The organism is Actinoplanes xinjiangensis (assembly GCF_003148685.1).
GTDB lineage: Bacteria > Actinomycetota > Actinomycetes > Mycobacteriales > Micromonosporaceae > Actinoplanes > Actinoplanes xinjiangensis.
The window spans coordinates 170021-226807 of record NZ_QGGR01000004.1; the positions used below are offsets into that span (position 1 = coordinate 170021).

Consider the following 56787-nt stretch of genomic DNA (forward strand, 5'->3'; position numbering starts at 1 on the left):
GGCACCCCAACCGCACCGAACGGCTGATCACCTTGAGCGGGGCCCGGCGGTTGGAGACGATCCGCGGACGGCCACGGCGGCGCATGGTCGAGCTCGCACAGGAGGCGGTGGCCGCCACTCCGGACGGGCATCATCTGCGCTCCGACGCGCTGCTCAACCTGGGCTGGGCGCTGGCGTTCCAGGCCGCGTCCGGTGACGTCGCCGCCGGCAACCGGGCGCGGGAGGTGTTCCGGCAGCTGGCGAACGACCCCGCCGTCCAGGTACGGGTCCGGGTGTCAGCGGCCTGGCAGTGGGCGAACACCGCGCTGAGCCGCGACGACCTGGCCGAGGCGCGGATCGGGTTCGACCTGGCGGTGACGTTGCTTCCGCGTACCGCGCCGCGCCGCGTGACCCACGCCGACCGGGAGCGGCAGCTCGCCTCGTTCTCCGGCCTGGCCCGGGATGCCGCGGCGTGCGCCGTGCAGGCGGGGGACCCGGTCGACGCGCTGCGCCTGCTGGAACACGGCAGGGGAGTGCTGCTGAGCCACGCGCTCGATATTCGTACGGAGCTGACCGGTCTGCGCCCGGAGCTGGCCGAGCGGTTCGTGGTGTTGCGCACCGCACTGGACCGGCCGGAGGGCGCGGCGTTCAGCACGAGAGCCGGGGCCGGCCCGGAACTGCCCGGCGAGGACCGCCACGCCCTCGCCACCGAGTGGGAGGCGCTGATCCACGAGATCCGGGAGCAGCCGGGTTTCGCCCGCTTCCTACGCCCCCCGCCGATCGACGACCTGATCGCCGCGACCACCGTTCACCGTCCTGTCGTCGTGCTGAACATCAGCGGCCTGCGCTGCGACGCCCTGCTGATCGACGGCCGCATCCGGGTGCTGCCGCTGCGGCTGACGCTCGACGAGGCGACACAGCGGGCTCTGCGGTTCCGGGCGGCGGTCGCCGAACGGGTGGACGAGACCCTGGAATGGCTTCGGACCGAGGTGACCGGCCCGGTCCTGGACGCTCTGGACCTGCCGCCGGGCAGCCGGCTGTGGTGGGTGCCGACCGGCCCGCTCACCACGCTCCCGCTGCACGCCGCCGCCGGCGACCGGGTGGTGTCGTCCTATGCGCCGACGGTCCGCAGCCTGGTCACCGCGTGGCGCACGCCGCCGGCCGGCCCGGTGTCCGACCCGCTGGTCGTCAGCATGCCCACCACGCCCGGCCTGCCCCCGCTGCCCAGCGTGGCGGCGGAGACCGCGACACTGCCGGCCGGTCGCGTCCTGACCGGCGAGGACGCGGTGCGCCGGGCGGTGCTGGACGCGCTGCCGCACCACTCGTGGGCGCACTTCGCCTGTCACGCGGTCAGCGCCGCGGACGGCTCGGCCGACGGTCACCTCGTCCTCCAGGATCAGCTCACCGTCTCCGACATCGCCCGGCTGCGCCTGCACGACGCGGCCATCGCCTACCTCTCCGCCTGCGACACCGGCGTCCCGCGGGAGAACCTCGACGACGAGGCGCTGCACGTGGCCGGTGCGTTCCACATCGCCGGTTTCCGGCACGTGATCGGCACCCTCTGGTCCATCAAGGACCATCTGGCGGCCGAGGTGGCGGCCGGTTTCTACGCCCGGCTGGACACCGCCGAGGACGCGGCCACCGCCCTGCACGAGACCGTGCGCGAACTACGGGCGGTGCACGGGCCCGGGGCGTGGGCGCCGTACATCCACTTCGGTCCATGACACCATGGTCGACGTGACTGACGGACCCGACGGCACCGACCGCGGCGCCACCGAGCTCATCCTCGGCGCCCTGGCCGGCTCTGCACTGCTGCCCTTCCTCCAGGCCGTGGCGACCAGGGCGGGCGAGGACGCCTACCAGGCGATCCGTGACCGGCTCCCCTGGCGCAGCCGGCGTGGGGCGCGAGCCGAGCTGAAGGAGGCGGGCGTCGTGAGCCTCGCCGCCCGTGACGCCCGGGTGGTGCTGCAACTGCCGGAACGGGTCACCCCGGTGATGGCGGCCCGGCTGGAGAACGTACGGCTGCCGGTCGACCGTACCGGCTGGGCGGTGGTGAGCTGGGACGAGGTGCAGTCCCGCTGGGTGGTGGAGCTGGTGGCCGAGCCCCCGCCGTCGGCGACCCCGGTCGAGCCGTGACTCCCGGTCCGACCCGGGTTTCAGCGGCATCGGGCGGCCGGGTCACACCCTGCAGAGACTGGCCCTGGTCGCCTCGACGATCGCCTTCGCGGTCGTCTCGTCGACCTTGAACCGGGTTGCGGCGTTCCCGGCCACCTGGGCGTCCGTCTTGTCCTGCCGGATGTCCAGGCAGATGCTCCGGCCGTGACTGAGAACGCCGTCGATCTCGGCCAGCCGTGCGTCCACCCCGGCCAGCGCCCTCAGATACCCCTCCTCCGGCCCCTCGGAGAAACGCAGACCAGGCTGCAGGAACTCCGCTCCGCGCGGTGCCTCGGACGTCGATGCCGCCGTCGCCGGCGTCGCCGGGTTGCTGCCGGCACAGCCCGCCAGCGCGCTGATCGCCACCGCCGCACCGGCCACCCAGACCCGCATCGCTCGCATTGCCGCTCCCGTCCTCAGTGGAGTGATTCCAGGAACACGGTACGGCGTCGGTGGCCTACGGTGATGCGATGATCATGAAGGCGTACGACATCGTGGTCGGCGGTGACGGTGCGACACCGCCGCCCGGCCGGCCGGCGCTGCTCCCGGCCGGATGGGCGGGGCCCCAGGGTCCTGCGATCGACCCGGTGACCTGGCCCCGGTCGCCGCGCACCGGTCAGCCGATGCACCACCGATTCACCCTGTGGCTTCCGCTGGAGTACCGGCGCCGCGGCGAGGACCTGGTCGCCGTGTCGGTGTTCCAGTGGTGCGACGCCCTCTACTGGCGCGGGCCGGCGAGTCCCGGCACGGCCGTGCCAGCGCATCCGCATCTGCAACTGGCCGACGACGGTGTCGACCAGGTCTTCGCCCTGCTGTGGCTCACGGAGGCCGAGTATTCCGGACCGCGAACCGCCCGTCCGGTTCCCGCCGCACCGCCGGTGGACGGCGAACAGGACCCGGACGGTGTGCCGCCGAGGTACGCGCCGTTGGGCGCGGTGTGGCTGGCCGAACGTGACGATCCCCAGGCCGGCGTGGCCCCCGCGGACTCCGATGACGACGACGATGACGATGACGACGACGAGCGGTACGAAACGTTCGGTATGGAACACCTGGGCGGCACCGTCATGAGCCCGAACGGTCCGCGGGACGGCCTGTCACCCTGGTACCTCGAGGTCAACCGGCTCGGTGGGGTGAACCACGGCGGCGACCGGGACATCGCCTTCGACCTGGCGTCGGCGCTGATGCTGGGCGGAATGTCGAGCCACATCCGGTAGGGACGCCGAGCGCGGCACCGGTCCCGGACACCTGAACCCACCTCGCCGCGGTGTACGACGCGACGTCCGGCCGCTCGGCGAGGTGACCCCGTGGGGAAGGGACGCGGTGCCGGCGGTTCGCTCAGCCGATCCGGGTTTGACCCGCGACGGCCCGGGCATCAGCTGAGCAGAGTCCTCATGCCGGCCGGACTCCCGCGGCCGCTGATCCCTTTCGGTCTCTGGAGTCCTCATCAGTACGCACCTGACCAGCGCCGAACTGCATGCCGCGCTCGCCGCACCGGCGCCGGCCGACGGGTTCGTCAGCCGGCGGGTGGACGCGGCGGGCCTCGACCTGCATGTCAGGCAACGGGTCGCCACCGACCGGACGACACCGTGCGTCCTCCTCCACGGGCTCGCGGTCTCCCACCGCTACCTGATGCCCACCGCCCGCCACCTCGACGGCCGCTCGGTGTTCGTACCCGACCTGCCCGGTTTCGGGTTGTCCGGCCGCCTCCGGACCGTCGTCGACGTCGGCGGGCACGCCGCGACGATCGCCGCACTCCTCGACCGCCTCGGAACCGGCCCCGCCGCACTGGTGGGCCACTCGTTCGGCTGCCAGGTCGCCGTCGAACTGGCGACGCGCCGTCCCGACCTGGTGACATCGCTCGTGCTGGTCGGGCCGACCACCGACCCGGCCGCCGCGACATCCGCCGCGCAGTTGCGCCGGCTGGCCCGTGACCTGCTGCACGACGACTGGCGGCAGACGCCGATCCTGGCCGCGGACATCCGCGACGCCGGACCGCGGCGCATCCTGCGGACGCTGCGTCACGCGGTCACCGACCGGATCGACGCGAAGCTGCCCACGATCCGCGTGCCGGTCCTGCTGGTCCGGGGCGGCCTCGATCCGATCACACCGGCCGCCTGGCTCGAACGGGCGGCCTCGATCACGCCGTACGCACGGACGCTGACCATCGACGGTGCCGCACACAACGCCGCCACGACCGCCGGCCCCCGGCTCGCGGCGGCGATCCACGCCCACCTCGGCGCCGGGCACCCGGCCTGACGCCGTCTCCGGTCGTCTATCCGTCAGGTCGCCCGGCATGGTCGACCCGCACGGTTCCCGTCGATAGCGTGAACCGGTGAACGATGTCGATGCTGCGGAGGAATGGCTCGATTCGTGGGTGTCCCAGGTGGACACCCGAGCACGACAGGCCGTCGAGTTGTCCCGGCGGGTGGCCGCGCTGACCGGATCCGCGGACGGGCGCGACGGGGCGATCCGGGTGCGGGTCGGCTCGGCCGGGCAGGTGGAGACGCTGGAACTGGACGATCGCGTACACGAGCTCTCCGGTCCGGAACTGGCCCGCGAGATCCTGGCGGTGATCCGGGGGGCGCAGTCCGTGCTGTCAGCGGAGGTAGCCGACCAGGTACAGGCGACGGTCGGTGCCGACAGCGAAGCCGGACGGGCGGTGATCGACTCGTTCGAGACCAGGTTTCCGGCGCCGGACGCGCGATGAGCACCGGCATGCGGTTCCCGGCCGAGGCGGTACGCCGGCACGCCGACACGGTTGACGGGACCGTTGAGCAGATGGCTCTGGCCAGGTCGGCGGTGCGCGAGGTGAGCATGGACCGGCAGGCGTACGGTGAGCTCTGCCAGTTCCTGCCCGGCCTGCTGGATCCGCTGTTCAACGGGGCCGTCGACGTCGTGAACGGTGCGGTCGACGCCCTGTCGGAGACGGCGCACAGGTTGCGTGCCACCGCCGCGACGATCGAGGAGACCGACGCGGACAGCGCTCGCCGGATCACCGGAGCGCAGCCGTGACGGGCAACCCGCTGGTGGCTCAGGCGCACGGTTCCACCACCTGGTCGACCGGTCTGGGCCTGGTGGAGGACGCCCACCAGATCAGCGACGGCATCCGGAACAACAGCTGGGTCGACGCCACCCTCGGCGGGGTGGGCGGCAGCCTGAACGCGGTGGCGGTGGCGGTGGACCCGCTCGGCTCGCTCTTCGCCTGGGGCGTCGGCTGGCTGATGGAACACGTCCAGCCCCTCCGGGACGTCCTCGACCGGTTGGCCGGCAGACCGGACGAGATCGCCGCCCACGCAGCGACCTGGCGCAACGTCGCGGCCGCGGCCGCGGAGGCCCGGCAGGGGTACGCGACTGCGGTACGCACCCAGACCGCCGGCTGGCTCGGCGCCTCCGGTGACGCCTACCGAGCCCACGCCGGCGAGCAACTAGCCGCGGTCGACGGGATCGCCACGGTCACGAGTGCGATCTCGTACGCGGTCGAGGGCGCCGGCCTGCTGGTCGGCCTGGTCCGGGAGATCGTGCGGGACCTGATCGCCCAGTTCGTCGCCACCCTGGCCGTGCGGTTGCCGCAGTGGCTGGCCGCGGAGGGCATCACGCTGGGCCTCGCCACGCCGGTGGTCGCCGGTCAGGTCGCCACCCTGGTCTCCCAGTGGGCCCACCGGATCCAGCACTTCATCCGGGCCCTGCTCAACAGCCTGCGACACCTCAACGGCAGACTCGCCGACCTCGCCGACCTCCTCACCCGCCTGAAGCAGCTGCTCGGTCACCTCACCCGACCCGCCCCGACGGCGGCGCAGCCCGGCCGCAGCGAGGCCGGCTCCGGTGAGGTGATGGAGGACGGCCTGTTGCGGGAGGGCGACGGTATCGTCCGCAACGGCCAGAGGATCCTGATGAGCAGGGAGAACGTGCTCGCGGTAGCGGCGAAGTTCGGCATCGACATGGATGGTGTCCGACTGTCTTTGGACAAGATCCGCCGCGGGGCCGGCCCCGGCCGGGAGTTCTACGGGGTGACGATGCCCGACGGCGAGATCAAGCTCGCCCGGGACGCATTCATGAGCGAGGAACAGCTGGCCAGGACTCTGGCTCATGAGCGATTCCACCTCGACGAGTTACGCCGCGGGATGGAGTTCCCCTGGAAGGAAGCGGACCGCGCAGCCTATGAGGTCCGTGCCTACGCCTATGAGGAACAGTGGTGGCAATCCAGGAAGCACTTACTCGACCCGGAGTAGATCTGACGATGCGCGAGATGACGGAGTCCAACCGCCGGTGGGAGGCGTGGTTCGATGCCTTCACGAAGATTCGGGAGGCCTGGCCGGCCCGGCTCGACGTGCTGTGCCCGGAAGGTGACCAGGGACGGATGCGCATTACGTACACCGGCAGCCCGGAGACCAGGATCGGTTTCGCGACGATGTGGTGCGACGTGGGCCACCACGGCATCTTCCTGCCGCGGGTCGGTATTCCCGCAGGCGCCGAGATGCTTTCCTTCGACGCGACGCCGGAGGAGAGAGCCGCGGTTATTCCGGACATCAGTCTGATTCCGACCGATCCATACACCCCGGACGACGACGAGTGAGATAGCGGGCCGACCGGCGGCCGCCTGTCCGGATCCCTCTATATATCGGTGAACGTCGAACGTTTGGGGGAGATCCGGTCCACATCGGGGCCGCTAGTGTCTGGCCCGTGACGCGGAGCACGCATCAGTTGACCACCCACGTACGGGCCACCGTCGCGGTCGCCGCGCTCGGTGCTGTCTGGTGTGTGGGTTTTCTGACCGTCGGTGCCGGGAGTGAAGCGATCGCCTACGTCTTCGTGCCGATAGGTGGTGCCGTCGCCGCCGTGTCGGTCCGGCATCTGACGGGGGCCGCGGACCCGGTGGCCCGGCGGTTCTGGCGTGCCGTGCTGGTCGCCGTCGTCCTGATCACCGTCGGGTACACCTGGCTGGCCGTGGACATGCTGGCCCACGCCGACCAGGCCCGGACCCGGAGCATGCCGGCACCCGCCGCGGCCTGTACGGCCCGCGGGTTCCTGGTCGCCTTCGGGGCGCTCGCCCGGGTGCCGGTCGTCGCGGCCGGTGGTGCCGAGCGGTGGCGGATGGCCCTGGACCGGATGATCGTCTTCCTCGGCTGTGCGGCCGTGCTCTGGTATGTCGGTCTGGCGCCGATGCTGTCCGCCCGCGAACCGTGGAGCCGGCAGGCGATGCTGCTGGTCGGCCTCGGTCTGCTGGTCGCGGTCGGCGCGGCGACGAAGGTGTCGTACATCGGCGGCGGCCCGGTCGACGGGCCGGCGATGCGGCTGGTCGCGGCCGGCGGTGGTGTCCCGGCCGGGGCGGTGTCCGTGCTCGCGGTGCAGTTCGGCTACATCGCCAGTGTCCCGGCGCAGGCGGTGGTGATGCCGCTGGCCCCGGTGCTGGTCACGCTCGGTGTCGCGGCGCAGATCCGGGCCGATGCGGGGCGGCGCCGCGACCCGGTCCGGCACGGGGCGCTTCTGCCGTACCTCGCCATGATCCTGGTCGATGTGCCGTTGATCGCGGTCGCCCTCGGCGCACCGCTGCGCTGGCCGGTCCGGGTGGTCCTGATCGCCGCGGTCCTGGTGACCGCGCTGGTGATGGTCCGGCAGTACCTCGCCTACCGGGAGAACGCCCGGCTGCTGCACATCGCGCGGAGGCAGGAGGACCGCCTGCAGTACGAGGTCAGCCACGACGGTCTGACCGGTCTGGCCAACCGGGCGCTGTTCCGTGACCGGCTCACCGCCGCGCTCGCCGCGCCCGGCCCGGCGGTGGTGCTGCTGATCGACCTGGACGACTTCAAGACCGTCAACGACCTGCTCGGGCACGGCACCGGCGACAGCCTCCTGGTCTCGGTGGCGGGCCTGTTGCGGGCCGAGACGGGAGACGACGATCTGGCGGTACGGGTGGGCGGCGACGAATTCGCGGTGCTCATGACCGGGGCGGCCGCCGTACCCGAGGAACTGGCCCGGCGGCTGCTGGGTGCTCTCGCCCGCCCGATCAGCGAGCACCGGCTGCTGGTGCAGGCGAGCATCGGCATCGCCGTGGCCTCGCCCGGTGCGACCGTCGACTCGGTGCTGCGCGACGCCGACGTCGCCGTGTTCACCGCCAAGCAGCGCGGCAAGGCCGGGTTCGTGCGCTATGTGGACGGGATGGGGGAGCCGGTCCTGGCGCACATGCAACTCGGTGCCGAGTTGCGGCGGGCCCTGGACGACGACGAGTTCCGGGTGGTCTACCAGCCGATCGTGCGCCTGGACTGCAACCGGGTGATCGGGGTGGAGGCGCTGGTCCGCTGGCACCATCCGGGCCGCGGGATGGTCAGTCCGGCCGAGTTCATCCCGGCCGCCGAACGTACCGGCCTGATCGTGCCGCTGGGCCGGTTCGTGTTGCGGGAGACGTGCCGGCAGGCGGTCGCCTGGCTCGCCGAGTTCGGGCCGGACGGGCTCCAGGAGGCCGGCCTCAACGTCTCCGCCCGGCAGCTGCACGATCCCGACTTCGTGTCCGACGTGGCCGCCGCGCTGGCCGACAGCGGCCTGCCCTGTGAACGGCTGGTCCTGGAGGTCACCGAATCGGCGGTGCTCCGCGGCCCGCAGGTGTCCCGGACCCTGCACGAACTCGACCGGATGGGTATCCGCCTCGCCCTGGACGACTTCGGCACCGGGGAGTCGTCGCTGAGTCTGCTGCGTGCCTTCCCCGCCGCCATCGTCAAGCTGGACAAGTCGTTCGTAGACGGGATCGAGATCGACGACGGCCGGCCGGCCGCCGCCGACGCCCGGCAGGCGGTGGCCCGTGCCGTGATCCAGCTCGCGCACGCGCTCGGCCTGGACACCGTCGCCGAGGGGATCGAGAGTCCCGAGCAGGTGGCCGCCCTCCTCGATCTCGGTTACACCGTCGGCCAGGGCTTCTACCTCGGTCATCCGATGGCCGCCGAGGGAGTGTCCCGCCTGCTGGCCCATCAGCGGGGCCGGCCGTCGCCGTCCGCCGAGCGGACCAGAGAGATCAGCCGGGCCGTCCGGCCGCCCGCCAGAGGGTGAGCACACGATCGATGTCGGCGCGGATCCGCGCGCGGGCCTCGTCCCGGGGGACCCCGGACATCAGCAGGTCGTCATAGGTGGTGTCCTCGTGCCGGATCGAGGCGACGACGGCGCGGGTCACCGCTTCCGGGTCGAGGGCCCGGCCGGCGGCGCTGCGGCCGACCCGGCCGCTGCCGCGGATGCTGGTGTGGCGGCTGATCTCGTCGGCCCGGTCCGGTGGGCAGCCGGGGAACAGGTCGGCGATCTGCTCGGCCAGCCTCTGCTGGAACGTCTCGTCGGCGGCCTCGCGGCGCACCCGGTCCCGTTCGCGGCGGCGGGCCCGGGCCTCCTCGTCGGACAGGCACTGCTGCTCGGCCTGTTCGACGGCGGCCCGCTCGACCAGCAGGCCCCGGCGTTCGTGCCGGCGGCGGGAGCGGCTGAACCGGACCACGACGGCGGACAGGCGGGTGGCCTGCCGGGCGCGGCGGGTCAGGGCCGCGTCGCCGGCCGGCAGGAACACCAGATGGTCCAGATCGGCGCAGGTCAGGCAGACCGGTCCGGCATCCTCCATGATCAGCATGCCGTCGTCGGTCAGGCCGCATCCGGCGCAGGTGAAGGCTTTGGCCGGCTGCACGACGACCAGGTCCGGGGGTCTGCTCTGCCGGGTGGTCAGCCGGTCCCGCTGGCTGTCGGTGAGGTCGGCGGCCATCCAGTGTGTCCGGTAGGCGGCCTCCCGCTCCGGCTCGCCGGCGGCGGTGAACCGCAGTGGCCGCCGGTCGCGGGTGGCGGCCACGTAGTCGATCTCGCTGGGCCGCAGGTCACGACTGTCCACCCAGCGCCGGAAGATCTCCAGCGCGTCGGCGAGCCGGTCGGCGGAGACCGCGGCGATCGACTCCAGGTGCGGGGCGCGGCCCTGCCGCCAGTCGGTGACCCGGCCGGGCGGCAGCCAGCCCATCCCGGCCAGCACGTCGACCGGGCCGACCTGCCGCTGCCGGGTCAGGGCCTCCTCGGCGGCGGCGACCACCCGCCGCTCCAGTCTGGTGGCGACCTGCATGGCCGGATGCTACCGGCCCAGGTTCCGGACGGCCGTCATGAGCAGGCGCCAGAAGGCGTCCACGTCCAGATCGACCGCGACGTCCGCGTTCGGCGGCCGCCCGGTGCGGTGGTGCAGGTCCACGACGGTCGCGCCGCGGGTGTACGCCCCCGCCAGCTCGACGTCGACCGGAGCGGCGACGGTCCGGACGATCGACGGGTCGAGGATCCGGGCCACGGCGATCGGATCGTGCACCGGTGGATGGGGGAACCCGAACACCCGCTGATAGGTCGCCGCGAAGAACGTCATAAGCTCCGCGCAGACGCCGCCGAGCCGGGTGCCCAGCCCACGGAACTCGGCGATGATCTCCGTGGTGGCCAGCGCCTGATGGGTGACGTTCAGCCCGATCATCGTGGCCGGCACCCCGGACCGGAGCACGATGTCGGCCGCCTCCGGGTCGGTGACGATGTTGAACTCGCCGTACGGTGTGGTGTTGCCCCGCTCGGTCGAGCCGCCCATGAAGACGATCCGGCGGATTCCCGGCAGCACCTCGGGGTGGCGGCGCAGCAGCAGGGCCACGTTGGTCAGCGGCCCGGTGGCGACCACGGTGACCGGCCCGGCGGCGCCGGTGATCAGCCGCCGCATCAGCTCGACCGCGTGCACGGCGGCCGGCTCGGCGACCGGCACGTCCAGGTCGGGACCGTCGAGACCGGAGACGCCGTGGATGTCCTCGGCCACGGTCAGGTCACCGACGAGGGGCCGGTCGCACCCGGCGGCGACCGGGACGTCGACGGCGCCGGCGAGGGCGAGGACACGCAACGCGTTCCGGGTCGTCTTCTCGAGTGTCTGGTTGCCGGCGACGGTGGTGACGCCGAGCAGCCGGGCCCGCGGGTCGCCCACGGCCAGCAGCAGCGCCAGCGCGTCGTCGTGCCCCGGATCGCAGTCGATGATCATCGGATCGGTCCGGGTGGTCCCGGGTGGCAGGTCCGCGGCGTGCTGGGCGATCGGTACGGCTCGCACTGTTCGGACGACTCCTCTGCGGAACGGCGGTGGCTGGGGTGGCGCGGTGACGTCATGGAGCGCACCACCAGCCTCGCACGCACCCCGGGCATGGGCGCCGGACGACACCGATCCCGGTGACCGCAGAGACGGGCTGCATCGAGGCGATCGCCGACAGGCGGGGCCTCACCTCCGACGAACTGGACTGAGCAGGACCCGCAGCAGGCGGCCCGGGGTCAGCAGGTGGGCGGGCCCGGCCAGCATGTTGGAGACCCGCAGGAACGCGGCGCCCAGATCCGGATCGTGGGCGGCCGCCGCCCGGTACCGCCGCAGGTAGGCGTCGAGCGGCCGGTCCACGGCCCGCCGTGGGCCGGCCACCTGCGGGAACCGGAGATCGGTGGCGGTCGCCATCGACCAGGGGACGTCCATCGTGCGGGCGGCACCGGCGAACCAGCGGCCGGTGCCGGCGGTCCGGGACAGCGCCAGTGCCTGTAGAGCGGCGACCGTGATCCCCTGACCGTAGATCGGATTGAAACTGCACACCGCGTCACCGACGGCGACCAGGCCCTCGGGGAGGCGGGGCATCCGCTCGTAGTGGCGGCGCACACTGGCCGGGACACGCATCCGGACCGGATCGTCGAGCGGCTCCGCCGTACGCAGGAAGTCCCTGATCTCCGGTCCCGGCAGGGACTCGGCGAACGCCATCACCCCGGCGTCGTCGGCCGGCGGTGCCTCGCCCAGGATCCCGCCGAGGAACAGGACCACCCGATCGCCCTCCTGCCGGATCGTCACGCCGGTACGCGGCATACCCGGGTACGGCGCGTTGATCACGGCGAACCCGATACGGCCCGGCTCGTACCGGTAGTGCCGGGTCGTGTAGACCACGCCGGTGCGCACGGTGCTGACCGGCACCTCGCCGTACCCCAGTTCCCGCAACCAGAACGGCAGCCGGCTCGCCCGGCCCCCGGCATCGACGACCAGACCGGCCCCGATCGTGCCGTCCGAGGTCCGGACCCCGCGGATCCGCCCGTCGTGCAGCAGCCCGGTCACCTCGGCCGCGTCGATGATCGTCACGTTCGGCAGCGCCCGCACCCGCTCCCGGATCAGGTGCTCCAGCAGAGGCCGGGTCACCCCGTAGACCGGCATCGACGACGGGGCCCGGCGCATCGGATGCCCGTCCAGATACCAGTGGCAGTCGGCGTGCAGGTCACCGGCCGGCACCCCGGCCCCGAGCATCTCCGCCACGAACCCGGGGAACAGCTCGTCGAGCGCCATGCTGCCCCGGGCGAGCAGGGCGTGCGCCTGCCGGCTCTGCGGTACCCCGCGCCGGGCCGCCGCCCCCGCCGGCAGCCGGTCCCTCTCCAGTACGGTGACCTGCTCGAACGCTCCACTGAGGGCCCGTGCCGCAAGTAACCCGCCGACACTGGCCCCGATGATCACCGCATGTGTCACACCCCGGATGATTCCGGCCCGCGCCCCGGCCTGCCGCCGATTCGGCGCCCGTCAGGCTCCCGGCTGACCCGCACCTGTCGGATCCCCTGCTCAGGGCTGCTCGGCTTGATGGCTCTCGATAGCATTCCTGGTTCCACAGCTTCGGAAGAGGGGGGACCGTGGCGCGTCTCCAGCAGGGATTACGCAAGGCGGCCAATGCGATCGCGGAGGGGGCCGATCCACGGGCGGTGGCCGTGGAGGAGGCCCGCCGGCTCGGGAAGGCCGCGGCGTCGGGGCAGCTGGACCTGGGGGTCGATCCGGTCGACTTCCCGGCGGCACGGGATCTCGGCGGCAGCGTCGACACCGTCATGGAACAGCGGATGGTTCCGCTGGACGAGGCGGGGGAGGTGCTCAACCGCAGCGAGCTGCGTCGGCAGGACGGCGAGCAGGTGCACGTCATCTGCCCGATGGTGATCCCGCGTGGGCGTTCGCTGGTGACGATGCTGCCGGTGCTGCTGCTCCCGGTGATCGGGGTGGCGGCGGCCGCGGCGATCGGGGTGGCCGGCGGTGACGTCCTGACGAACCCGTATTTCGGCGTGCACTACTGGGTGCTGTCGCTGCTGGCGGTGGGCTTCGTCTGGTGGCGGCAGGGCATGGTGATGGTGCCGGACGGCTGCGCCGCGCTGATCACCCGGTTCGGCAAGCTGGAGCAGGTGGTCGGCCCGGGGCGGATCATTCTGCTGAACCCGTGGAAGCGGGTGTCGTACATCCTGAACACCACCCGGGAGTACCCGTTCAACGCACCGGTCCGGGAGGCGCCGACGAAGGGCGGGGTGAAGGCGTCGATCGACCTGTTCATCCAGTTCCGGATCAGTGACCCGGTGGAGTTCGTCTACACCCTCGGCGCGGTCCGCGGGTTCGAGGAGAAACTCGGCAACGCGGTGAGCGAGACGATCCGCAGCCTGATCTACGAACAGTCGGCGGCGGACATCTACAACATGGTCGGTGAGGAGACCGGCCGGCTGCTGGACCAGCTGAACCAGCAGTTCCGCCCGGCGGTGGAGCTGACGAACGCGAACATCACGCACGCCGAGCCGTCCGACCGCAAGTACCGGATGGACCTGGCCGCGCCGGAGATGGTGCGGGTCGCGAAGGACGCCTACACCCACGAGTACGCGTTGCAGCTGCGCAAGGAGCAGGACGAGGGCGACCTGATCAAGGAGCTCGCCAGCCTCCAGGAGACGCTGTCGGCGATCCAGGCGGACATCGCGCAGTATCAGGCCCAGATGGACACCGCCCTGGAACGGGAGACCAACCGGGCCGAGGCGACCGCCCGGCAGCGCTACGTCCTGGCCGAGTCGGAGGCCAAGGCCAACGCGGCGCTGTTGGAAGCCCAGGCCCTGGACATCCGCGCGGTGACCGTGGCGGAGGCCCCGGAGATCCTGGAGTACCGCTACCAGCGGGAGGTCCTCGACCGGCTGGAGGAGGTGGCCGGGCACCTGCCGCAGCTGGTCCGGATCGGCGGCTCCGCCGACCCGAACGGTGCGGTCGGCATCGACCTGCTCCAGTTGGCCCGGGAGATGGTCGGCGAGCGCGGCAACGAACTGTTCACCGCGGCCGACATGGCGGACATGCGTACCCGGCTGACCGAGGTGGCGCAGCGCATCGCCGACCGGGAGCAGGAGATCAACGCGTTGCGCGACGCCGACGAGCCGGTCGTTGTGGCGGTTGCGGTGGAAGAGCAGGAGGACCAGGCATGAGTACGGCTACCAAGGGCCGCAGCTCCACCATCAGCGAGGTGGTGGCGCCGTGGAGCGACGTGGCGCGGCTGCTGCGCGGTGGCGAGGCCGGCACTCTGGTCCCGGTCGTCATCCCGAAGCACCGCCGCCGGCTCGGCTGGCTCGCCCCGCTCTGGCTCGGCCTGCTGGCCCTGCTCTCCGGGGTGATGTTCTCGATCCGCGGTGACGGTGGCGTGTTCGCCGTCCTGGCGTACCTCTCCGGTGCGTTCTTCCTGCTGGTCGGCGCGCTGTGGTGGTGGCGCAGCTCGATCGTGGAGATCGAGCAGGGCACCAACGGGGTGCTGACCCGGTACGGCGCGGTCAGCCGCACCCTGGACCCGGGCCGGCACTACCTGTGGCACCCGTGGTCGCGGGTCGCGTTCGTGGTCGACGTGGCGACCGAGATCCCGTACTCCGCGCCGGTGATGGCCTGCCCGACCCGGGAGAACGTGCCGCTGCGCTCGATCGAGTTCTTCCTGAAGCTGCGGATCACCGACGCCGTCCTGTTCGTCCGCACGATCGGAGCCGGCAACTTCGACCTGGTGCTGTCCAGTGCCGTGCAGGACGCCATCCGGCAGCGGGCCCGTCTGGTGCAGACCGAGCGGGCCTACGATCTGCGCGGCTCGGATGTGGCCGACATGCAGGATCTGCTGAACCGGCAGCTCGACCGGTACGGCGTGCGGATCACCGGCTGCAACATCCCGGACGTCCAGTTGCCCGCCCAGTACCAGCAGCATCTGGCCACCCGGGAGCGGGTGGCGAAGGAGAGCGCCGCCTACGAGCAGGAGTGGGGACTGACCCGCAAGCGCCGGATCGACCAGTTGCAGATGGACATCGAGCGGGCCAAGAAGGTCCGTGACGCCCGGATCGTCGAGGTGAAGGCGTCCCTGAACAAGGCCCGGGAGCAGGTCGCCCAGCTGTTGGAGGAGCAGGAGACGAACGCGCAGCGGGTCCGGTTCGAGATCGAGACCCGGGGCCGCAGTGGACTGATCGCGGCGGAGAACGAGGCGAAGGCGCAGCGCCGGCTGGCCCAGGCCTACCGGGACAACCGGGCGGTCCTGCAGTACGAGCTGGCCCTGCGCCGGCTCGAGGTGGGCGCCGAGCTGGCCGGGCAGGCACCGCAGCCGGTGGTGGTGCGCACCGACGGCGCCGGCGGCGCGGACACGTCGGCGCTGGCCACGCTGCTGGCCGCCCAGTTGCTGCCGCGTGCGGTCGCGCTGCCGCCCGCCCAGCGCCCGGCCGGCGGGGTTGGCAACGACGCGGCTTGATGCCATCGTCGACCGATGATCGACGATGCGTATCTCTGGCTGGAATCCCTCGACGAGCCCGAGGCGGCCCGATGGGTCGCGGAGCGCAACGCCGAGACGCTGAGGGCCCTGGCGGACGAGGATTTCACGCGGACGAAGGACGCGATCCGGGAGGTGCTGGACAGCAGCGACCGGATCGCGTACCCCACCTGGTGCGGTGACGGCTTCTACTACTCGTTCTGGCAGGACGCCGGGCATCCGCGGGGCCTGTGGCGGCGCACCACCGCCGAGCAGTACCGCCGGGACGACCCGGACTGGGACGTTCTGCTGGACGTCGACGCGCTGAACGAGGCCGAGGGCGAGAACTGGACGTGGAGCGACGTGACCGTGCTGCGGCCCGGTCACGACCGCTGCCTGATCAGCCTGTCGCGTGGTGGCGCGGACGCGTCGGTGGTGCGCGAGTTCGACCTGGTCCGGCGGGAGTTCGTGGCGGACGGGTTCACCCTGCCGGAGGCGAAGAGCGACGTCGACTGGATCGACGCGGATCATGTCTTCGTCGGGACCGACTTCGGGCCGGGATCGCTGACCTCGTCGGGTTATCCGCGGGTCGTGAAGCGGTGGCGGCGCGGCACCCCGCTGTCGGCGGCCGAGACGGTCTTCGAGGGACAGCCCGACGACATCCTGGTGCGGGCCTACCACGACGTGACCGAGGGCTACCGGCGTGACGTCGTCGTCCGGCACCCGACCTTCTTCACCAGCGAGCACCACGTGGCGGAGCCGGGCGGTGCCCTGCAGCGGATCGACGTGCCCGAGGACGCCGACTGCCAGGTGCACCGGGAGTGGATGCTGGTCCGGGTGCGGTCACCGTGGACGGTCGGCGGCGTCACCCATCCGGCCGGGTCGCTGCTGGTCACCCGGTTCGGCGAGCGGGACTTCACCGTGCTGTTCCGGCCGGACGAGCGCACGTCGCTCAACAGCTGGTCGTGGACCCGCAACCACCTGCTGCTGGTGACCATGACCGACGTGCGGACCGAGGCGTACGCGCTGACGCCGGGTGAGCCGGAATGGATCCGGGAGCCGCTGCCCGCGGCTGGGGAGTTCGCCCAGACGTGGATCGTCGAGACCGATCCGGATCGTGACGACGCGTACCTGATCGCCTCCGAGGGTTTCCTGCGGCCGGCGACGCTGAGCCTCGGCACGGTCGGCGGGCCGGCCGAGGTCCTCAAACGACAGCCGGCCTTCTTCGACCCCGGCGGCCTGGAGGTGCGCCAGTTCTTCGCCACGTCGGCCGACGGGACGCGGGTGCCCTATTTCGTGGTGGGCGGGGAGAAACCCGGCCCGGCACTGCTCAGCGGTTACGGCGGCTTCGAGATCGCGCTCACGCCCGGCTACGACGCGGTGATCGGGCGCGGCTGGCTGGCCCGGGGCGGCGCCTACGCGGTCGCCAACATCCGGGGCGGCGGCGAGTACGGTCCGGGCTGGCACCGGGCCGCGCTGCGGGAGAACCGGCTGCGGGCGTACGAGGACTTCGCCGCGGTCGCCGCCGACATGGTCGCGCGCGGGATCACCACCCCGGAGCAGCTCGGCATCAAGGGCGGCAGCAACGGCGGCCTGCTGATGGGTGTGATGCTGACCCGCTACCCGGAGCTGTTCGGTGCGGTGGTCGCCTCGGTGCCGCTGCTCGACATGCGCCGCTACACGCGGCTGCTGGCCGGACGGTCATGGATCGCGGAGTACGGGGACCCGGACATCGCCTCCGACTGGGAGTTCCTGCGCGAGTACTCGCCGTACCAGAACGTCCGGCCCGATCGGTCGTACCCGCCGGTGCTGTTCTCCACCTCGACCCGGGACGACCGGGTGCACCCCGGGCACGCCCGCAAGATGGTGGCCCTGATGCGTGAGCAGGGGCACGACGTCGCCTACTACGAGAACGTGGAGGGCGGTCACGCCGGTGCGGCCGACAACGATCAGGCCGCCACGCTCCGGGCGCTGATGCTCGAGTTCCTCTGGCGCAGGCTGGTTCGCTGACCGTGCGGCTGCTGACCTTCAACACGCTGTTCCGTGGTGACGTACGGCCCCGCCTGCGGTTGCTCGGCCCGCGGCTGGAACAGGGCGGCTACGACGTCGTCTGCCTCCAGGAGGTGATGTACCGGCGGAACGCGAACCTGATCCGCGCGCTGGCTCCCGGCCTGCGGTATCCGGCGTACACCGGATCGGTCCTGCTCAAGGGCGGTCTCGTGGTGCTGTCCCGGTGGCCGATCGTGGCCCGGGAGTTCACGCCGTACCCGAGGACCGGGCCGGCGCGCCCGGAGTTCCTGATGCGCAAAGGCGCCCTGATCACCACGATCGCCACCGGAGACGGCGAGGTCGTCGTGGTGAACACGCATCTGTCGGCGCGCCTGGACGACCGCTTCACCGCGGTGCTGAGATCCGAGTTCGATCATCTGGCCGCCCGGCTTGCGGCGTTCGATCCGGCGACGCCGCTGGTCGTCGCCGGCGACCTGAACGTGTCGCGGACGTCGGCCCTGCTCACCGGCTTCCTCACGGCGACCGGTCTGCGCGACGTGCTGGCCGGCGACACCCGGCCCACCTACCGGCCGGCGCCGGACTGGCCGTCGCCGACGGCTCTCGACCACGTCCTGGTCCGGGCGGTGCCACGGGCCGGGGCCCGGCTGCGCTTCCAGGAGGAGGTACGCCTGGACGACGGCCGCCCCGCCCATCTCTCCGACCACTACGCCGTCGAGGCGGATCTCAGGTGGTGAACAGCACCGCCCGGGCGTCCACGTTGACGATGTGACCACTGCCGAGCGGCGCGACCGGGCGGGTCCAGTGCACGTGCCCGCACAGGGTGATCGCCGGGGGACGCTGTTCCAGCAGCTCACGCAGCGCGGGCCGGCCGGGCTGGTCGGGGCCGGTGCCACGCGGGCCCTCGTGCAGGAGCAGCACGTCCGGCGGGGTCGAGCTGACCGCCTTCACCGTGGTCAGGAACGCCTCCTCCGTACGCCGGAAAGGTTTTGCCGGGTCTCCGATGACCCCGCTGACGCCCGCGACGGTGAGGCCGCCGAGGTCGCGCCGGGTGCCGTCGAGCAGGGCCACGCCGGGGCCGAACCCGCTGACGCCGCCGGTGACCACGTCGTGGTTGCCGGCGATGCCGAGGACCGCCGGGCAGCCGGCGGCGAAGGCCGCCCACACGTCGTGGACGTCACCGGACGCGCCCCGCAGGTCCGCGTTCGGCGCCGAGTAGAGATCGCCGGTGAGCAGCACGGTGATGTCACCGGGCGGCGGCAGCAGGCCGCTGCCGGCCCACAGCCGCAGGTATCCGGCGAGGGCGACGCCGAGCAGGACCGGCTTTCCGTCGTCGGGGGAGACGGCGATGCCCTGGAGATCGCCGGTGGCCAGCAGCGCCGGGCAACCGGCGGGCAGCGCGTCGACCCGGAGGCTCTCGACGGCGAGTTGCAGGGTCCGGGTGGCGCCGCCGGGACCGGCGGCCCGGTACGGAATCGTCGCGAGCCGCTTCGGCAGGTCGTCCAGCAGTCGCATGTCGTTCTCCCCGTCGGCGCTTCGGTCGACAGCCATCGAATCGTGGTTCGTGGATCACTGCAACCGGTCCACCCGTCCCGCAACTCCGCGGAGTGAAAACCGCCGCCGTCGCCGGGCGGCCGGCGGACCGCCGGTCGATTCTGGACGGGGACCCCGGAAGGTTGCAGGGCAACCGCACGGCAACGCAGGGCCGGTGCGGGCGGGAGGAGGAGTGCGGGAGCCGGCCGGGCCGGCAACCGGTTCGCAACGTCCGAAAAGGGCGCACCCGGTTTGCAACCACCTTGCCATCAGCCGGAAGCTCCAGGAACCGACGCCGGCGCCGAATGAGAGGTCACCCCCGAAAAGCAACCTTGCGAGAGGCATCGATCCCCCATGAGCAGCTTCCGCGTCAGCGCTGGCATCCTCGCCTCCACCGTTCTGATGAGCCTCGGTCTCACCGCCACGCCCGCCCTCGCGGTGGAGGAGACTCCCACCATGACGGACCGGATGGCGGCGGTGCAGACGGCGAAGTCGCTCAACTACTACCCGTCGGACGCCGGCTGGTCGGCGATGTGGACCGGGTTCGACCCGGTCCGGATCGACGCCGACCTGGCGAGGATCGCCGGCCTGGGCGCCGACAACGTCCGGGTGATCCTCTTCCCGCAGGCGTTCGGCTGGCCCACCCCGAAGCCGGAGTACGCCGAGAAGCTGCGCAAGTTCGTCAGCATCGCCGACGCGCACGGCCTCACCGTCAAGGTCACCCTCTTCGACTGGTGGTCCGGCTACAACGAGGTCGCCAACAGCATCAACTGGGCCAAGTCGGTCCTCGCGCCGTACGTGAACGACCCCCGGGTGATCGCCGTCGAGCTGAAGAACGAGTTCCAGCCGGGCGACGCCGCCGCGGTCACCTGGGTCAAGCAGGTCATCCCGGCGATCCGCGCCTGGGCCCCCGAACTGCCGCTGACCCTCTCGGTCGACGGCGGCACCGGCGCGAACGGCATGGCGCAGATCAGGTCGGCGCTGGCCGCCACCCCCCTCGACTACTACGACTTCCACTTCTACGGCTCCTCGGAGCGGGCCCTCGCCGAGATCCGTAAGGCGCAGGCCGCCGTCTCCCCGGCGCCGGTCGTGATCGGCGAGACCGGGGTGAGCAGTGCCGTGGTCAGCGAGGGTGAGCAGGGCGCCTACCTGGCCCGGGTGTTCCGTGCCGCGGCCGAGGCGGGAGTCGGGTCGGTGTCGCCGTGGACGCTCAACGACTTCGCGACCGGCGCGATCCCGGCCAACTCGCAGGTGTCGACGATGCCCGCCCAATACAGGTTCGGTCTCTACCGTGCCGACGGCACCGCCAAGTTCGCCGCGACCGTGGTGCGCAGCTGGTGGACCACCGGCACCGTCCCGAACAGCCTGCTCAACCTCGGTTTCGAGGCCGCCGCCGCCGAGTCGCCGTGGCGGCTCGCCAACACCGGCGCCGGCACCCCGGTGATCGTCACCGACGTCGCCCGCACCGGTACGAACTCGGCCCGCTTCTCCGGTACCACCCGCACCACCGCCGGGCTGCCGTCCCTGGTCACCGCGCCGATCACCCCCGTCCAGGCCGGTTACCGCTGGCGGGCCGAGGCGTACGCCCGCGGTGTCAACGCCACCGGCGTCACCGAGATCGCGCTGAGCTGGTTCGACGTCAACGGCAAGTGGATCAGCCAGAACACCTCGAACCGTCTGCCCGCCGGTACCTCGTCCTGGACCAAGATGGTCGTCGAGGCGGTCGCCCCGGCCGGTGCCACCAGCGTCCAGCTGCACCTCAAGTCGGGCGACAACACCGGCTCCGTCTGGTTCGACGACGTGGCCGTCTCCTGACCTCGGAAGGGAACCGGGCGGGCGCCGCGACCGCGGCGCCCGCCCGTCCGTGTCAGCGGCAGGTCCAGAGCAGCGGCTCGTTGCCGACCAGTTCCCCCTCCATGTCGGTGATGTAGCCGCCGACCCGCCGGCCGTCGGCGCTGACGGTGCTGATCTCGTACTCCTTCGCCGTCTTGTACCGCGGCAGTCTCACCACCTCGGAACCGGCCGTGATGATCGGCGCCTCGTCGCGCCCGGCGGGTCCTCCGGCGACCCAGCCGTTCTCGGCGATCAGGTTCGGATGGACGTTCTTCGGCAGCTTCTGCCAGGAGCCGTCGGCGATCCGGTAACGCATCGCGGTGAACCAGCGGCTGCCGTCGGCCCGGTCGTCGACCGCCCGGCCCGCCACCCAGCCGTTGCTGATCGAGTCCGGCCAGAAGTAGTCGGCCGGGCCCCCCTCGATCTCGGGCATCTCCATGGCACGCCCGGTGCCGTCCGGCAGCCACAGGTAGCCGCTGTCGAGCTTGCTGCTGTCGGCGGCGATCCGGCCGACCACCGTGCCGTCCTCGTCGACGGCGTCGGCCCGGCCCGACGTCATACCGGCCGGCAGCGGCAGCCGCACCGCCGTCGCGCCGGGGGAGTCCCACCGGACCGGAGCCTCGTGCAGCACCTCGCCGATGGCGCCGACGATGACACCGGCATCGTTGATCGCCAGTGGGGCGGTGTGCTGACCGTCCAGCTCGGTCACCCGGCCGTCGCGGTAGACGTACCCCTGCTGTCGCTGGCCGAGGAACGCGGACCCGACCGCGACGCCGGAGCTGTTGATGTCGTTGAGCCCGGCGTCCTCGCCGGTCAGCCGGGGACGGGCGAAGATCCTTCCGTCCTTCCAGATGATCGGGCCGCCGCCGGTCCCGTAGGTCCGCCCGCCCAGATAACGCCCGCTCGGGTCACCGGCCGTGAGAGCCGCCTTCCGGGCGCCGTCGGTGGGCAGCCGGGTGACCTTGCATCCGGTCGGTACGGCCGGCGCGGCGGCCACCTGGCTCGGGGCCGCGGTCGCCGTGGCGGTGACGGTGGGGGCCGGGACCGGTTCCCGCAGCGCGGACACCGCCAGCGTGCCGCCGCCCGCGGCCACCGAGGTCAGCGTGATCAGCGCCGCGCCTCCGGACCATCGGCGCAGCACCCGGCGCCGGCGGCCCTCCACCATGGTCCGGGGCACGTCGATCAGCGGCGGGCCCTCCGGCTCCTCCCGCAGGGGGCGCAGCAGCCGGACCGCGCGCTCATCGATCATCTGATCCTCATCTCTCATGATCGGTCACCATCGATTCGGCGAGACGGCGGGTTCCAGGTCGGGGACGCCGAGAAGGGCACGCAACCTGGTCAGCCCGTGCGCGGTCTGGCTCTTCACGGTGCCCTCCGAGCACCGCAGCAGCTCGGCCACCTCACGGACCGGCTTGTCGCACAGGTAACGCAGCACCAGCACCGCCTGCTGCCGTGGTGGCAGCTTCGCCAGGGCGGCCCGGACCACCGGCCCGTCCTCCGGGTTGCCCTCGGCCGGGGGCGGTTCCGGTGGACCGGTCAGCAACCGGACCTTCCACCAGCCCCGCCGCCGGTCGTCGAGGAAGACCCGGACCAGCATCGTGTGCACGTAGGCGTCCACGTTGTCCACCCGCCCGATCCGCGGCCACCGGGCGTACAGCTTCGTCAGGGTCTCCTGGACGAAGTCGTCGGCCTGGTGCGAGTCGCCGCAGAGCAGAAAGGCGGTGCGCCGCAACCCGGCCACGCGCGCGTGCACGTACGCCAGATAGTCACGGTCGGATCGTTCCGGCATGGGCCCCGCTCCCTGTCGCTGTCTCACCCTGTCCGACGGTGGCGCGCGAGGATCGGTTGTAGACGATTTTCAGTGTGACCGGCGGAACGCCGAACCGCCCCCGGTGAAGATCACCGGGGGCGGTTCGCGGGCTTACCGGTCTACACCGGTTCCAGAGCCGGCCGGCCGAGCCACGCCATCAGGTCGGCCGCGCGTACCGGCCGGCTGATGTAGTAGCCCTGGGCGTACGTGCAGCCCATGCTCCCGAGCAGGATCAGCGTCTCCTCGTCCTCGACGCCCTCGGCCACCACCTCCAGCTCCAGGGCCCGGGCCAGTTCGAGGACGGCACGCACGATCGCGGTGCCTCCGTGCGAGTCCGACAGCGTCCGGATGAAGCTGCGGTCGATCTTCAGTTCGTTGAGCGGCATGTTCTGCAGGTACGACATCGACGAGTAGCCGGTGCCGAAGTCGTCCACCGACAGCCGGACACCCATCGCCCGCAGCTCGGTCAGGATCGCCGTGGCGCGTACCGGGTCGCTGATGATGGAGGTCTCGGTGATCTCCAGGGTGAGGGCGCCGGGTGCGACGCCGGAGGCGGCGAGAGCCTTCGCGACGCGGTCCGGGAAGGTCTCGTCGAGCAGGCAGACCGTCGGCACGTTGACCGCCACCGGGAGCGGTGTGTCCTGGGCGCGCCAGATCCGGTGCTGGTTGAGGGCCATGGTCAGCACCCGGTCGGTGAGCGGAACGATGATCTCGTTCTCCTCGGCCTGCGGGATGAACTCACCCGGCTGGAGCAGGCCGCGGACCGGGTGCTCCCACCGGATCAGCGCCTCCACGCCCACCACCCGCCAGGTGCTGGTCGACACCTTCGGCTGGTAGTGCAGCACCAGCTCGTCCTCGTCGATGGCCCGGCGCAGCTCACCGATCAGGCTCAGCTGCTGCGAGCTGTGGTTGTCGGCCGACGGGTCGTAGACGGCGATGCCGAGGCGGTTGCGCTTGGCGGTGTACATGGCGATGTCGGCGTGCTGGAGCAACTCGGCGCCCGACGAGCTGTGCAGCGGGTAGACCGCCGCGCCGATGCTGCCACTGATGTCGACCGTGACGCCCTCCAGCTCGGCCGGGCCCTCCAGGGCCTCCAACAGCCGGCGGGCGATCTCCGAGCAGTGCTCGGGGGAGTTGATCTCCGGCATCAGTACGGCGAACTCGTCACCGCCGAGCCGGGCCACCGTGTCGGTGGTGCGGACCGCGGCGGTGAGCCGGTCCGCCACCTCCTTGAGCAGCAGGTCGCCGGCGTGGTGCCCGAGGGTGTCGTTGACCTCCTTGAACTTGTTGAGGTCGAGCAGCAGCAGACCGACCGATTCGTGCTCCTGCCCGGCCACCCACAGCGCGGCGTCGATCTCGTCGGCCAGCAGCGCCCGGTTGGCCAGCCCGGTCAGTTCGTCGTGCAGCGCGCGGTAGCGGCTCTCCACCGCCTGGCCCTCGATCCGGCGCTGGTGGGTGAGCAGGATCGACGCGCAGAGCACGAGCAGCAGGAAGTCGACGCCGCAGACGACGGTCGCGGCGAGGCTGAGCTTCTGGTTGAACTGGTCGGCGTCGGCCAGGTAGGCGTCCATCGCCAGCCGGTGCCGGGTGACGTTGGCGTTGGCCGTCTTGCGCAGCATGGACGAGCCCAGGGCGGCCTGGTCGGCCAGCACCTTCATGTACTCCGGGTCGCTGGTCGCGCGGCGTACGTCGATCAGGGTCTGGGTGAACGCGCCGTAGGCGTCGGTGGCCAGGGTCGCGTTCTGGACGTCGAGTTCGTCACCGTTGCGTGCCTGCCACGCCAGCCCGGGGCTGGCCGAGTGTACGGCGCTGTCCAGCAGATCCCGCCCGAACTTCTTGTTCACGACGTAGCTGTTGAGTGCCTCGGTCTCGACGCTGATGTTCATGTCCAGCTCGGCCCAGTGATCACTGATCTCGGAGACGTGCCGCACGTGACTGGTGGTTCTGGCGTTGGTGGTGATGCTGATCGCGGCCAGAGCGGCCAGCGCGAAGACACCGACCGCAAGACCGATGACGGCGGCACGCGCCACGGCCTTGCTGCGGACAACCTTCCCGAGCACCCCGATACCTCCACAGAACGTCCCGATGCGGACCGCTTGAGGGGGCCGCTCGCGGTGCTATCGATCGGCTGAACCGGCGTCCGGTTAAAGGAGATCCCTCATACTGACTTAGCTGAGGGTTGAAAATGGAAGAGCTATGAAATATCGGATCTTTCCCTCTGTGCTGGTTCTGCTCCTCCTCGGTCCGGCGGCGTGCACGAAACAGGCCGACGACGAGGGCGGTACGCCCACGGTCGGGTTCGTGGTGGCGAACAAGCAGCTCAACTTCTCCCAGGAGATGTCGCTCGGGTTCATCGCCGGGGTGAACCAGGTCAAGGGCGTGAGCCTTCAGGTGGACGGCCCCAACATCGTCGACGGCCCGCGGCAGCTCGCCCTCTTCCAGGAGATGCGCAAGAGCGCCGACGACGGCATCTCGGTCTTCACCCTCACCCCGGACCTGTTCGTCGAACCGATGGCGTCGGCGATCGCCGACGGCGTGCCGATCATCGCGGTGGACAGCCCGGCCCTGCCGTCGGCCGGCGTGGAGCTGTTCATCGGCAACGACAGCTACGAGCTGGGCCGGATGCTCGCCCGGAAGGTCATCACCCAGCTCCCGTCGAACGCCACCGGCAAGGTCGTCCTGGGGACCTCCTCACCCGGGGTCTCGGTGCTCGACCGCCGGGCCATGGGGATCCGCGACGAGTTCAAGGAGAAGCTTCCCGCCGTCAGCGTGTTCGGCCCGTTCGACACGAAACAGGAGGTGGAGGCGAACATGGAGGCCTGGGAGACCCTGGTCAAGGTCAACCAGTCGGCGCTCGCCTTCATCGGCACGAGTGACGCGGACGGCTGGAACCTCGCCGAGATCCGTCGCCGCGAGGTCGCCTCCTGGGTGGCCGGCGCCTTCGACATCGACCCGAAGTCGCTGGCCGCGGTCAAGGCGGGCGACCTGATCCTGGTGTCACCGGAGCACTACGTGAAGGGCGCGGTCGCCGGCCGGCTCCAGGCCGAGCACGCCAAGAGCGGGAAGGCACTGCCCAAGGGCTGGCTGTACGTGCCGGGCGTGGCCGTCGACCGGTTGAACGTCGACGAGATCGTGGCCCGGCAGGCGACGGTCGCGACCCGGGCCGAGGCCCTCAGTGCCGCGGTCGACCGGGTACTGACCGATCCCGCCCATCTGCGCCCGCTCTCCGCGGTGAGCTGATCCCCAACCGCGATGCCCGGTGAGGCATGGTAGAAGGGTGATTCGTCGATGGCACACCGCTGCTCTGGCTCTGCTCGCCGTCTTCGCGCTGGCCTGTGAAGGGGCGGGCCGGGCCACGCCGGGCGCCTCCGGCAAGCCGGAACCCACCAGGCCGGCGACCGGCTATCCGGCCTCGATGGCGGCGCTGGGCGACTCGATCACGGCCGGCCTCGGCGCCTGTCTCGCCTACGTCGCGTGCGCTCGCAACTCCTGGTCGACCGGCGACAACGACGCCATCCAGAGCCACTACCAGCGCATTCTGGAGAAGAACGACCGGATCAAGCGCAACGCCGACAACCTGGCCACCCCCGGCGCCGAGGCCGACGCGCTGGACGGCCAGGCCCGCCGGGCGGTCGAGCTCAAACCGCAGTACGTGACGATCCTGATCGGGGCCAACGACGCGTGCGCCGGCCGGGTGCAGGACATGACGCCGGTCGACACCTTCCGGTCGCAGGTCGACGAGGGGCTGGCCCGGCTGAAGAAGGGGCTGCCGAAGACCCGGGTGCTGATGGTCAGCATCCCCGACCTCTACCGCCTCTGGCAGGTGGGCCGGGAGAACGAGAAGGCCGTCGAGATCTGGAGCCGCGGGGGGATCTGCCCGTCGATGCTGGCCGATCCGACCTCCACCGCCGACGCCGACCAGGAGCGCCGGGAGAGCGTCCGGGACCGGATCGACGACTACAACACCCAACTGCGACAGGCCTGCCGGGCGTACGGGGACCGCTGTCGCTGGGACGGCGGCGCCGCGCACCGGGTCCGTTTCGATGTCGATCAGCTGAATCGGTTCGACTACTTCCACCCCAACGCGGAGGGGCAGAAGGAACTGGCCGATGTGGTCTATCCCGGTCGCTTCAGCTGGTGACCGACGTCACAAAACGTCAATATGGCACGGACCTTCGCGGCTTCGGGCGATTTCGACGCGTATCTGAGGGAGATATACAGGCGACAGTACGGGGCTAGAGGACGCTGAGAGGAGCTCGATGGCCACCTGGCTTCTCGTGCCGTGTCTGGGCCAGTTGCGTACCGAACTGAATCGGATCGCGCCGAACCGCGACAAGTCCAGCGACGGCACCATCGGCGACTCGGCGCACCAGGGCCGCGTCTCCGACCACAACGACGACGAGGTCGGCCGGGTCCCGATCCGGGACGCCGACTCCAGACACGAGGTCCACGCCATCGACCTCGACACCGACCTGCGCGAACCCAACCTGACCATGGAGATGGTGGTGCAGCACGTGCTCGCCCGCTGCCGCAGCGGCGCCGAGAAGAGGCTGCGCTACGTGATCTACAACCGGCGCATCTGGGAGGCGTCGAACGGGTGGAGGCAGCGCTCGTACAGCGGGTCCAGCCCGCACACCGAGCACGCCCACTTCTCCGCCTCCTACGTGACGAGACTCGAAGCCTCGACCGCTTCCTGGCATCTGGAGGACATACCCGTGGCACTGACCGACGCCGACAAGAAGTGGCTGGCCGCCCAGATCGACAAGGCCGCGACCAACGCCGCCGAGCGGGTCTGGAAGACGAAGTGGAACATCAACTTCGCACCGGGCACCACGCCGTACGTGGCCGAGGCCGGCTCGATCCTCGCGCACGTGCCGGGTGAGCACGCCCGTGCCGAACAGGCCCTCGCCGAGATCGACGGCAAAGTGGACAAACTACTCGCCGAGAATCCGGCCAATCAGGTGTGACGCGGAGAAGGGGCCGGTAACCGGCCCCTCCTTCGCGTCGGCCCGTGCTCTCCGTTGTTCGGCTGGCTCCCACCGCTGTCTCAGCGCCGCTGAGACAGCGGTGACGACCAGCCGCTTCCGGGTGCGTTGCGGCTGTTCACGGAACTAGGCCGGGGTGACGCGGTCCCGGATGCCGTCGAGTACCGCCTCCGCTGCCCACGCGGCGGCGTCGGCGATGTCCCGCCGGTCCATACCGAACTCGCGACGGAACGTCACCCAGGTCCCGACGGAGTCGAGGTGCGACAGCGCCGCGATGACCGCCCTGCGCCGCGCCGCGTCCAGGGACGGCACCTCGGCATCCAGCAGCCGCTCGAGTTGTGCACGGCCCGGCGACGGCGCCGCGCCGTTCACGCCGCGCATCGCCGTCTCGGCGACGACGTGGGCGAGTTCCGGCCGCGCGTCGTACCGCTGCATCGCCTCCCGGATCGCGAGGGGGAGGTCGAAGATCGAGTGCGACTCCTCGCGGGCGAACAGCGTCGCCTCGATCCAGGCTGCCGTCGCCAGCAGCAGGTCGACGCGCGTGGGATAGTTGCGGAACACCGTGCGCTCGGCGATGCCGGCCCGGCGCGCGATGACGCGGTACGACACGTCGTCGCTGCCGAGTTCCTCGATCAGTTCGGTGTAGGCGGCGAGGATCGCCTCCTGCGTGCCGCTCAGCGCCGGGACCACCGTCTGCCCGGTCACGGCTGCGCCCACGTCGCCGCGGGCAGCCTCGCGAGCACGGTGCCCACAGCGTGGTCGAACGCGTCGCAGATCTCGCCGGCATCCAGGTCGAAGCCCGTGCGCAGTCGAGCCCAGAACATCGCCGACGAGAAGTAGCGCAGGGACGCCGCGACCCGCCGCCGGTCCCGACGGTTGAGCGTCGGCGCCGCCACGTCGAGCATCGCCTCGATCGCACGCGTGATGTAGGCCGGCTCGATGTCGATCGTCGGCGAGATCGCGGACGCCCGCGCGCCGACGTACGCGTACGCGGGCGACGCGTCGAAGGCCCGGAAGCGCTCATGCACCGCGGCGCAGAAATCGGAAACGGTCACGAACGGCGGCAGCGGGAAGTAGGTCTGCTCGATCCAGTTCGAGAGGGCGGCGAGCAGGTGCGCGCGCGTGGGGTACTGGCGGTAGATCGTGCGTTCCGAGATGCCGACCTCGTCGGCGAGGGCACGATAGGAGATGTCGTCGAACGTACGCTCGCGCAGCAGCACCGCGGCGCTCGCGAGAATCGCGGTCGCGGTGTCGACCGGCTCCTCCATCACGTCTCCCTCTTTCGGGCGGCCGCCCGGTGCGGGGGCCCGGTGACTTCCGGCGGGAGCACGTAGTGATCGGAATCGTCGAGCGTGAGCGCCAGCGACGAGACGTACTGCACTTCGCCGTGCGGTCCTCTCTCGGCCGAGGCCAGCATATCCGGCCGCTCGAAGGTGTACCCGGTGACATGGCAGCGGAGCCGTTCGCCCGAGGGGTTGCCGTGGTCGTCGAACCGGGGCGAGTCGATGCCGTCGGAGCGGCGGCGCAGGTAGTAGCGCCCTCGTGTGGCGAGGGCCATGACCGGCGTGGTCACGACCGCGACGCCGATCGCGATGAGCACCGAGAACGGCTTGACGGCGGCGCCGAACACCCCGGCGAAAGCGAGCAGCGACAGCACCGAGGCGAGCCCCACCGACACCAGCCCGACCGGGTTCCAGTCGTGCAGCATGCCGCGGCGGAACTCCGGGAAACGCGGCGAGATGCGCAGCAGCCACTTGTTGATCGCGATATCGGTGGCGATCGTCACGAGCCATGCCATGACGACGTTCGCATAGAGGCTCAACACGAACGAGATGAGGGTGAAGACGTCCAGCATCATGAGCACGTAGGCGATCACCAGGTTGAACAGCACGAAGATCGTACGGCCCGGGTAGTGCTTCGCCACCCGGGTGAAGACGTTCGACCACGCGAGCGAGCCCGAGTACGCGTTCGTCACGTTGATCTTCACCTGCGCGACCACGACGAGCACCAGCGCGAGGACGACCGCGAGCCAGTCGGGGACGAGGGTCTGGTACATCACCACGAACTGCTTGACCGGTTCGGTCGCCTGGTGCCCGAGGGCGGGTTCGACCTTCACGAGGAGGTAGACGGCGAGGAACACCCCGATCACCTGCTTGGTGCCGCTGAAGACGACCCAGCCGGGACCGGCGAACGCGAACGACGTCCACCACGAGCGGGCGTTCGCCGGTGTGCGCGGCGGCATGGCGCGGAGGTAGTCGATCTGCTCCGCCAGCTGCGGGGTGAGGGCGAAGCACACCGCCGCACTCGAGACCACGGCGCCGAAACTGATCGAGCCGTCGGAGTCGCCGGTGAACGAGGTGAAGGCGCGTACCGCCTCGGGGTCGGAGACGACGATCCACAGCAGCGGCAGCAGGGCGAGGGCCAGCCACAGGGGCGTGGTCCAGAACTGCAGGCGCTCCAGCGCACGCATGCCGTAGATGACGATCGGGATCACGACGACGGTCGAGACGAGATAACCCAGCCACAGCGGCATCCCCGTCGCCATCTGCAGGCCCTGCGCCATGATGGCGCCCTCCAGGGCGAAGAAGATGCAGGTGAAGCCCGCGAAGATCACGGTCGTGATGATGGAGCCGTAGTAGCCGAATCCCGAGCCGCGGGCGATGAGGTCGAGGTCGAGGTTGTAGCGGGCGGCGTAGTAGGCGACGGGCACGCCCACGAGCAGGATGATGACCGACGCGAACAGGATGCCGAGCACGGCGTTGGCGGTGCCGTGGTCGATGCCGATGCTCGCGCCGATCGAGAAGTCGGCGAGGAACGCGATGGACCCGAGAGCGGTCGCGCCCACGGAGGCCGCGCTCCAGCGCCGGAAGGTGCGCGGCACATAGCGGAAGGCGTAATCCTCCAGGCTGTCCTCTGCGGCCGCGCGCGCGTTGTCCGTCGACACAGTGGCATCCCCTAAGGCACCTTGCGTGGGGGCATCGTCGCTGTCCGGTGTTACGACGGCATTGCGGGCGTGGGTCATGGCGGCTCAGATCGCCATGGCGGCTCGCACGGTGGACGTGGCTGCCTTGCCACCCTCTCCGGTGTGGGAGACGTGGCCCGAGGCGAGCACGACGTAGCGGTCGGCGGCCTCGAGGGCGAAGCCGATGTGCTGCTCGACGAGCAGCACGTTGATGTCCTCTGCGGCCAGCTGCATGATGGTCTGCTCGATCTCGGCGACGATCGTGGGCTGGATGCCCTCGGTCGGCTCGTCGAGGATGAGCAGCTTCGGCTCGGTGATGAGGGCGCGGGCGATCGCGAGCTGCTGGCGCTGCCCGCCGGAGAGCAGGCCCGCCTTCCGGGTGGCGAACTGCTCCAGTGCCGGGAACCGGGCCATCTGCGCGTCGATCAGGGCCCTGCCGCCCCGGCGGCCGTCGGCGACGAGCTGCAGGTTCTCCAGGGTCGTGAGCTGGCCGAACGCCTGCTGGCCCTGCGGCACGTACGCCATGCCACGAGCAACGCGCTGGTTGGGTGCGAGCGACGTGATGTCCTCGCCGTCGAACAGCACGCGGCCCCTCGACGGTTTGATGAGGCCGATCGCGAGACGCAGCAGGGTCGTCTTGCCGGCGCCGTTGTGGCCCAGCACGGCCACCACCTTGCCGGACGGCACCGTCACGCCGTGCAGCACCCGTGTGCGCCCGTAGCCGGCCTCGATGTCGGTGAGCTCCAGCATGTCAGTCCTCCGTCCGCTTCTGCGTCGCGGCCACCGGTTCCGGCACGACCGACATGGCGGCCGTGGTCGCGGCGCCCGCGGTGCCGAGGTAGACCTCCTGCACCCGGGGATCGGCCTGAACCTCGGCGACCGTGCCCTGCGAGAGCACCCTGCCCTGGTGCAGCACTGTCACGCGCGTGGCGAAGCGGCGCATGAAGTCCATGTCGTGCTCGACCACGAGCACGATCCGCTTCGCCGCGATGCGCTGGAGAAGCTCGCCGGTCGCGGTGCGCTCGTCATGGCTCATGCCGGCGACGGGCTCGTCGAGCAGCAGCACCTTCGCGTCCTGTACGAGCAGCATCGCGATCTCCAGCCACTGCTTCTGGCCGTGCGAAAGGATGCCGGCCGGCGTGGCGAGCTCGCCGGCGAGTCCGGTCTCCTCCAGCGCCTCCTCGATCGACGCGTCGACGCCACGCCGGGCGCGCAGCAGCGCGGTCCAGGGGCGGTGGCGCCCGGCGGCGATGTCGAGGTTCTGCAGCACGGTGAGCTCGTCGAAGACGCTCGCGGTCTGGAAGGTGCGGCCGATCCCGAGGCGGACGATCTTGTGCACCTGCCTGCCGAGCAGTTCCTTCTCGCCGAGCCTGGCCGACCCGGTGCCCCTGGTCAGCCCCGTGATGGCGTCGATGCAGGTCGTCTTGCCGGCGCCGTTCGGGCCGATGAGGAACCGGACCTCGCCGGGGTGCGCGTCGAACGAGACACCGCCGACCGCGACGAAGCCGGAGAACTCGACGTGCAGGTCCGTGACAACGAGGGAGGCGTCGGTCATGACTTCACCTCTTCGAGCTCTGCGGCGACGATCGCCGGGGTGGGTGGTACGTCGGGGCCACGGCGCGCCCGCACCGTGAACCTCGCCGTCAGCGACGACAGTCCGTTGGGCAGGAAGAGGATCACGACGATGAACAGCAGCCCGAGGATGTAGGTCCAGCCGTCGGGCCAGGTCGAGCCGAGGCTCGACTGTCCCCATCCGACCGCCATCGCGCCGAGCGCGGGGCCGAAGAGCGAGGCCCGGCCGCCGAAGGCGACGCCCGCGATCATGAGGATCGAGGCGGCGGCGCCGATCTCGGCCGGAGTGATGATGCCGACGATGGGCACGAACATCGCTCCGCCGATGCTCGCCATCAGCGCGGAGACGACGAAGGCGACGAGCTTGATGTTGGCCGGGTCGTACCCGAGGAAGCGCACCCGCTCCTCGGCGTCCCGGGTGGCGACGAGGAGCTCACCGAAGCGGCTGCGGTAGAGCTGCCACACCGCGAGCACACACACGATGAGAAGCGCGGCCGCGATGAGGTACACCATGAGCTTGTTCGCCGGGTCGTTCAGCACGAAGCCGAAGAAGTACTTGAAGTCGCTGAGCCCGGTGTCGCCCCCGGTCTCGCGGATCGTGGAGCTGATCAGGGTGGCCAGCGCGACGGCGAGCGCCTGCGTCAGGATCGCGAAATACGCGCCCTTCACGCGGCGCTTGAACAGCGCGTAACCGAGGATGCCGGCCATGATCACGGGAAGCAGCACGATCGCCAGCAGGGTGAACCCCGCGCTGCGGAACGGCTCCCAGAACATCGGAAGCGGCGCGAGCGGGTCGTAGAGCACCATGAACCCCGGGATCCGGTCACCGGCGGTCTCCAGCGTGAGGTGCATGGCCATCGAGTAGGCGCCGAGGGCGAAGAACACCCCCTGCCCCATCACGAGCATCCCGCCGCGGCCCCACGCCAGGCCGATGCCGACGGCGGCGATGGCCCAGCAGCAGTACTTACCGACGTTGTTGAGCCAGTGATCGGTGAGCACGAGGGGGGCGACCGCGAGGAGCAGGACGGCGAACACCCCGATGCCGCCGAGGGAGATCCATGGCTTCAGCTTGGTCATGCCAGACTCCTGGTTCGCACCGTGAACAGGCCCTGCGGGCGGATCTGCAGGAAGACGATCACGAGGATGAAGGCGAGCACCTGCGCCAGGCTGCCGGTCGTCCAGTAGGCGAAGTACGAGAGGGCGACGCCCACCGCCCATGCCGCGAGGATGGTGCCCTTGAGCTGGCCGATGCCACCGGCGGCGACGACGAGGAACGCCGGGATGATGTACTGCGCGCCCATCTGGGAGTTCGTGCCACCGATGAGCGACGCGGCGACGCCGGCGACCCCGGCCAGACCCGACCCGGCGAAGAAGGTGAGCCGGTCGACGGTACGGGTGGAGATCCCCGAGGTCTCGGCGAGGTCCCGGTTGTGCACGGTCGCCCGGATGCGGCGGCCGAACGAGGTGTACTTGAGCCAGGCCGCCAGCGCGGCCACGCAGACGGCCGCGAGCAGGATGGTGAACAGCTGCCGAAGGGGCCATTCGTAGCCGAGGATGTTCAGCTGCCCGTCGAGCCAGCCGGGCTTCTCCACCGGGACGCCCTGGGACGGGAAGATGTGCAGTGCCGCCTGCTGCAGGATCAGGCTGACACCGACCGTGACGAGCAGGGTGTCGAGGGGCCTGCGGTACATCCACTGGATGATGGTGACCTCCAGCAGGAGGCCGAACAGGCCCGCGACGACGAACGCGACCGGCAGCGCGACCGGGATCGACAGGTTGCTGGCGGCGATCACCTGCTGGACGAGGTAGGCGGCGAAGGCGCCGATCATGAGGAACTCGCCGTGGGCCATATTGATCACGCCCATCTGGCCGAAGGTGAGCGAGAGGCCCAGCGCGGCGAGCAGGAGCAGCGCACCCTGGGCGCTGCCGTTCAGCAGCGGTGCGATCAATGCGTCCACGTGCACTCGCTCTCTGTATCGGGTTGATGTTCGAGTCCGGGTGCGCGGGGTCGCGTGCCGCCGGCGGCACGCGACCCCGCCGGGCGATCAGCCCGCCGCGTCCACGAGCTGCTTGCGGATGTCTGCGGGGAACCAGTCGTAACCCTCGAGGTACGGGTCCGGCTCGATGAACTTGTCGGAGGCCCAGGCGATGTCGAACTGGTTGTTCGCGTTGATCTGGCCGATGTGGCCCGGCTTGGAGATGTGGTGGTTCTCGCCGTCGAGCGTGACCTTGCCCTCCGGCGCGTCGAACGTGATCGTGTTCTTCTTCGCCGCGGCGTTCACCGCGTCGACGTCGAACGAGCCGGCCGCCTCGACGAGCGCCTTGTACAGGTACAGCGAGATGTAGGCCGCCTCCATCGGGTCGGAGGTGACACCGCTGCTGTTGGGGTAGGCCTTCCAGCTCTCGATGAACTTCGGGTTGGTGTCGGTCTTGAGTGACTGGAAGTAGTTCCAGGACGCGTAGTGGCCGGTCACCTCGTGGCCCATCGCCGGTGCCTCCTCCTCGGCGATCGACACCGAGATGATCGGTGTCGTCGCGGCGGTGAGACCGGCGTCGTAGTACGCCTTGATGAAGCCGACGTTCGACGAGCCGTTGATGGTGTTGAAGATGAAGTCGGGCTTGGCCGCCACGATCTTCGCCACCTGGCTGGTCCAGTCGTCCTTGTCGAGGGGTACGTACTCCTCACCGACGATCTCGATGCCGAGCTTGGCCGCGTACAGCTTGATGATCGCGTTCGCGGTGCGCGGGAAGACGTAGTCGCTGCCGGCGAGGAACAGCCTCTTCACCCCTTTGGAGGCGAGGAAGTCCATCGCCGGGATGATCTGCTGGTTGGTGGTCGCCCCGGTGTAGTAGATGTTCGGCGACGACTCGAGGCCCTCGTACTGCACCGGGTAGAAGAAGAGGCCGTTGTTCTTCTCGACGACCGGCTTGACGGCCTTGCGGGAGGACGAGGTCCAGCCGCCGAAGATCGCGGCGACGCAGTCCTGGGTGAGCAGCTTCTCGGTCTTCTCCGCGAAGGTGGGCCAGTCGGTGGCGCCGTCCTCCTGGACGTACTCGATCTTCTTCCCGAGGATGCCACCACCGGCGTTGATCTCGTCGGCGGCCATGTGCAGCACATTGGAGACGGTCTTCTCCGAGATCGCCATGCCGCCGGTGAGGGAGTTGAGGAAGCCGAGCTTGACGGTGCTGCCGGAGGTGTCGACGCAGCTGGGTTTCGCAGACGTCCCGCTGCCGGCCGCTTCGTCGCCGGCCCGGGCGCCACAGCCGGCGAGCACGAGGGCCAGGGTCGTCCCGACGGCGCCCGTAGCCATGAGCATGCGTAGCCGCTTGCTGGTGGTGGACATATAGGAGAACTCCGTTCCTGTTAAGGGGACGTGCCGCCGGGGTCGCGGCACGGCGGATGTAGATGTCCAGGGCGAGTCGTCGGCGTCCGGAGCTTCCCGCCCCGTGCCGCCGACAAGGTGCAGCCGGCTGCTGCAGGTGAGAGCAGATTGACGCTGCGTCATTGCTCTGACATTTCCTCGATGTTCCAACTCTGTAGCCGCCGGACCGGCTCGGGCGCGAATCCCCTGGAAGTGCGCGGAGTGTCGGGGATCGGGTATGTCAAAGTTCTGCCACCATCGACGAGGGTGCGAGGGACATGGCACAGTCCTGACACGCACTGCAGGTGCTGGAGGTCCGGCACCCTGATCCGCCGGGAGGGCCTGTTCTGACGTACCGGATCAAGGAGAGGAAGCCGGCCCGTTCGGTAGCATCCGGCGATGCGGGGACCAACGGACCTCATCGACCTGCTCACCCGCGCCGAGCGGCTGATGTCGCGCCGTCTGGCCGCGGTGCTCGGCGCGGAGCGCTGCTCGATGGACGCGTGGCGGGTCGTTCGCGTGCTGGCGGACGGCCGCGGCCACTTCATGACCGAGCTGTCCGAGTCGAGTTTCCTGCCGCCGGGCAGCCTCACCCGGCTGATCGACAACCTGGTCGAGGAGAACCTCGTCTACCGCCGGGGCGACGACGTGGACCGGCGGCGCATCCGGGTTCATCTGTCCGCCCGTGGCCGCCGCCTGCACGACCGGGCCGACGAGGAACTCCGGCGGATCCTCGAGGACCTGCCGGTCGGTGCCGACCTGCGGGAACAGCTCGGTGTTCTGATCAGCGCCCTCGATGGGAGCGTGGCCGTCGTCTCACCTCTGCAGCGCGGCAAGGCTCTCACCTGAGCTGACGGCCCCGACCGGGGGAGCGGGGTTCAAACTTCCGCAAACGTCGATACACAGTCGTCCCCTACGTTGCGCCGCATGAGAGCGATCACCGCCGCCGCGGCCGGCACCCGGCGACATCCCGCTGCTGCCGGCCGCGAACCATTACGTGCACCACGTTCGCCGACGGTGCCGTGCTCCGGGCGCCGGGCGCGCTGGACCAGCCGAGCCTGATCACCAAGCAGGTGGTCCGCATCGGCGCGAAGCGCGGCGACTTCCGGGTACTCCTCGCGGCGTGGGACTTCGACGGTCGTGACCTGACCCGGCGGTGGACCTTCGTCAAAGCCGAGGGCACCAGCTTCCACCAGCTGCGGATCGTCGACGTCGACCAGGACGGCAGGGACGACATCGCGGACGGTAACTATGTCGTCGACAGTGACGGCACGTTGCGTTACGTCGTCGAGGGTGCCGTCCACGGCGGCCGGTTCCACATCGGCGACCTCGACCCGTCCAGGAGAGGGCTGGAGGGGTACGCGATCCAGCAGACCGAGGGTGGGGTCTTCACCGGCTTCCCCTGGTACTACTACGACGCGGCGACCGGTGAGCGCCTGATCACCGGTGCGCGGTGCCGTTCTACGGCGACATCCTCGGCGACTGGCGCGAGGAGTACTTCGCCGAGACCGCCGACCACACCACGTTGCGGTTGTTCACCACGAACATCCCGACCGGCGCTACCTCGGCGGTGAGGCCGGCAACCGTCCCCTGCTCTACGACTACACGTCACCGCTGATCGAGGCGAACGTCCCGGTCCGGGTGCGGATCCAGGTGAACGGGCGGCAGATCCGGTACTACAGCGACGACCGGCTGGTCTTCGATCACACCGATGCGGACCCGTACCCCGGCGGATGGTTCGCCTTCCGTACCGTGGCCAGCCATTTCCACATCGAGGACTTCACCGTCTGGCGTCCTCCGGTGACCTGAACGGGGACCCGGCCGGGAGTGGCATCGAGTAACTTGGATCACATGGGTGAGCTGTACTCGCGACGTTCCTTTCTGGCCGGGACCCTCACCGCCGGCCTGCTGTCCAGCGCGGCCGGATATGTGTTCACCCGGCGTGATCCGGTCACGCTGACCCTGGCCACCGGTGCCGAGCCCACCGGCGGCGGCCGGAACCTGCTGATCAACATGTGGAACGAGCTGAACCCGGACATCCGGATCGCGGTCCGGGAGATCCCCAGCTCCACTCAGGACCAGTTCGCCAAGTTCACCGAGACCAAGGCGGACATCTACAACCTCGACGCCATCCACATCCCGCGGTTCGCCGCGGAGAAGCGCATCGAGCCGATCGCCCCGCGCAACGACACCCTGCTGCTGCCGTCGGTGCGCCGGATCTGCCAGGTCGAGGGGGAGACCGAGCGGCTGTGGGCGGTGCCGTTCAACAGCGACGCAGGCATGCTCTTCCGGCGGGTCACCGACAAGAAGACCGCCGACCGGCTGCCGGACTTCCGCGCGGTGGGGCTGGCACCCGGGTTCACCGGCCAGCTCGAGACGATCGGCGCGCAGACCGACGAGGCGTTCGTCGTCAACGTGCTGGAGCAGGCGCTGGCCCAGGACGACGCGATCCTGGACCCGGAGGGCGTCCTGTCGTACGGCCTGGGGCAGTGGAAGACCGCGCTGGCACCCCTCGCCGACGCGCTGCGATCGGACCGGATCAACGCCCAGACCGGCGAGGACGACACCATCCGGGCGTTCCAGAACGGCAACCTGACCTACATGCGGAACTGGCCGGTCTGGTTCCCCGGGGTGGACCGCGCGGAACGCGCCCGGCCGGACACGGTGGAGATCCGGCTCAGCCCGCTCCCGGCCGGCATCCTGGGCGGCCAGAACCTCGCGATCGACCGGGAGACCCCGCACCGGGAGCAGGCCGAGCGGGTCATCCACTTCCTGACCGACACACCGGCGCAGAAGCTGCTGGCCGGGTACGGGTTCGCGCCGACCGGGCTGGACGCCTACATCGACTCGGAGGTGCAGCGCAACGTGCCGTACCTGCGGGTGGTCCGGGACGCCGTCGAGGACGCCCGGCCCCGCCCGATCCACCCCGGCTACGCCACGTTCGCCCAGCGGTTCAAGGATCACACGTACGCGTACCTGCACCGGGGCGAGGAACTCACCCAGCGGTTCATCACCGACATCCGGGAGGCGCTGCAATGACCGGTTCCGGCGTGCAGGGCTGGCACGTGACCCTGTTCGTGACGGCGGCGATCACTCTGATCGCCACGATCGAATGGCTGATCAACGCACCGCCGTGGAAACGCCCGTCGTTGACCGGCCACGGGCTGGACCCCCGGCAGGCGCGGGGTTACGTGATGACCAAACGTCTGCGTGCCGCTCTGCTGGTGCTGCTCGCCCTGGTCGCCGTCGTGATCGTCCCGGTCGGCATGCTCGGTCCCACCCTCGCCGACCAGCTGGCGGGTGTCACCGCCGTGCCGCTGGGCGGCATCACCCTGATCCTGGCCTACCTGTCCTACCGGGAGTCCCGCGAGATGTCCGCCCTGCTGCGCAACTCCGCCGACAGACCCCCGCCCTAACCTCCGAAACGTTGCACGAACCGCTTCTGCCAGGGCGTCTCCACCGCGTGCCGGTGAAAGTGCCGGCGCACGAAGGCCACCGCCTCGCCCGGCGGCACACCGTCGAGGACGGCGAGGCACGCCAGGGCGGTTCCGGTCCGGCCGACACCCCCGGTGCAGGCGATCTCGACCCGCTCCCCGTCCGCGCGGCGCAGGGCCTCCGTCAGGACCTCCGCGGTGTACGGACGATCGCGCGGCAGCCAGAAGTCCGGCCAGCGCACCCACCGGCTGTCCCACCCGAACTCCGGCGGCGGCGCGCCCTGGAGATAGATCCCGAAGTGCGGCGGGTGCCCGGTCGGCATGGCCCGGCGCAGCCCTCGCCCGCGGACCAGCCGCCCGGACGGCAGCCGCAGCACGCCGTCACCGTCCTCGTCCCACCCGGTCATGGTCCGAATAGTGCCAGGCGGGCTATAGTCGCCGCATGTTCTGCTTCAGCGTCCGACGCCGGCGTCCTCACGGCCGCCGCTGAAGCTTGCTCTCCTCCCGGCGGGTCGATACCCGCCGGAGTTGACGTCAGCACCGGTCCGACCCGTCTCGATCATCTATCGACGGAGTCGACCATGAATCTCGAATCGCTTCTGCACGACCGGCTCGCGCCCGTTCTGGAGGCGGTCGCCGGCCATCCGGTCGATCCCGCGATCCGGGCCTCGCCACACGCCGACTTCCAGTCCGGGGCGGCGCTCGGGCTGGCCCGGGAGCTGGGCCGGCCACCGGTGCGGATCGCCGCGGAGATCGCCGCCGCCGCGGATCTGGACGGGATCGCCGAGGTCACCGTCTCCGGCCCGGGCTTCCTCAATCTCGTCCTCACCGGCGACCTGATCGACGGGGCCCTGCGGGCCGCGGCCGCCGACGAGCGGCTGGGTGTCGCGCCGGTCGCCGCGCCGGAGCGGATCGTCGTCGACTACTCCGGCCCCAACGTGGCCAAGGAGATGCACGTCGGCCATCTGCGGTCGACGATCATCGGGGACGCGCTGGCCCGGACGTACGAGTGGCTCGGTCACGACGTGATCCGGGTGAACCACCTGGGCGACTGGGGAACGCCGTTCGGGATGCTGGGCGAGCACCTCCTCGACCTCGGTGGTGCGGACGGCCACTCGATCGGCGACCTGACCGCGTTCTATCAGGCGGCCCGGGTCAAGTTCGACACCGACGACGACTTCCGGACCAGGGCCCGGCTGCGGGTCGTCGCGCTCCAGTCCGGCGACCCGCTGTCCCGGGACCTGTGGCGGCAGCTGGTCGCCCAGTCCGAGCGGTACTTCCTGGACGTCTACGCCCGGCTCGGCGTCACGCTCGGCCCGGACGACTTCGCGGGGGAGAGCGGGTACCAGGACGATCTCGCGGCGGTGGTGGCCGGACTGGCCGAGAAGGGCCTGCTGACCGAGAGCGACGGTGCCCTCTGCGCCTTCCCGGCCGGGTTCACCGGACGCGACGGCGCCCCGCTGCCGCTGATCGTGCGGAAGGCGGACGGCGGTTTCGGGTACGCCGCGACCGACCTGGCCGCGGTCCGGCACCGGGTCGGCAAGCTCGGCGCGGACCGGATGCTCTACGTGGTCGGCAGCCCGCAGCGGATCCACTTCCAGATGGTCTTCGCGGTCGCCCGGGAGGCCGGCTGGCTGCCCGGCGACGTGGTGGCCGAGCACATCGGGTTCGGGTCGATCCTCGGTGCCGACGGCAGGATGCTGAAGTCCCGGGCCGGCGACACGGTCAAGCTGGCCGAGCTGCTCGACGAGGCGACCTCCCGGGCGAGCGAGCCGGCGATCGGGATCGGCGCGATCAAGTACGCCGACCTCTCCGGCGACCGGAGGGGCGACTACGTCTTCGACGCCGACCGGATGCTGGCCAGCACCGGCAACACCGGCCCCTACCTCCAGTACGCCTACGCCCGGATCCGGTCGCTGTTCCGCAAGGCCGGTAGCGGGCCGGGCCCGGTGACCGTCACCGAACCGGCTGAGCGGGCTCTCGCCCTGGCGCTGCTCGGGTTCGAACCGGCCGTACGGGCCGCCGCCGCCTCCGCCGAGCCCCACCGGCTCGCGGTCCACCTGCACGGACTGGCCGTGGCGTTCTCGGTCTTCTGGGAGCGGTGCCCGGTGCTGCGGGCCGAGGGGGAGGTGCGGGCGAGCCGGCTCGGGCTGGCCGACCTCACCGCACGGACCCTCCACACCGGAATGTTTCTCCTGGGTATCGAGGCCCTCGACCAGATTTGATCTCCACGCAACCCGTCTTCCATCGACCGATCCCCTTATCGACCGTTAGGGTGCAGTTTCGAGCGCCCACGAGGCGCCCCCTGATCCGATGCTGAGAGGCCCGCAATGACCCATCCCACCGGCATTTCGCGGCGGAGTGTCCTCGCCGCGTCCGCGGCCGGCGTCGCCGCGCCGTTGATGGTCTCCGAGGCGGCGCAGGCCGGCCACCGGGGCGGCGGCACGACCACCTACCGCCTGACCGTGCTGGGTACCTCCGACACCCACGGCAACGTCTACAACTGGGACTACTACCGGGACGCCGAGTACGACGACAGCGCCCACAACGACGTCGGTGTGGCCAAGCTGGCCGCGCTGGTGAACAGGCTGCGCGCCGAGGCGACCGGCCCGGTCCTGGTGCTGGACGCCGGCGACACGATCCAGGGCACCCCGCTGGCCACCTACTACGCCAAGCAGGAGCCGATCACCGCCACCGGTGAGAAGCACCCGATGGCCCGGGCCATGAACGTGCTGCACTACGACGCCGTGACGCTGGGCAACCACGAGTTCAACTACGGTCTGCCACTGCTGAACCTGTGGATCCGGCAGCTCGGGTTCCCGGCGCTCGCCGCGAACGCGATCAGCGTCCGGACCGGGCGGCCGGCGTTCACCCCGTACGTCATCAAGAAGGTCTCGCTCGGCCGGCACGCGCCGACGCTGCGCGTCGGCATCCTCGGTCTCACCAACCCGGGCTCGGCGATCTGGGACCGGGCGCACGTCGAGGGGAAGATCGAGTTCACCGACATGATCGCCGCGGCGGCCAAGTGGGTGCCGATCATGCGGGCCCGCGGCGCCGACGTCGTGCTGATCTCCGCGCACGGCGGCGACAGCGGCACCAGCAGCTACGGCCCCGAACTGCCGAACGAGAACCCGACCGCGCTGATCGCCGAGCAGGTGCCCGGCATCGACGCGATCCTCTTCGGGCACGCGCACCGCGAGGTCCCGCAGCGGTTCGTCACCAACCTGGCGACCGGCGAGCAGGTGCTGCTCTCCGAGCCGTCCAAGTGGGGCCAGCGGCTGACGAAGATGGACTTCGACCTCACCCGCGTCAAGGGCCAGTGGAAGATCACGTCGAAGGCCGCGGCCGCCCTGAACACCAACACCGTCGAGGCCGATCCCAAGGTCCTCGCCGCGGTGAAGAAGCAGCACGACAAGACCGTGGCGTACGTCAACCAGGTCGTCGCCGCCTCGACGGTCGAGCTCTCCGCCGCGACCAGCCGGTACGAGGACACCCCGATCCTCGACTACATCAACCGGGTGCAGACCGACACCGTCACGGCGGCGCTGGCCGGCACCGAGTACGCGTCGCTGCCGGTGCTGTCGATCGCCGCGCCGTTCAGCCGGACCGCGGTGTTCCCGCAGGGTGACGTACGGATCAAGGACGTCGCCGGGCTCTACATCTACGACAACACCCTGGAGGCGGTCGTGCTGACCGGCGCCGAGGTGAAGGCGTATCTGGAGCACTCGGCGAAGTACTTCCGCACGCACGCCGCCGGCGCCCCGGTCGACCCGGAGACGATCAGCGACCCCGCCGTGCCGGACTACAACTACGACGTGTTCTCCGGCGTCGACTACGACATCGACATCAGCCGGCCGGTCGGCAGCCGGATCACCCGCCTGCAGATCGGCGGTGTGGACGTGGCCGCCGACGCGCGGTTCGTGGTCGCGGTCAACAACTACCGGCGCTCCGGCGGCGGCACCTTCCCCGGCATCGTGAAGACCCAGGTCTACAACGCCCAGCAGGAGATCCGTCAGCTGCTGATCGACTGGGCGCAGGCGAAGGGCCGGATCGACCCGGCCGACTTCTCCGTCGAGAACTGGCGGCTCGTCCGCGAGGGCGTGCCCGTCTTCTGACGGCGGTGGGCCGGCCCGGGTGGACCGGGCCGGCCCCTGCTCACTCCTTCTCCCGCCAGTTGCCCTCGGTGTCGGCGTTGACATACATGCCGTTGGCCTTGCCGGTGGACAGCTCGAACGTGCACAGGTAGGTGCGTACCCCCTCGGCGTCCCGGTCGCTCTCCGTCGTGCACTCGACCGCGGAGACGGCGCCGAACCTCTTGGTGACCCGGCTGTCCGAGACCAGTGCCGTCTGCAGCTGCTCGGTCAGCCCGGCTTCCTGGTGGTAGTGGTAGAGCGGGATCGCCGCGTTGAGTACCGCCGCCGTCCAGAAGGCGCCGCCGGCCAGCAGCGTCACCACGAAGGCGATCCAGTACGGGCGGCGCGGCCGGCCGTAGCGTTTGGCCAGCGCGGACCGTCGCAGCACCGAGATGATGCCGAGCGCGCTGAGCAGGAACGTCCAGATCGCCACCGGCCGCCACGACGGCGCCTCCGGGCGGTTCAGGTCGTGTACCTCACCGGGGAACCGGACGAGAAGCTGGCCGTGCCTGTTCTCGGGGGAGCCGTAGGGCGCCACCGTCCCACCGAACAGCGGGGCGGCCTGCGCCGGCGGTGGAGGTGGCGCCTGCTGTTCCGGCTGCCCGGCCCAGGGCGGCGCGCTCGGGTAGTGCTGCCCCGGCCCCGACGGAGTCTGGACTGTCATCGTGGTGTGACCTCTTCCCGTAACGGCCCGGTTCGTTCTCCGTGCCGCCGGGACCATCGGTCACGGCCCGCCCGAGTTGAGGATTAGTTGCTTTTCAGGTGCCGAGGCCGATGCCGACGATCGGCGGGATGTCCGGCGTCGACGGGTCCGGGTCCGGGGTCGGGCTCTCGCTGCTCTTGGCGGGCGACGGAGACGACGACGACGGGCTGGGGGACGGCGAGGACGGGCTCGGCGACGGCGACGAACTGGCCGAGGCGCTGGCCGACGGTTTCCTCGTCTTGCTGACCGACGGCTTGACGACGGTCTCCTCCTCCGCCGACGGCGAGGGCTCGCCGCTGGCCTCATCGGACGCGGCAGGTCCCGGTGGCAGCGCCGGCGCCTCCTGCTGGCCGCCGTCGCCCTTCTGGGTCGCCGGCGGGTCGTTGTCCAGCGCGAAGGCCACACCGAGACCGCCGGCCAGCACGAAGAGGCCGAGGATCGCGAACATCAGCATCCGCTGCCCCGAGGACTGGCCCGGTTTCGACACCGGGAACGGCGCCGGTGCCGCCACGCTGCGCTGGGCCGGGAGCGGCCGGGGTACCGCCGGGCTGATCGGCGCGGTCGGCGTCTGGTTGCCGAGGTAGCCGGTGGCCGGATAGGCGCCGCTGGGGTAGTGGGCCGCCGGATAGGCGCCGCTGCCCACCCGGGCGGGGCTGACCGGGGCGGTCATCGACGTGCCGGTCAGCCGTTTCCAGTCGATCGGCCCGGCCACCGCGAACGCCGCCTCGGCGAACTCGGCCGCGCTCTGGAACCGGTCCGACGGCTGTTTCGCCATCGCCCGCCCGATCAGCTCACGAACCTCGTAGGGCACGTGGTCGGGCAGCGGGTCCGGGTCGTCCTCCAGGTGGCGCAGTGCCACCTGGAGCGCGTTGTCGCCGTCGAACGGCGGACGGCCGGCGATGCAGTGGTAGGCCACCGCGCCCAGCGCGTAGATGTCGGTGGCCGGCGTCAGGTTGCCCTTGGCGACCTGCTCCGGTGCCATGTAGAGCGCCGTGCCGACGATCGCGTTGAGGCCGGTCACGCTGGTCATCGCGGCGGACCGGGCCACCCCGAAGTCCACCAGGATCACCGCGCCGGTCGGTTTCACGATCAGGTTGCCCGGCTTGACGTCGCGGTGGACGATCCCGTTCTCGTGGGCGGCGTGCAGCGCGTCGGCCGCCTGCGCCACGATCGCCATCGTCTCGGCGACGCCGATCGGGCCCTCCTTGACGCGGCTGGAGAGCGGGTCGCCCTCCACGAACGCCATCACCAGATAGGCGACCTTCTCCGGGCCCTCGTAGTCGCCGTCACTGGCGTAGTCGTAGACCTCGACCACGCCCGGGTGACGGAACGCCGCCATCATCCGGGCCTCGCCGTAGAAGCGGGCGGCGAACTCCGGGTCCTCCAGCATCGCCGTCCGCAGCACCTTCACGGCGACGGTACGGCCGAGCACGACATCGGTGCCTCGCCAGACGTCACCCATGCCGCCGGTCGCGACGCGGTCGTCCAACCGGTAGCGGTTGTCCAGGAGGCTTCCTGCACTGAGCACCAGCGGACCTTATCTGTAGGAGTTCAAGCCGAATGCCGCTCAACTGTACAGAGCCCGGGCTCAACATGGGAGTGCAGCAAGGGCCCGCCGGAACGGCCCCGAACGGTCAGTGATCGTCGTACGTCGGGGTGACCACCACGGCCGTCTCGGCCAGTTCGATCTCCTCGTTCTCGGCCTGTCGTTCCAGGGCCGCGCGGGCGGTGGTGGCCGCCACCCAGCCGAGTGCGGCACCGAGCAGGCCGACCCCGGCGATGAGCGCCCACGGGCGGCCCGGCCGGCGCCCCGCCAGCGCATCGGCGGCCGCGGTGGCACGGATGAGCGCCTCGTCGGTGACCGATGTCACCCGATCTCCGGCCCGGGACGCCAGTCGCCGGCCCTGGCGCCCGGCCTTGCCGGCGCTGTCCCCGGCCGAGGCCCAGGCGCTGGAAAGGTGCTCCCAGGCCTCCTCGGCGGTACGTTCGGTCCGGTTCTTCTTCGCGAACATCGTCCGTCACCTCCTGTGCACGGTCGTCAGCTTGTTTCCCGCCCATGGTGCCCACAAAACGTCCGGTGTGGACGTCATCACGGTTCGAAAACGATTTGACGTCCCGCAGTAGGGTTGACGAGGTTCACACGGGCCACTCAGGTGACTAACAGGTTCGGCGCCTAGCCTTTCGGGCAGTTTCACCGGACCTTTCGGGGGTAACCCTCGCCGCCCTGCCCGGGGCGGCGGCGTGGCCGCCCGCGTATAGAAGGAACAGCACCCGGAACTGCCGGGTGGGTGGAGGGAAGACGTGACGCTGTCGATAACGACGTCGACGCTGGCCGACGGTGCGGTGGAAGTGTCGCCGCGAGGCGAGATCGATGTCGAGAACGCGTACGAGATCCGCGAGGCCGTGGCAGCGCAGCTGTCCACCGGCTCGCCAGCCCGCATCGAGCTCAACATGCGGCACGTGACCTTCATCGACTCGGTGGGCATCAGCGCACTGGTCGCGGCGTTCCAGCTGGCCGGTGTCAGCGGCGTCAAGCTGGTCGTGACGCGCCCGAGCCGGTTCGCGCACCGCCAGCTATGGGTGACCGGCCTGCTCGGCCTGTTCGGCAACCCACAGCCGTTCGACGAGAAGACGGTCACCGCCTGACGCCGTCTCAGTAGGCCGGGCTCTGCACCAGCACGCCCTCGATGTTGATCCGGATGTTCTTGTCCTCGTGGGGCGCCCGGATCGGCGTGACGACGGCGAAGTTCTCAGCGAGCGCGGCCAGATCGGTGCCGGGGTCGAGGTTCTCCTCGGCGGCCTGCACCGCCGTCCGGACGTAACCGTCGCCCGCCTCGGCGATGCTCATCTGCACCTGGCCGAACCGGGCCAGCGACGCCTGCCGCAGCCCGCGGATACCGTCGACGTGCAGGTCGGGGACGTTGAGGTTGTAGACGGTCCCGGGCGGCGTGTGCATCAGTGAGGGCAGCAGTTTGATCGCCATCTCGGCGCCGCTGATCCAGTGGTGCTGCTCGTCGTCGATCCGGTCGAGGGCCGCGATGGCGGCGCCGCCGCTGGACGCGCTGGCCGCGGCCGGGGTGAGCACGTCCAGGGAGACGGCCAGCCCGTGCAGGCCGGCGTGGGCGGCCGTGAGACAGGCGCCGACGGTCCCGGAGTGCACCACCGCGGCGCCGGCGTTGGCGCCCCGGTTGATGCCGGAGAGCACGATGTCCGGGGCGGGCCCGAACGCGTCGCGCAGCGCCAGCAGGACGATGTAGGCGGGTGAGGCGGCCACCCCGTACGCCGGGATGTTCTTGCAGCCGGCCAGTTCCCGTCCCTCGGAGACGATCTTGCCGTCCTGGACGACAGCGGTCATCGAGGCGCTGGCGCCGCTCGACTCGCTCAGCGGTGCCGCCACCACGACCTCGTATCCCGCGTGGGCGGCGGTACGGGCCAGGGTGCGGATGCCCGGGGACTCGATGCCGTCGTCATTGGTGATCAGGATGCGCATACGTTGGTGATTGCCCGCTGTGGGGGTCATGATGCCTTCTCGATCGGGGTCAGCCGGACCCTCTCGGTGAGGACCCGGACCGCGTCCACGTGCCCGGTGCCCAGCCCGTGGCGGGTGACGTTGAGGGCGCCCGCCGCCGCGCCGGTGCGGATAGCCTCGTCCATCGGGCCGCCGTTGGCGAGAGTGGCCGCGACCCCGGCGGTCATCGAGTCGCCGGCCCCGCGGTGCTCGGCCGGGGTGAGCCGGGGCAGCGCGACCGTGTAGATCTCCTCGTTGAAGAGCGCCAGCGCGCCCATGTCGGCCCGGGAGACCAGCACCGTCTCGGCGCCCGCCTCGTGCAGCTGGACCAGCGCCTTGGTCAGGGCCCCGGTGCTGCCGTCCGGAGCCATCCCGTCGGCGATCAGCTCCTCGTGGCTGATCTTGAGGACGGAGATCCCGGCCTCCAGTACGGCGGCCAGGTGGCGGTTGCACAGGTCGGCGATGACCTGGCAGCCGTTCGCCCGGAGATCGGCGGCGAGGCGGCCGTACACCTCGGGTTTGATCACCGAGGGGTGGGCCGGGCCGCTGAGGATCGCGATGCCGGCGCGCAGGCCCTCGGCCAGCGTCAGGTTGTAGAGCTCGTCGAGCTCGTGCCGGGAGAGCGGGCTGCCGGGCCGCTCGGCGATCTCCTGGCGGCTGCCGCCACGGCGATCATGCACGTACCACCCGCTGCCGTGCTCCCGCCGCACCAGCCGGAGGGTCACGCCCGGCAGTTCGGCGAGCAGGGGGGCCAGGACCCGCCCCACCTCGCCGCCGGCGGCTGTGCAGAGCGTCACCTGCGCCCCCAGCACGGTGATCATGCGGGTCTGCCAGATGCCCTGGCCACCCGGGTGGACGTGCAGTTCCGGCTCGTCGTGGTGTTGCTCGATGGTCACCGTCAGCTGTGGGGCCGGCGCGAAGACCATGACACGCCCGTCACTCATGTCTCGCATTGTTATCTTTTTGCGCATCCGGCGTGGCGGATCGCAAAAAGTACAGATGCCGTTTAAGGCTCGAACGCAACTATCCATCACCAACTGATGGGGGTGCAGTGCCGGCCCGCGTGCGCCGGCTCGACCTGAAGCGTGGCGTGATCGATGTGGAAGTCCTCGTGCAGCGCCTCGCGGGCCCCGGTCAGCACCGTGCCCAACTCGGCCGCCGCATCCAGCTTGAGGTGCGCCGATGCCACGTCCATCCCCTCGGTGAGCGTCCAGACGTGCAGATCGTGCACGTCGCAGACGCCGGGGACGGCGGCGAGCCGGTCCCGGACCGCGGCGATGTCCAGGTGCTCGGGGGCGGCCTGCACCAGGATGCGGACCGCGGACCGGCCGAGCGCGAAGGTGCGCGGCAGGATCATCAGGGCGACCAGCACGGCGACGATCGGGTCCGCGTACGTCCACCCGGTGCCCCAGATGATCAGCGCCGCCAGGATGACCCCGGCGGATCCGAGCAGGTCGCCGAGGACCTCCAGGTAGGCCCCGCGGACCCCGATGTTCTCCTTGGCGCCGGAGCGCAGCAGTGCGAACGCCACCAGGTTGGCCGCCAGGCCGCCGACCGCGACGAGCAGCATCCAGCCGGCCGGCACGTCCGGTGGGTCGGTGAACCGCTGGGCCGCCTGGACCAGCACGAACCCGGCGACGAGGGTGAGCAGCGCCGCGTTGGCGAGGGCGGCCAGCACCTCCAGCCGGTAGAGCCCGAAGGTGCGGCCGGAGTCGGTGCCGGCGCGGTGGGCCGCGGTGATGGCGGCCAGGGTCATCGCGATGGCCAGCACGTCAGTGAACATGTGGCCGGCGTCGGAGAGCAGTGCGAGCGATCCGGTGATCCAGGCCGCGACCGCCTCGACGATCATGAAGACGGTCAGCAGCCCGGCGGCCCACCACAGCCGGTGCCGATGTCCGGCGCCGCTGCTGAGCAGGTCTCGGGTCCCGTGGTCGTGGCCGGCTCCCATGGAGTCCACCTTCCGTCGTCCGGTAGGCCGTCGCCAATGTATGCGGACATTGCTATATGTGCAATCGGTTGTGTGTGTCTTCACGCGCGATGAGAATCCTGCTGACCCGTTCTGCATAGGAAAGGAAGTTTCGTGCTTCGCCGTACCCTTGCGAACGTTCTCGGCCTCACCGCCCTGGCGGTGACCGTATCCGCCGTGCCCGCCGCGGCCACCCCGACCAGCCCACCGCCCACCACAATCACCCTGCCGAGCGGCTTCCAGCCCGAGGGCATCGCCATCGGCGACAAGCCGTACGCCTACTTCGGCTCCCGGGTCGACGGCGACATCTACCGCGTCGACCTGCGCACCGGCACCGGCGCCACGTTCAGCGAAGGGCCGGGCACCCCCTCGCTCGGCCTCAAGATCGACGACGGCCGGCTCTTCGTGGCCGGTGGCGCGGGCGGCGACGCCCGGGTGATCGACGTGCGCACCGGCGCCGTCGTGAAGTCCTACCAGCTGAGGCCGGCCGCGGACGGCCCGTTCATCAACGACGTGATCGTCACCGACGAGGCCGCCTGGTTCACCGACTCGCGCAGCCTGACCCTGTTCAAGCTGCCGTTCGGCCGGCACGGCAGGCTGCCCGCCGCGGCCACGGCGGTTCCGCTCACCGGCGACATCGCGCTGCAGACCGGCAACAACGCCAACGGCATCACCACCACACCGGACGGCCGCGGTCTGATCATCGTCCAGTCGAACACCGGATTCCTGTTCCGGGTGTCCACCTCCGGCGTCACCGCACGGGTCGACGTCGGCGACACGCTCCTGACCAACGGCGACGGCCTGTGGCGGCGCGGCCGCAGCCTCTACGTCGTCCAGAACCGGCTCAACCAGATCGCCGAGATCAGGCTGAACCGCTCCGGCACGGCCGGGACGCTCGACTCCGTCACCACGGACCCGAGCTTCGACGTGCCGACCACGATCGCCGAGTACCGCAGGCGCTTCTACCTCCCGAACGCCCGCTTCACCACGCCGCCGACCCCGGAGACCACGTACAACGCGGTCTCCGTGCCGATTCCCTGAGCCCTAGCTGTCCGGTAGCCAGCCGGGGTTCGTACCCACCGTGGTCAGCCGCTGTGTCGCGCGGGACAGGGCCACGTACAGGGTGCGGACCCCGGCCGGGTCGGTGGCGATCTGCGACGGCTCGACCAGGACCACCGAGTCGTACTCCATGCCCTTGGCCTCCAGCGCGGTCACCACCTGCACCCGCTCCGGCAGCCCGGCCACCCAGCCGGCCACCTCGTCGCGCCGCGGCACCGGCATGATCACGCCGATCGTGCCGTCCACCTCGGCGAGCTGTTTCTCGGCCAGTCCCCGCACCGCGTCCGGCAGCCCGGTGACGGTGGAGACGACGTCGGCCGGCGCGACGCCGGTGCTGCGCACCGCTGAGGGCAACGGCAGATCGGGCATGATCGTACGAATCACCCGAGCCGCCACCTCGAAGATCTCCGACGAGTTCCGGTAGTTCGTGGTGAGTGCGTAGCTGTTGCGTCGGCGGCTGCCCAGCGCCCGGTCCCGGGCCCGGTCCAGCTCCGCCGGGTCGCCCGACCACGCGGTCTGTGCCGGGTCGCCGACGATCGTCCACGACGCGTAGGAACCCCGCCGCCCGATCATCCGCCACTGCATCGGCGACACGTCCTGCGCCTCGTCCACGACGACGTGCGCGTAATCGCGATAGTCGTCCTCCCGCTGCACCTGCTGGGCGCGGGCCGCGGCCTGCCGGTCGGCGAACGTGCTGACCTCCTGGATCCCGTCGCGCACGTGGAACGGGTTCTTCGACTTCTTCTGCGCCTGCCGGGGCCGGCCCATCAGTTCGTCCAGTTCGTCCAGCAGCGCCACGTCGGCGATCGTCGGCCCGTGCTCGGCGAGGTCGTCGAACGAGCCCTGGAGGGCGGCGATCTCGTCCCGGGAGAGCACGCCGTTCGCGTACGCCCGGAGCCGTTTCGGGTCGGCCAGCCAGCCCAGCACCCGCATCGGCGTGAACCGCGGCCACCACGCCTTCAGGAACTCCCGGAAGTCGTTGCGGTCGGCCAGCTCCGACTCGAACTCGCGCTTCTCCGGCAGCCGTACCTTCGCGTCCCGTGCCTGCGCCCACAGCGCGTCGAAGACCCGGTCGAAGCCGCGCCCGCGGACCTCGTTGCGGCGGGCGCCGTTGGGCAGCGCGGAGCGCCGGATCCGGTCGAGGTCGTTGGCGTTGAGCCGCAGCAGCGTGCCGCGGTAGAGCAGCTTCAGTTCGGTCGGGCCACCCGGCACGGCGTCGTGCGAGGCACGCTCCAGCACCCGCCGCATGCGCAGCGAGCCCTTGATCGAGGCCACGTCGCCCCGGTCGACCCGGGTCGCGTTCCAGCCGGGCACCAGCGTGCCGAGCGACCGCAGGGTGGCGGTCTCCTCGCCGAGCGACGGCAGGACGGTCGCGATGTAGTCCACGAAGACGCCGGACGGTCCGACCACCAGGATGCCGCCGCCGACGAACCGGTTGCGGTCGGAGTAGAGCAGGTACGCCGCCCGGTGCAGAGCCACCGCGGTCTTACCGGTGCCCGGGCCGCCGGTGACGATCGTCACGCCCAGGGCGGGGGAGCGGATCGCGTCGTCCTGCTCACGCTGGATGGTCGCGACGATGTCGCGCATCCCGCGGCCGGTCGCCTTCGCCAGGCTGGCCAGCAGGGCGCCGTCGCCGACCACCCGCATGCCGTCGGGTGCCGCGTCCGGGTCGAGGAGGTCGTCCTCGATGCCGGTGACCCGTTCCCGGGTCGACTGGATCATCCGGCGGCGGATCACCCCGAGCGGATCCGCCGGGGTGGCCCGGTAGAACGCCGCCGCGGCCGGCGCACGCCAGTCGACGACCAGCGGTTTCGCGTTGTCGTCGCGGATGCCCATCCGGCCGACGTAGTGGGTGGCGCCGGTTTTCAGGTCGAGCCGGCCGAAGACCAGGCCCTCGTGCTCGGCATCCAGGGCGTGCCGGCGGCGGGCGGCGTGGAAGACCATCGCATCCCGTTCCACCAGGGCGCCGAACGTGCCGACCCCGGCGTGCTGATAGCCCTCCTTCTCGGCTCGGGAAGCGTCTCGGCGCAGCTCGATGAGACGGGTGTAGACCCGGTCCACGTGCTGCTGCTCGACCGCGATCTCCTGCTCCAGGACGGTGGTGTCGCTCAAGTCCGCTGTTCTCCCTCTCGTGGCGCACCACCACACGCGCGGACGCGCTCGCGCGAAGGGGGCAATCGAACTTACTCCTGCCCGTGGGTCCGCGTCGAACGAGCCCGGCGGTCACGCAGAAGTTCGAACTTCCCAGGATCGTCGCCGAATCACGACGAGGTATGCATTTCCCCAGAAAACGAGCTAAGCGGCTTCGCGGCAGCGGGACTGTCCGCCGACGGTCGGCCGGCGGTCGCGCTTGGCCCGGCGGGCCGCCCGGCGCACCAGCGTGACCAGAGCCGCCGACACCTCGTCCGGGCGCTCCAGCGGCAGCATGTGCCCGGCGCCCGGCACCACCGTCAGCTCGGCGCCCGGCAGCGCACCGGCGATCGACTCGGCGCAGGCCGGTGGGGTCAGGCGGTCCCGGGAGCCGACCAGCACCGCGGCCGGAATGCCGCTCAGCCCGGCCAGCGTGTCCAGGCGCAGCTGGGTGCCGATCGACTCCCGGAAGCCGCCGATCGAGCGCAGCGGTGCCCGGCCCAGCCCGCGCATGGTCAGCGTCATCGCCTCGTCGGCGCACTCGTCGCCGAAGAGCAGCCAGCGCAGCGCCGGGCGCAGGGCGGGCAGCACCACCCGGTGCGGGCGCCAGGCCCCGGAGCGGGCCAGCAGACCGGCGCCCAGGGTCTCTCCGGCCCGCAGCAGCGTCGCCAGCTGGTCGGGCAGGCCGTACCGGGTGTGGGTGTGGCCCTCGGCCGTCGTGGAGACCAGCAGCAGACCCTTCACCCGGTCGGCGAACTCCTCCGGGTGGCGGTGCGCGTACTCCATGACGGTCATGCCGCCCATCGAGTGGCCGGCCAGCACGACCGGGCCGTCCGGGGCGTACCGGCGGATCACCTCGGCCATGTCGTCGCCGAGCTGGGCCAGTGTGGCCGCGCGCAGATGGGTGGCACTGGAGCGGCCGTGGCCCCGGGTGTCGTACGCGATCACCCGCGGCGCCTTGTGCCCCATCTCGTCCAGCGCGGCGATCTGGCGCCGCCAGGTCCGCCGGTCCTGGCACCAGCCGTGCGAGAGCACCACGGTCACCGGCGCGTCCTTCGGGCCGGAGACGGAGACGTGCAGCTGTACGCCGTCGGCAAGAGTGAGCATGGGTACCTCCGTGATGGTCACGGTCCCCGCAGTACCCGCGGGTAATAAGCATCACTCGTGATGTGGAGTATTACCAGCATGTTTCGGGAGGACTTTTGCCAGGGGCGACGGCCCGGCCGGGACAGTGAGTTACCTCGCAAACACTTCACCCCGGGGCCGGGCCGACGAAAATCCCTAATATGACGGCCACTCGTGACGCCCAGGTCAGCACGTCCTCCGAAGCCCTGAGCGAGCTCATCGCCGGTAACAAGCGGTTCGTATACGGTCGGCCCCGCTACGGCCACGACGTCGCACGGGCCGCCGCCACCGCGAACGGGCAGAAACCGCACTCGCTGGTGTTCGGCTGCATCGACTCCCGGGTCCCGCTCGAGGCGATCTTCGACCAGACCTTCGGCTCGATCTGTGTGGCCCGTTCCGGCGCGCACGTGCTGGACCGCTCACTGATCGGCTCGATCAACTTCGCGGTGGCCGAGCTCGGTGTCTCGCTGGTCCTGGTGGTCGGTCACAAGCGCTGCGGAGCGGTGCACGCCACGGTCGAGGCGCTGCGGGCCGGCGCCACCCCGGGTGGTGACGTGGGCTACGTCGGCTACCTGGTCGACGAGCTCGCCCCCGCGGTGCAGGCGGTCGGGCTGGACGGCGAGGACACCGACGAGAGGGCGGTCCGGGAGCACGTCGGGCGTACCGTCGACCGCCTCCGGGACGTGCCCGAGCTGGCCCACGAGATCGCGGCCGACCGGATCAGGGTGGTCGGCGCCGTCTACGACCTGGACAGCGGCTGGGTCGAGTTCCTGCCGTGATCTTCTGATCATGCAAAAAGGCGCCTCCCGGTCGAAACCGGGAGGCGCCTTCTCGTGTGAGTCGTACTCAGCCCTCGAACACACCGGCGTCGACGAGACGCTTCTCGGTGGTGTCCCAGCCGTGCTCCGGGTTCCTCTCGTGCAGGTTGACCAGCTCGGCACGGATCTTGGCGCCGTGGCCGGCCGCGGTCAGGATGCGGACCTCCTCGACGAACGCGTCCGAGTCGGTCTTGAGGTGCGCGGTCTTGCCGTTGGTCAGATTCCGCACGTACGCGAAGCGGCCGTTGGCGAGCGGGATGAGGTACTTGTACTCACCGAGCACGCTGAGGGCGCCACCGGTGCTCTGGCCGGCGCGGACTGATGCGCGGGCGGTCTTTGAAGTGTTGCTCGCCACGGCGGTACTCCTTGAAGGAAAGCTTGGGGCAGAAAGAAAAAAGGCCGTGGCAACTCTACACGACGGCCCTCTGACCATACCGTCAGAGCAGGTAAGGCCGTTGGGCAGGGTGTGCCTCTACGGCCGCTCCCATAGTCGATGTTGCGGATTCTCTGGCGCACCATCCGTACCAACCGGCATCATGGGACACGATCAACCGCGGTCGAGGTCGTAGGGGAAGACGCACCTCGGTCTCCGGGAGGTCACCGTGCCAACGTGTGGCGTCGTATACGTCCACTCGACCCCACTCGCCGTGTGCCAGCATGTCGAGTGGGCGATCGCGCGCGTCCTGACCGCGCCGGTCAACCTGCAATGGACCGTGCAACCGGTCGATCCGAGCATGCGCCGAGCCGAGTGCAGCTGGACCGGCCGTGCCGGGACTGGCGCCGAGCTGGCTGCTGCCCTGCGACAGTGGCCCATGATCCGATTCGAGGTAACCGAGGAGCCCAGCCCGGGCGTCGACGGGGAACGGTTCATGCACGTTCCCGGTCGTGGGCTGTTCCACGGGGTCATGGGCGCTTCAGGCGACATCCAGATCGGCGAGGACCGGCTGCGCGCCATCATGTCCTCGGTCCGTGCGCCCGAGGCGCTGTCGCATGCGCTGGAGAAGGCGCTCGGCACCGCCTGGGACGTGGAACTGGAGCCGTACCGCTACGCCGGTGACGGTGCTCCGGTGACGCTGCTCACACGGGTCGGCTGACAAGCCCCACCGGTCGGCGGGGCGAATCCCCCACAAGCATGCCCAAAACTCCGGTGGCGGTGCGAAGTGGCGACGTTTGCCGTGAACTGGTTCGATGGCGATCGTGAGGAATCTGGCGAGTGCTCTGGTCGTACCCCTGCTCCTGGGTCTGGGGGCGTGTGGCGACGAACCGGAACCCGCGGCAGGCCCGCCGGCCACCGCCTCGCCGGGGCCCGCCTCACCGGCGCCGGAGAGCGCCCCGGCCACCCCGGCCGGTGACCCCGCCGCGCGGGCCGCCGAGACCGTGGCCCGCCTCAGCGACGAGGACCTGGCCGGGCAGGTGCTGATGCCGTACGCCTACGGCAGCTCCGCCACCGACGTCGACGAGGACAACGTCCGCGCCAACCAGGGCCTCGCCGGCGTGAACACCCCGGCCGAGATGATCGCCAAGTACCGTCTCGGCGGCATGATCCTGGTCGGCTTCACCGTCGACGACCCGACCAGCAAGACCAACCCGACCACCAACGTGGAGAACCCGAAGCAGGTCCGCGCGCTCACCGCCGGCCTCCAGGACGCCGCGCGGAAACTGCCGGCCGCCGCGCCCCTGATGATCGGCATGGACCAGGAGTACGGCACGGTCGTCCGGGTCACCGAGGGGGTGACCGTCCTCCCGTCCGCGATGGCGTTCGGTGCCGCCGGCCGTCCCGACCTCACCGAGGCGGCCTGGCGCGCGGCCGGCCAGGAGATCGCCGCGATGGGCGTGACCGTCGACTTCGCACCGGTCGCCGACACCCTCGACACCAACGGCGGCGGGGTGATCGGGTCGCGCGCCTTCGGCAGCGATCCCAAAGCCAACGCCCAGCAGGTCGCCGCGGCCGTCCGCGGCCTCCAGTCGGCCGGTGTCGCCGCCGCCCTCAAGCACTTCCCCGGCCACGGCCACACCACCGCCGACAGCCACGACGAACTGCCGGTCATCGGCCAGGACCGCCGGCGCTGGGAACAGCAGGACCTGCCGCCGTTCCGCTCCGGCGTTGACGCGGGCGCCGGCGTCGTCATGTCCGGCCACCTCAACCTGCAGTCCGTCGACAAGGGCGTGGCCGCCACCTTCTCCCGCAAGA

The 56787-nt window shown here is 70.7% G+C and carries 55 protein-coding genes (2 of these 55 only partly in view); 29 read left to right on the forward strand and 26 right to left on the reverse strand.

Features of this window, described 5'->3' with window-relative positions:
* Positions 1–1703: the 3' portion of a CHAT domain-containing protein gene (locus tag BC793_RS10580; protein WP_109591778.1), read on the forward strand. It extends 841 nt beyond the left edge of the window; only the last 1703 of its 2544 coding nucleotides appear in the window; the start codon falls outside the window, past its left edge; its stop codon occupies positions 1701–1703.
* 13 nt (positions 1704–1716) lie between these two features.
* Complete coding sequence (locus BC793_RS10585) at positions 1717–2115, forward strand: hypothetical protein (protein ID WP_146246225.1); 399 nt, start codon at positions 1717–1719, stop codon at positions 2113–2115.
* 42 nt (positions 2116–2157) lie between these two features.
* Here BC793_RS10585 and BC793_RS10590 read toward each other — a convergent pair whose 3' ends face one another.
* Positions 2158–2535 carry a hypothetical protein gene (locus tag BC793_RS10590; RefSeq protein WP_146246226.1) on the reverse strand — a complete coding sequence of 126 codons (378 nt, stop codon included), beginning with the start codon at positions 2533–2535 and terminating at the stop codon, positions 2158–2160.
* 68 nt (positions 2536–2603) lie between these two features.
* Here BC793_RS10590 and BC793_RS10595 point away from each other — a divergent pair, with 68 nt between their 5' ends.
* From BC793_RS10595 to BC793_RS10625, 7 genes are all read left to right on the forward strand, one after another.
* On the forward strand, positions 2604–3347 hold the full coding sequence (locus BC793_RS10595; RefSeq protein WP_109591784.1) for a hypothetical protein: 744 nt from the start codon (positions 2604–2606) through the stop codon (positions 3345–3347).
* Between the two features lie 310 nt (positions 3348–3657).
* A complete protein-coding gene (locus tag BC793_RS10600; protein ID WP_109591786.1) occupies positions 3658–4389 on the forward strand; it encodes an alpha/beta fold hydrolase in 732 nt (243 codons plus the stop codon).
* A gap of 76 nt (positions 4390–4465) precedes the next feature.
* The gene (locus tag BC793_RS10605) at positions 4466–4840 is read left to right on the forward strand and encodes a YbaB/EbfC family nucleoid-associated protein (RefSeq protein ID WP_109591788.1); all 375 of its coding nucleotides are present in this window, start codon (positions 4466–4468) and stop codon (positions 4838–4840) included.
* A complete protein-coding gene (locus BC793_RS10610; RefSeq protein ID WP_109591790.1) occupies positions 4837–5145 on the forward strand; it encodes a type VII secretion target in 309 nt (102 codons plus the stop codon). The genes BC793_RS10605 and BC793_RS10610 overlap by 4 nt, the downstream gene beginning before the upstream one ends.
* Positions 5142–6362, forward strand: coding sequence for a hypothetical protein (locus BC793_RS10615; RefSeq protein WP_109591792.1), 1221 nt, complete (start codon positions 5142–5144; stop codon positions 6360–6362). The genes BC793_RS10610 and BC793_RS10615 overlap by 4 nt, the downstream gene beginning before the upstream one ends.
* A gap of 17 nt (positions 6363–6379) precedes the next feature.
* Positions 6380–6706 (forward strand): hypothetical protein, encoded by a 327-nt coding sequence (locus BC793_RS10620; RefSeq protein WP_146246227.1) that lies wholly within the window; start codon positions 6380–6382, stop codon positions 6704–6706.
* 107 nt (positions 6707–6813) lie between these two features.
* Positions 6814–9171, forward strand: a complete 2358-nt coding sequence (locus BC793_RS10625) for a putative bifunctional diguanylate cyclase/phosphodiesterase (RefSeq protein ID WP_239169850.1) — start codon at positions 6814–6816, stop codon at positions 9169–9171.
* Here BC793_RS10625 and BC793_RS10630 read toward each other — a convergent pair.
* The 3 genes from BC793_RS10630 to BC793_RS10640 all read right to left on the reverse strand — a co-directional run bounded on the left by BC793_RS10630 (position 9137) and on the right by BC793_RS10640 (position 12634).
* Positions 9137–10204 carry a DUF2293 domain-containing protein gene (locus BC793_RS10630; RefSeq protein WP_109591796.1) on the reverse strand — a complete coding sequence of 356 codons (1068 nt, stop codon included), beginning with the start codon at positions 10202–10204 and terminating at the stop codon, positions 9137–9139. The genes BC793_RS10625 and BC793_RS10630 overlap by 35 nt on opposite strands.
* Before the next feature lie 9 nt (positions 10205–10213).
* Positions 10214–11203, reverse strand: coding sequence for a nucleoside hydrolase (locus BC793_RS10635; RefSeq protein ID WP_239169851.1), 990 nt, complete (start codon positions 11201–11203; stop codon positions 10214–10216).
* Between the two features lie 165 nt (positions 11204–11368).
* Positions 11369–12634: an FAD-dependent oxidoreductase gene (locus BC793_RS10640; protein ID WP_146246228.1), complete on the reverse strand. Its 1266-nt coding sequence runs from the start codon at positions 12632–12634 to the stop codon at positions 11369–11371.
* 158 nt (positions 12635–12792) lie between these two features.
* On the opposite strand from BC793_RS10640, the gene BC793_RS10645 reads away from it, so the two are divergent.
* Genes BC793_RS10645 through BC793_RS10660 form a run of 4 tightly spaced genes read left to right on the forward strand, consistent with a single transcriptional unit; the run spans position 12793 to position 18400 of the window.
* On the forward strand, positions 12793–14373 hold the full coding sequence (locus tag BC793_RS10645; RefSeq protein WP_109591800.1) for an SPFH domain-containing protein: 1581 nt from the start codon (positions 12793–12795) through the stop codon (positions 14371–14373).
* Positions 14370–15659 (forward strand): SPFH domain-containing protein, encoded by a 1290-nt coding sequence (locus BC793_RS10650; protein ID WP_109591802.1) that lies wholly within the window; start codon positions 14370–14372, stop codon positions 15657–15659. Before BC793_RS10645 ends, BC793_RS10650 begins: the two co-directional genes overlap by 4 nt.
* 15 nt (positions 15660–15674) lie before the next feature.
* Positions 15675–17666, forward strand: a complete 1992-nt coding sequence (locus BC793_RS10655; RefSeq protein WP_109591804.1) for a prolyl oligopeptidase family serine peptidase — start codon at positions 15675–15677, stop codon at positions 17664–17666.
* 2 nt (positions 17667–17668) lie between these two features.
* Positions 17669–18400, forward strand: coding sequence for an endonuclease/exonuclease/phosphatase family protein (locus BC793_RS10660; RefSeq protein WP_158319223.1), 732 nt, complete (start codon positions 17669–17671; stop codon positions 18398–18400).
* Here BC793_RS10660 and BC793_RS10665 read toward each other — a convergent pair.
* Complete coding sequence (locus BC793_RS10665) at positions 18390–19214, reverse strand: metallophosphoesterase family protein (RefSeq protein WP_239169852.1); 825 nt, start codon at positions 19212–19214, stop codon at positions 18390–18392. The genes BC793_RS10660 and BC793_RS10665 overlap by 11 nt on opposite strands.
* A 336-nt stretch (positions 19215–19550) precedes the next feature.
* On the opposite strand from BC793_RS10665, the gene BC793_RS10670 reads away from it, so the two are divergent.
* Positions 19551–21011: a glycoside hydrolase 5 family protein gene (locus BC793_RS10670; protein WP_109591808.1), complete on the forward strand. Its 1461-nt coding sequence runs from the start codon at positions 19551–19553 to the stop codon at positions 21009–21011.
* Between the two features lie 52 nt (positions 21012–21063).
* Here the strand turns inward: BC793_RS10670 and BC793_RS10675 are convergent, their stop codons facing one another.
* The 3 genes from BC793_RS10675 to BC793_RS10685 all read right to left on the reverse strand — a co-directional run bounded on the left by BC793_RS10675 (position 21064) and on the right by BC793_RS10685 (position 24899).
* On the reverse strand, positions 21064–22296 hold the full coding sequence (locus tag BC793_RS10675) for a hypothetical protein (RefSeq protein WP_146246229.1): 1233 nt from the start codon (positions 22294–22296) through the stop codon (positions 21064–21066).
* Positions 22297–22302: 6 nt separating this feature from the next.
* Entirely contained in the window at positions 22303–22818 is a 516-nt protein-coding gene (locus tag BC793_RS10680) for a SigE family RNA polymerase sigma factor (protein ID WP_109591812.1), read from the reverse strand.
* A gap of 140 nt (positions 22819–22958) precedes the next feature.
* Complete coding sequence (locus tag BC793_RS10685) at positions 22959–24899, reverse strand: putative bifunctional diguanylate cyclase/phosphodiesterase (RefSeq protein WP_109591814.1); 1941 nt, start codon at positions 24897–24899, stop codon at positions 22959–22961.
* Positions 24900–25059: 160 nt separating this feature from the next.
* On the opposite strand from BC793_RS10685, the gene BC793_RS10690 reads away from it, so the two are divergent.
* From BC793_RS10690 to BC793_RS10700, 3 genes are all read left to right on the forward strand, one after another.
* Positions 25060–26079, forward strand: coding sequence for a sugar ABC transporter substrate-binding protein (locus tag BC793_RS10690; protein ID WP_158319224.1), 1020 nt, complete (start codon positions 25060–25062; stop codon positions 26077–26079).
* Positions 26080–26116: 37 nt separating this feature from the next.
* A complete protein-coding gene (locus BC793_RS10695; RefSeq protein ID WP_109591818.1) occupies positions 26117–26980 on the forward strand; it encodes a GDSL-type esterase/lipase family protein in 864 nt (287 codons plus the stop codon).
* 118 nt (positions 26981–27098) lie between these two features.
* Entirely contained in the window at positions 27099–27806 is a 708-nt protein-coding gene (locus tag BC793_RS10700) for a hypothetical protein (RefSeq protein ID WP_109591820.1), read from the forward strand.
* 144 nt (positions 27807–27950) lie between these two features.
* Here the strand turns inward: BC793_RS10700 and BC793_RS10705 are convergent, their stop codons facing one another.
* The 8 genes from BC793_RS10705 to urtA all read right to left on the reverse strand — a co-directional run bounded on the left by BC793_RS10705 (position 27951) and on the right by urtA (position 35702).
* Positions 27951–28541: a TetR/AcrR family transcriptional regulator gene (locus BC793_RS10705; protein ID WP_211340632.1), complete on the reverse strand. Its 591-nt coding sequence runs from the start codon at positions 28539–28541 to the stop codon at positions 27951–27953.
* Positions 28526–29092 carry a TetR/AcrR family transcriptional regulator gene (locus BC793_RS10710; RefSeq protein ID WP_109591822.1) on the reverse strand — a complete coding sequence of 189 codons (567 nt, stop codon included), beginning with the start codon at positions 29090–29092 and terminating at the stop codon, positions 28526–28528. Before BC793_RS10710 ends, BC793_RS10705 begins: the two co-directional genes overlap by 16 nt.
* On the reverse strand, positions 29092–30768 hold the full coding sequence (locus tag BC793_RS10715; protein ID WP_109591823.1) for a purine-cytosine permease family protein: 1677 nt from the start codon (positions 30766–30768) through the stop codon (positions 29092–29094). Before BC793_RS10715 ends, BC793_RS10710 begins: the two co-directional genes overlap by 1 nt.
* Positions 30769–30852: 84 nt before the next feature.
* Positions 30853–31536, reverse strand: a complete 684-nt coding sequence (locus BC793_RS10720; RefSeq protein ID WP_109591825.1) for an ATP-binding cassette domain-containing protein — start codon at positions 31534–31536, stop codon at positions 30853–30855.
* Position 31537: 1 nt separating this feature from the next.
* Complete coding sequence (gene urtD / locus BC793_RS10725) at positions 31538–32341, reverse strand: urea ABC transporter ATP-binding protein UrtD (RefSeq protein ID WP_109591827.1); 804 nt, start codon at positions 32339–32341, stop codon at positions 31538–31540.
* Positions 32338–33435, reverse strand: coding sequence for an urea ABC transporter permease subunit UrtC (urtC, locus tag BC793_RS10730; protein WP_109591829.1), 1098 nt, complete (start codon positions 33433–33435; stop codon positions 32338–32340). Before urtC ends, urtD begins: the two co-directional genes overlap by 4 nt.
* Entirely contained in the window at positions 33432–34316 is an 885-nt protein-coding gene (gene urtB / locus BC793_RS10735) for an urea ABC transporter permease subunit UrtB (protein ID WP_109591831.1), read from the reverse strand. The genes urtC and urtB overlap by 4 nt, the downstream gene beginning before the upstream one ends.
* Before the next feature lie 87 nt (positions 34317–34403).
* A complete protein-coding gene (gene urtA / locus BC793_RS10740) occupies positions 34404–35702 on the reverse strand; it encodes an urea ABC transporter substrate-binding protein (RefSeq protein ID WP_109591833.1) in 1299 nt (432 codons plus the stop codon).
* A gap of 417 nt (positions 35703–36119) precedes the next feature.
* On the opposite strand from urtA, the gene BC793_RS10745 reads away from it, so the two are divergent.
* From BC793_RS10745 to BC793_RS10760, 5 genes are all read left to right on the forward strand, one after another.
* Positions 36120–36569 carry a MarR family winged helix-turn-helix transcriptional regulator gene (locus BC793_RS10745; protein ID WP_109591835.1) on the forward strand — a complete coding sequence of 150 codons (450 nt, stop codon included), beginning with the start codon at positions 36120–36122 and terminating at the stop codon, positions 36567–36569.
* Positions 36570–36742: 173 nt separating this feature from the next.
* Positions 36743–37294 (forward strand): rhamnogalacturonan lyase family protein, encoded by a 552-nt coding sequence (locus BC793_RS10750; RefSeq protein ID WP_109591837.1) that lies wholly within the window; start codon positions 36743–36745, stop codon positions 37292–37294.
* A 40-nt stretch (positions 37295–37334) separates the two neighbouring features.
* Positions 37335–37529, forward strand: a complete 195-nt coding sequence (locus BC793_RS49515; RefSeq protein WP_239169858.1) for a DUF6250 domain-containing protein — start codon at positions 37335–37337, stop codon at positions 37527–37529.
* 42 nt (positions 37530–37571) lie between these two features.
* Positions 37572–38759: an extracellular solute-binding protein gene (locus tag BC793_RS10755; protein WP_109591839.1), complete on the forward strand. Its 1188-nt coding sequence runs from the start codon at positions 37572–37574 to the stop codon at positions 38757–38759.
* The gene (locus BC793_RS10760; RefSeq protein WP_109591841.1) at positions 38756–39136 is read left to right on the forward strand and encodes a hypothetical protein; all 381 of its coding nucleotides are present in this window, start codon (positions 38756–38758) and stop codon (positions 39134–39136) included. Before BC793_RS10755 ends, BC793_RS10760 begins: the two co-directional genes overlap by 4 nt.
* On the opposite strand, the gene BC793_RS10765 is transcribed toward BC793_RS10760, so the two are convergent.
* A complete protein-coding gene (locus BC793_RS10765) occupies positions 39133–39561 on the reverse strand; it encodes a protein-tyrosine phosphatase family protein (RefSeq protein WP_109591843.1) in 429 nt (142 codons plus the stop codon). The two genes, BC793_RS10760 and BC793_RS10765, sit on opposite strands and share 4 nt — an antisense overlap.
* 174 nt (positions 39562–39735) lie before the next feature.
* Between BC793_RS10765 and argS the strand changes: the two genes are divergently transcribed.
* Both argS and BC793_RS10775 read left to right on the forward strand, forming a co-directional pair.
* The gene (gene argS, locus BC793_RS10770; RefSeq protein ID WP_109591845.1) at positions 39736–41379 is read left to right on the forward strand and encodes an arginine--tRNA ligase; all 1644 of its coding nucleotides are present in this window, start codon (positions 39736–39738) and stop codon (positions 41377–41379) included.
* Between the two features lie 105 nt (positions 41380–41484).
* Positions 41485–43269, forward strand: coding sequence for a bifunctional metallophosphatase/5'-nucleotidase (locus tag BC793_RS10775; protein WP_109591847.1), 1785 nt, complete (start codon positions 41485–41487; stop codon positions 43267–43269).
* A gap of 40 nt (positions 43270–43309) precedes the next feature.
* Here BC793_RS10775 and BC793_RS10780 read toward each other — a convergent pair whose 3' ends face one another.
* The 3 genes from BC793_RS10780 to BC793_RS10790 all read right to left on the reverse strand — a co-directional run bounded on the left by BC793_RS10780 (position 43310) and on the right by BC793_RS10790 (position 46002).
* On the reverse strand, positions 43310–43951 hold the full coding sequence (locus BC793_RS10780) for a hypothetical protein (protein ID WP_109591849.1): 642 nt from the start codon (positions 43949–43951) through the stop codon (positions 43310–43312).
* Between the two features lie 94 nt (positions 43952–44045).
* The gene (locus BC793_RS10785) at positions 44046–45518 is read right to left on the reverse strand and encodes a serine/threonine-protein kinase (protein WP_109591851.1); all 1473 of its coding nucleotides are present in this window, start codon (positions 45516–45518) and stop codon (positions 44046–44048) included.
* 106 nt (positions 45519–45624) lie between these two features.
* Entirely contained in the window at positions 45625–46002 is a 378-nt protein-coding gene (locus tag BC793_RS10790) for a hypothetical protein (protein ID WP_109591853.1), read from the reverse strand.
* A gap of 289 nt (positions 46003–46291) precedes the next feature.
* Between BC793_RS10790 and BC793_RS10795 the strand changes: the two genes are divergently transcribed.
* On the forward strand, positions 46292–46636 hold the full coding sequence (locus BC793_RS10795) for an STAS domain-containing protein (RefSeq protein WP_109591855.1): 345 nt from the start codon (positions 46292–46294) through the stop codon (positions 46634–46636).
* Between the two features lie 7 nt (positions 46637–46643).
* On the opposite strand, the gene surE is transcribed toward BC793_RS10795, so the two are convergent.
* The 3 genes from surE to BC793_RS10810 all read right to left on the reverse strand — a co-directional run bounded on the left by surE (position 46644) and on the right by BC793_RS10810 (position 49446).
* Entirely contained in the window at positions 46644–47510 is an 867-nt protein-coding gene (gene surE, locus BC793_RS10800) for a 5'/3'-nucleotidase SurE (RefSeq protein ID WP_239169853.1), read from the reverse strand.
* Positions 47507–48451, reverse strand: a complete 945-nt coding sequence (locus tag BC793_RS10805) for a PfkB family carbohydrate kinase (RefSeq protein WP_239169854.1) — start codon at positions 48449–48451, stop codon at positions 47507–47509. Before BC793_RS10805 ends, surE begins: the two co-directional genes overlap by 4 nt.
* A 77-nt stretch (positions 48452–48528) precedes the next feature.
* Complete coding sequence (locus BC793_RS10810) at positions 48529–49446, reverse strand: cation diffusion facilitator family transporter (protein WP_109591859.1); 918 nt, start codon at positions 49444–49446, stop codon at positions 48529–48531.
* Positions 49447–49578: 132 nt separating this feature from the next.
* Between BC793_RS10810 and BC793_RS10815 the strand changes: the two genes are divergently transcribed.
* Entirely contained in the window at positions 49579–50505 is a 927-nt protein-coding gene (locus BC793_RS10815) for an SMP-30/gluconolactonase/LRE family protein (protein ID WP_109591861.1), read from the forward strand.
* Positions 50506–50508: 3 nt separating this feature from the next.
* Here BC793_RS10815 and BC793_RS10820 read toward each other — a convergent pair whose 3' ends face one another.
* Both BC793_RS10820 and BC793_RS10825 read right to left on the reverse strand, forming a co-directional pair.
* A complete protein-coding gene (locus BC793_RS10820; protein WP_109591863.1) occupies positions 50509–52635 on the reverse strand; it encodes a HelD family protein in 2127 nt (708 codons plus the stop codon).
* A 183-nt stretch (positions 52636–52818) separates the two neighbouring features.
* Positions 52819–53760 carry an alpha/beta fold hydrolase gene (locus tag BC793_RS10825; protein ID WP_109592424.1) on the reverse strand — a complete coding sequence of 314 codons (942 nt, stop codon included), beginning with the start codon at positions 53758–53760 and terminating at the stop codon, positions 52819–52821.
* 179 nt (positions 53761–53939) lie between these two features.
* On the opposite strand from BC793_RS10825, the gene BC793_RS10830 reads away from it, so the two are divergent.
* The gene (locus BC793_RS10830) at positions 53940–54557 is read left to right on the forward strand and encodes a carbonic anhydrase (protein ID WP_109591865.1); all 618 of its coding nucleotides are present in this window, start codon (positions 53940–53942) and stop codon (positions 54555–54557) included.
* 67 nt (positions 54558–54624) lie between these two features.
* Here BC793_RS10830 and BC793_RS10835 read toward each other — a convergent pair whose 3' ends face one another.
* Positions 54625–54951 carry a hypothetical protein gene (locus BC793_RS10835; protein WP_109591866.1) on the reverse strand — a complete coding sequence of 109 codons (327 nt, stop codon included), beginning with the start codon at positions 54949–54951 and terminating at the stop codon, positions 54625–54627.
* A 247-nt stretch (positions 54952–55198) separates the two neighbouring features.
* On the opposite strand from BC793_RS10835, the gene BC793_RS10840 reads away from it, so the two are divergent.
* Positions 55199–55690 (forward strand): DUF3145 domain-containing protein, encoded by a 492-nt coding sequence (locus tag BC793_RS10840; RefSeq protein ID WP_093611019.1) that lies wholly within the window; start codon positions 55199–55201, stop codon positions 55688–55690.
* Between the two features lie 94 nt (positions 55691–55784).
* On the forward strand, positions 55785–56787 hold the 5' portion of the coding sequence (locus BC793_RS10845) for a glycoside hydrolase family 3 protein (protein WP_109591868.1). Its footprint extends 731 nt past the window's final position; only the first 1003 of its 1734 coding nucleotides appear in the window; the start codon lies at positions 55785–55787; its stop codon lies beyond the right edge, outside the window.

Excerpts from the sequence above, each read along its gene's own strand:
- BC793_RS10590 (WP_146246226.1), bottom strand. The coding sequence starts at position 2,535 with ATGCGAGCGATGCGGGTCTGGGTGGCCGGTGCGGCGGTGGCGATCAGC.
- BC793_RS10595 (WP_109591784.1), top strand. The coding sequence starts at position 2,604 with ATGATCATGAAGGCGTACGACATCGTGGTCGGCGGTGACGGTGCGACA.
- BC793_RS10610 (WP_109591790.1), top strand. The coding sequence starts at position 4,837 with ATGAGCACCGGCATGCGGTTCCCGGCCGAGGCGGTACGCCGGCACGCC.
- BC793_RS10620 (WP_146246227.1), top strand. The coding sequence starts at position 6,380 with ATGACGGAGTCCAACCGCCGGTGGGAGGCGTGGTTCGATGCCTTCACG.
- BC793_RS10630 (WP_109591796.1), bottom strand. The coding sequence starts at position 10,204 with ATGCAGGTCGCCACCAGACTGGAGCGGCGGGTGGTCGCCGCCGCCGAG.
- BC793_RS10650 (WP_109591802.1), top strand. The coding sequence starts at position 14,370 with ATGAGTACGGCTACCAAGGGCCGCAGCTCCACCATCAGCGAGGTGGTG.
- BC793_RS10655 (WP_109591804.1), top strand. The coding sequence starts at position 15,675 with ATGATCGACGATGCGTATCTCTGGCTGGAATCCCTCGACGAGCCCGAG.
- BC793_RS10665 (WP_239169852.1), bottom strand. The coding sequence starts at position 19,214 with ATGGCTGTCGACCGAAGCGCCGACGGGGAGAACGACATGCGACTGCTG.
- BC793_RS10670 (WP_109591808.1), top strand. The coding sequence starts at position 19,551 with ATGAGCAGCTTCCGCGTCAGCGCTGGCATCCTCGCCTCCACCGTTCTG.
- BC793_RS10675 (WP_146246229.1), bottom strand. The coding sequence starts at position 22,296 with ATGAGAGATGAGGATCAGATGATCGATGAGCGCGCGGTCCGGCTGCTG.
- BC793_RS10680 (WP_109591812.1), bottom strand. The coding sequence starts at position 22,818 with ATGCCGGAACGATCCGACCGTGACTATCTGGCGTACGTGCACGCGCGC.
- BC793_RS10700 (WP_109591820.1), top strand. The coding sequence starts at position 27,099 with ATGGCCACCTGGCTTCTCGTGCCGTGTCTGGGCCAGTTGCGTACCGAA.
- BC793_RS10710 (WP_109591822.1), bottom strand. The coding sequence starts at position 29,092 with ATGGAGGAGCCGGTCGACACCGCGACCGCGATTCTCGCGAGCGCCGCG.
- BC793_RS10720 (WP_109591825.1), bottom strand. The coding sequence starts at position 31,536 with ATGCTGGAGCTCACCGACATCGAGGCCGGCTACGGGCGCACACGGGTG.
- urtD (WP_109591827.1), bottom strand. The coding sequence starts at position 32,341 with ATGACCGACGCCTCCCTCGTTGTCACGGACCTGCACGTCGAGTTCTCC.
- urtC (WP_109591829.1), bottom strand. The coding sequence starts at position 33,435 with ATGACCAAGCTGAAGCCATGGATCTCCCTCGGCGGCATCGGGGTGTTC.
- urtA (WP_109591833.1), bottom strand. The coding sequence starts at position 35,702 with ATGTCCACCACCAGCAAGCGGCTACGCATGCTCATGGCTACGGGCGCC.
- BC793_RS10745 (WP_109591835.1), top strand. The coding sequence starts at position 36,120 with ATGCGGGGACCAACGGACCTCATCGACCTGCTCACCCGCGCCGAGCGG.
- BC793_RS10755 (WP_109591839.1), top strand. The coding sequence starts at position 37,572 with ATGGGTGAGCTGTACTCGCGACGTTCCTTTCTGGCCGGGACCCTCACC.
- BC793_RS10760 (WP_109591841.1), top strand. The coding sequence starts at position 38,756 with ATGACCGGTTCCGGCGTGCAGGGCTGGCACGTGACCCTGTTCGTGACG.
- BC793_RS10765 (WP_109591843.1), bottom strand. The coding sequence starts at position 39,561 with ATGACCGGGTGGGACGAGGACGGTGACGGCGTGCTGCGGCTGCCGTCC.
- argS (WP_109591845.1), top strand. The coding sequence starts at position 39,736 with ATGAATCTCGAATCGCTTCTGCACGACCGGCTCGCGCCCGTTCTGGAG.
- BC793_RS10775 (WP_109591847.1), top strand. The coding sequence starts at position 41,485 with ATGACCCATCCCACCGGCATTTCGCGGCGGAGTGTCCTCGCCGCGTCC.
- BC793_RS10780 (WP_109591849.1), bottom strand. The coding sequence starts at position 43,951 with ATGACAGTCCAGACTCCGTCGGGGCCGGGGCAGCACTACCCGAGCGCG.
- BC793_RS10790 (WP_109591853.1), bottom strand. The coding sequence starts at position 46,002 with ATGTTCGCGAAGAAGAACCGGACCGAACGTACCGCCGAGGAGGCCTGG.
- surE (WP_239169853.1), bottom strand. The coding sequence starts at position 47,510 with ATGACCCCCACAGCGGGCAATCACCAACGTATGCGCATCCTGATCACC.
- BC793_RS10805 (WP_239169854.1), bottom strand. The coding sequence starts at position 48,451 with ATGCGAGACATGAGTGACGGGCGTGTCATGGTCTTCGCGCCGGCCCCA.
- BC793_RS10810 (WP_109591859.1), bottom strand. The coding sequence starts at position 49,446 with ATGGGAGCCGGCCACGACCACGGGACCCGAGACCTGCTCAGCAGCGGC.
- BC793_RS10825 (WP_109592424.1), bottom strand. The coding sequence starts at position 53,760 with ATGCTCACTCTTGCCGACGGCGTACAGCTGCACGTCTCCGTCTCCGGC.
- BC793_RS10830 (WP_109591865.1), top strand. The coding sequence starts at position 53,940 with ATGACGGCCACTCGTGACGCCCAGGTCAGCACGTCCTCCGAAGCCCTG.